The organism is Oceaniferula flava (assembly GCF_016811075.1).
Lineage (GTDB): Bacteria > Verrucomicrobiota > Verrucomicrobiia > Verrucomicrobiales > Akkermansiaceae > Oceaniferula > Oceaniferula flava.
Genome location: NZ_JAFBGL010000001.1, coordinates 288,085 through 345,755 on the forward strand (window position 1 = coordinate 288,085; position 57,671 = coordinate 345,755).

The 57,671-nt window shown below is 55.8% G+C and carries 49 protein-coding genes (2 of these 49 only partly in view); 17 read left to right on the top strand and 32 right to left on the bottom strand.

Features of this window, described 5'->3' with window-relative positions:
• From pstB to JO972_RS01270, 4 genes are all read right to left on the bottom strand, one after another.
• Positions 1–505, bottom strand: partial view of a phosphate ABC transporter ATP-binding protein PstB gene (pstB, locus tag JO972_RS01255; RefSeq protein WP_309488169.1) — the 5' portion only. The gene continues 317 nt to the left of window position 1, outside the view; the window shows 505 of its 822 coding nt (coding positions 1–505); it begins with the start codon at positions 503–505; its stop codon lies beyond the left edge, outside the window.
• A gap of 37 nt (positions 506–542) precedes the next feature.
• Entirely contained in the window at positions 543–2,690 is a 2,148-nt protein-coding gene (locus JO972_RS01260; RefSeq protein ID WP_309488170.1) for a PstA family ABC transporter permease, read from the bottom strand.
• Between the two features lie 36 nt (positions 2,691–2,726).
• A complete protein-coding gene (gene pstC, locus JO972_RS01265; protein ID WP_309488171.1) occupies positions 2,727–4,727 on the bottom strand; it encodes a phosphate ABC transporter permease subunit PstC in 2,001 nt (666 codons plus the stop codon).
• A 183-nt stretch (positions 4,728–4,910) separates the two neighbouring features.
• Positions 4,911–5,732: a phosphate ABC transporter substrate-binding protein gene (locus JO972_RS01270; protein ID WP_309488172.1), complete on the bottom strand. Its 822-nt coding sequence runs from the start codon at positions 5,730–5,732 to the stop codon at positions 4,911–4,913.
• A gap of 219 nt (positions 5,733–5,951) precedes the next feature.
• Here JO972_RS01270 and JO972_RS01275 point away from each other — a divergent pair, with 219 nt between their 5' ends.
• The 3 genes from JO972_RS01275 to JO972_RS01285 all read left to right on the top strand — a co-directional run bounded on the left by JO972_RS01275 (position 5,952) and on the right by JO972_RS01285 (position 9,367).
• Complete coding sequence (locus JO972_RS01275; RefSeq protein ID WP_309488173.1) at positions 5,952–6,653, top strand: response regulator transcription factor; 702 nt, start codon at positions 5,952–5,954, stop codon at positions 6,651–6,653.
• Between the two features lie 19 nt (positions 6,654–6,672).
• Entirely contained in the window at positions 6,673–7,878 is a 1,206-nt protein-coding gene (locus JO972_RS01280) for a sensor histidine kinase (protein ID WP_309488174.1), read from the top strand.
• Positions 7,879–7,978: 100 nt separating this feature from the next.
• Complete coding sequence (locus tag JO972_RS01285) at positions 7,979–9,367, top strand: MATE family efflux transporter (protein WP_309488176.1); 1,389 nt, start codon at positions 7,979–7,981, stop codon at positions 9,365–9,367.
• Here JO972_RS01285 and JO972_RS01290 read toward each other — a convergent pair.
• A complete protein-coding gene (locus JO972_RS01290; RefSeq protein WP_309488177.1) occupies positions 9,355–10,878 on the bottom strand; it encodes an FMN-binding glutamate synthase family protein in 1,524 nt (507 codons plus the stop codon). The genes JO972_RS01285 and JO972_RS01290 overlap by 13 nt on opposite strands.
• Positions 10,879–10,883: 5 nt before the next feature.
• The gene (locus JO972_RS01295; protein WP_309488538.1) at positions 10,884–12,107 is read right to left on the bottom strand and encodes a TIGR03862 family flavoprotein; all 1,224 of its coding nucleotides are present in this window, start codon (positions 12,105–12,107) and stop codon (positions 10,884–10,886) included.
• A gap of 77 nt (positions 12,108–12,184) precedes the next feature.
• Here JO972_RS01295 and JO972_RS01300 point away from each other — a divergent pair, with 77 nt between their 5' ends.
• Complete coding sequence (locus tag JO972_RS01300; protein ID WP_309488178.1) at positions 12,185–12,700, top strand: 8-oxo-dGTP diphosphatase; 516 nt, start codon at positions 12,185–12,187, stop codon at positions 12,698–12,700.
• Positions 12,701–12,733: 33 nt separating this feature from the next.
• On the opposite strand, the gene JO972_RS01305 is transcribed toward JO972_RS01300, so the two are convergent.
• On the bottom strand, positions 12,734–13,336 hold the full coding sequence (locus tag JO972_RS01305; protein ID WP_309488179.1) for an OmpH/Skp family outer membrane protein: 603 nt from the start codon (positions 13,334–13,336) through the stop codon (positions 12,734–12,736).
• Between the two features lie 63 nt (positions 13,337–13,399).
• Positions 13,400–14,206: a M48 family metallopeptidase gene (locus JO972_RS01310; protein WP_309488180.1), complete on the bottom strand. Its 807-nt coding sequence runs from the start codon at positions 14,204–14,206 to the stop codon at positions 13,400–13,402.
• Positions 14,207–14,371: 165 nt separating this feature from the next.
• On the opposite strand from JO972_RS01310, the gene JO972_RS01315 reads away from it, so the two are divergent.
• On the top strand, positions 14,372–15,112 hold the full coding sequence (locus JO972_RS01315) for a lipopolysaccharide kinase InaA family protein (protein WP_309488181.1): 741 nt from the start codon (positions 14,372–14,374) through the stop codon (positions 15,110–15,112).
• Between the two features lie 34 nt (positions 15,113–15,146).
• Here JO972_RS01315 and JO972_RS01320 read toward each other — a convergent pair whose 3' ends face one another.
• Genes JO972_RS01320 through JO972_RS01340 form a run of 5 tightly spaced genes read right to left on the bottom strand, consistent with a single transcriptional unit; the run spans position 15,147 to position 19,211 of the window.
• On the bottom strand, positions 15,147–16,208 hold the full coding sequence (locus JO972_RS01320) for a glycosyltransferase family 4 protein (protein WP_309488182.1): 1,062 nt from the start codon (positions 16,206–16,208) through the stop codon (positions 15,147–15,149).
• A gap of 3 nt (positions 16,209–16,211) precedes the next feature.
• Entirely contained in the window at positions 16,212–17,162 is a 951-nt protein-coding gene (locus JO972_RS01325; protein ID WP_309488183.1) for a glycosyltransferase, read from the bottom strand.
• Positions 17,163–17,212: 50 nt separating this feature from the next.
• Entirely contained in the window at positions 17,213–17,986 is a 774-nt protein-coding gene (locus JO972_RS01330; protein ID WP_309488184.1) for a hypothetical protein, read from the bottom strand.
• Between the two features lie 2 nt (positions 17,987–17,988).
• The gene (locus JO972_RS01335; RefSeq protein WP_309488185.1) at positions 17,989–19,035 is read right to left on the bottom strand and encodes a glycosyltransferase family protein; all 1,047 of its coding nucleotides are present in this window, start codon (positions 19,033–19,035) and stop codon (positions 17,989–17,991) included.
• 5 nt (positions 19,036–19,040) lie between these two features.
• The gene (locus JO972_RS01340) at positions 19,041–19,211 is read right to left on the bottom strand and encodes a hypothetical protein (RefSeq protein ID WP_309488186.1); all 171 of its coding nucleotides are present in this window, start codon (positions 19,209–19,211) and stop codon (positions 19,041–19,043) included.
• Between JO972_RS01340 and JO972_RS01345 the strand changes: the two genes are divergently transcribed.
• Complete coding sequence (locus JO972_RS01345; protein WP_309488187.1) at positions 19,210–19,980, top strand: glycosyltransferase family 2 protein; 771 nt, start codon at positions 19,210–19,212, stop codon at positions 19,978–19,980. The genes JO972_RS01340 and JO972_RS01345 overlap by 2 nt on opposite strands.
• A 7-nt stretch (positions 19,981–19,987) precedes the next feature.
• Here the strand turns inward: JO972_RS01345 and JO972_RS01350 are convergent, their stop codons facing one another.
• Both JO972_RS01350 and JO972_RS01355 read right to left on the bottom strand, forming a co-directional pair.
• Positions 19,988–20,902: a glycosyltransferase gene (locus JO972_RS01350; RefSeq protein ID WP_309488188.1), complete on the bottom strand. Its 915-nt coding sequence runs from the start codon at positions 20,900–20,902 to the stop codon at positions 19,988–19,990.
• Between the two features lie 163 nt (positions 20,903–21,065).
• Positions 21,066–21,833: a BUD32 family EKC/KEOPS complex subunit gene (locus tag JO972_RS01355; protein WP_309488189.1), complete on the bottom strand. Its 768-nt coding sequence runs from the start codon at positions 21,831–21,833 to the stop codon at positions 21,066–21,068.
• A gap of 267 nt (positions 21,834–22,100) precedes the next feature.
• Here JO972_RS01355 and JO972_RS01360 point away from each other — a divergent pair, with 267 nt between their 5' ends.
• Both JO972_RS01360 and JO972_RS01365 read left to right on the top strand, forming a co-directional pair.
• Positions 22,101–23,003, top strand: a complete 903-nt coding sequence (locus tag JO972_RS01360; RefSeq protein WP_309488190.1) for a hypothetical protein — start codon at positions 22,101–22,103, stop codon at positions 23,001–23,003.
• A 94-nt stretch (positions 23,004–23,097) separates the two neighbouring features.
• Positions 23,098–24,468 carry a phosphotransferase gene (locus JO972_RS01365; RefSeq protein WP_309488191.1) on the top strand — a complete coding sequence of 457 codons (1,371 nt, stop codon included), beginning with the start codon at positions 23,098–23,100 and terminating at the stop codon, positions 24,466–24,468.
• A 1-nt stretch (position 24,469) separates the two neighbouring features.
• Here the strand turns inward: JO972_RS01365 and JO972_RS01370 are convergent, their stop codons facing one another.
• Entirely contained in the window at positions 24,470–25,279 is an 810-nt protein-coding gene (locus JO972_RS01370) for a lipopolysaccharide kinase InaA family protein (protein WP_309488192.1), read from the bottom strand.
• 100 nt (positions 25,280–25,379) lie between these two features.
• Positions 25,380–26,489 (bottom strand): glycosyltransferase family 4 protein, encoded by a 1,110-nt coding sequence (locus JO972_RS01375; protein WP_309488193.1) that lies wholly within the window; start codon positions 26,487–26,489, stop codon positions 25,380–25,382.
• Between the two features lie 101 nt (positions 26,490–26,590).
• On the opposite strand from JO972_RS01375, the gene rfaP reads away from it, so the two are divergent.
• Positions 26,591–27,436, top strand: coding sequence for a lipopolysaccharide core heptose(I) kinase RfaP (gene rfaP, locus JO972_RS01380; RefSeq protein WP_309488194.1), 846 nt, complete (start codon positions 26,591–26,593; stop codon positions 27,434–27,436).
• On the opposite strand, the gene JO972_RS01385 is transcribed toward rfaP, so the two are convergent.
• The 5 genes from JO972_RS01385 to JO972_RS01405 all read right to left on the bottom strand — a co-directional run bounded on the left by JO972_RS01385 (position 27,433) and on the right by JO972_RS01405 (position 35,227).
• Positions 27,433–28,071: a BUD32 family EKC/KEOPS complex subunit gene (locus tag JO972_RS01385; RefSeq protein WP_309488195.1), complete on the bottom strand. Its 639-nt coding sequence runs from the start codon at positions 28,069–28,071 to the stop codon at positions 27,433–27,435. The genes rfaP and JO972_RS01385 overlap by 4 nt on opposite strands.
• Before the next feature lie 15 nt (positions 28,072–28,086).
• Positions 28,087–29,484: a lysophospholipid acyltransferase family protein gene (locus JO972_RS01390; protein WP_309488196.1), complete on the bottom strand. Its 1,398-nt coding sequence runs from the start codon at positions 29,482–29,484 to the stop codon at positions 28,087–28,089.
• Positions 29,485–29,497: 13 nt separating this feature from the next.
• Positions 29,498–30,244 carry an ATP-binding cassette domain-containing protein gene (locus tag JO972_RS01395; protein WP_309488197.1) on the bottom strand — a complete coding sequence of 249 codons (747 nt, stop codon included), beginning with the start codon at positions 30,242–30,244 and terminating at the stop codon, positions 29,498–29,500.
• Positions 30,245–30,537: 293 nt separating this feature from the next.
• Positions 30,538–32,202 (bottom strand): hypothetical protein, encoded by a 1,665-nt coding sequence (locus JO972_RS01400; RefSeq protein WP_309488198.1) that lies wholly within the window; start codon positions 32,200–32,202, stop codon positions 30,538–30,540.
• 415 nt (positions 32,203–32,617) lie between these two features.
• Positions 32,618–35,227: an Ig-like domain-containing protein gene (locus JO972_RS01405; RefSeq protein WP_309488199.1), complete on the bottom strand. Its 2,610-nt coding sequence runs from the start codon at positions 35,225–35,227 to the stop codon at positions 32,618–32,620.
• Positions 35,228–35,736: 509 nt separating this feature from the next.
• Here JO972_RS01405 and JO972_RS01410 point away from each other — a divergent pair.
• Entirely contained in the window at positions 35,737–36,108 is a 372-nt protein-coding gene (locus tag JO972_RS01410; protein ID WP_309488200.1) for a hypothetical protein, read from the top strand.
• Between the two features lie 57 nt (positions 36,109–36,165).
• On the opposite strand, the gene priA is transcribed toward JO972_RS01410, so the two are convergent.
• Positions 36,166–38,373, bottom strand: coding sequence for a replication restart helicase PriA (gene priA / locus JO972_RS01415; protein ID WP_309488201.1), 2,208 nt, complete (start codon positions 38,371–38,373; stop codon positions 36,166–36,168).
• 130 nt (positions 38,374–38,503) lie between these two features.
• On the opposite strand from priA, the gene JO972_RS01420 reads away from it, so the two are divergent.
• Complete coding sequence (locus JO972_RS01420) at positions 38,504–39,010, top strand: sigma-70 family RNA polymerase sigma factor (protein WP_309488202.1); 507 nt, start codon at positions 38,504–38,506, stop codon at positions 39,008–39,010.
• Between the two features lie 28 nt (positions 39,011–39,038).
• A complete protein-coding gene (locus tag JO972_RS01425; protein WP_309488203.1) occupies positions 39,039–41,171 on the top strand; it encodes a vWA domain-containing protein in 2,133 nt (710 codons plus the stop codon).
• A gap of 94 nt (positions 41,172–41,265) precedes the next feature.
• Here JO972_RS01425 and JO972_RS01430 read toward each other — a convergent pair whose 3' ends face one another.
• The gene (locus JO972_RS01430; RefSeq protein ID WP_309488204.1) at positions 41,266–42,528 is read right to left on the bottom strand and encodes a phospholipase D-like domain-containing protein; all 1,263 of its coding nucleotides are present in this window, start codon (positions 42,526–42,528) and stop codon (positions 41,266–41,268) included.
• Positions 42,529–42,607: 79 nt separating this feature from the next.
• On the opposite strand from JO972_RS01430, the gene JO972_RS01435 reads away from it, so the two are divergent.
• Positions 42,608–44,266 carry a putative Na+/H+ antiporter gene (locus JO972_RS01435; protein WP_309488205.1) on the top strand — a complete coding sequence of 553 codons (1,659 nt, stop codon included), beginning with the start codon at positions 42,608–42,610 and terminating at the stop codon, positions 44,264–44,266.
• Positions 44,267–44,280: 14 nt separating this feature from the next.
• Entirely contained in the window at positions 44,281–44,865 is a 585-nt protein-coding gene (locus JO972_RS01440; protein WP_309488206.1) for a riboflavin synthase, read from the top strand.
• 42 nt (positions 44,866–44,907) lie between these two features.
• Here the strand turns inward: JO972_RS01440 and JO972_RS01445 are convergent, their stop codons facing one another.
• The 8 genes from JO972_RS01445 to proS all read right to left on the bottom strand — a co-directional run bounded on the left by JO972_RS01445 (position 44,908) and on the right by proS (position 54,088).
• Complete coding sequence (locus JO972_RS01445; protein WP_309488207.1) at positions 44,908–45,405, bottom strand: hypothetical protein; 498 nt, start codon at positions 45,403–45,405, stop codon at positions 44,908–44,910.
• A 65-nt stretch (positions 45,406–45,470) separates the two neighbouring features.
• Complete coding sequence (locus JO972_RS01450; protein WP_309488208.1) at positions 45,471–46,181, bottom strand: DUF4328 domain-containing protein; 711 nt, start codon at positions 46,179–46,181, stop codon at positions 45,471–45,473.
• Positions 46,182–46,211: 30 nt separating this feature from the next.
• Complete coding sequence (locus tag JO972_RS01455; RefSeq protein WP_309488209.1) at positions 46,212–47,441, bottom strand: aspartate kinase; 1,230 nt, start codon at positions 47,439–47,441, stop codon at positions 46,212–46,214.
• Between the two features lie 76 nt (positions 47,442–47,517).
• A complete protein-coding gene (locus JO972_RS01460; protein WP_309488210.1) occupies positions 47,518–48,822 on the bottom strand; it encodes a metallophosphoesterase family protein in 1,305 nt (434 codons plus the stop codon).
• 138 nt (positions 48,823–48,960) lie between these two features.
• Complete coding sequence (locus tag JO972_RS01465) at positions 48,961–50,313, bottom strand: MBL fold metallo-hydrolase (protein WP_309488211.1); 1,353 nt, start codon at positions 50,311–50,313, stop codon at positions 48,961–48,963.
• 15 nt (positions 50,314–50,328) lie between these two features.
• A complete protein-coding gene (locus JO972_RS01470) occupies positions 50,329–51,549 on the bottom strand; it encodes a bifunctional folylpolyglutamate synthase/dihydrofolate synthase (protein WP_309488212.1) in 1,221 nt (406 codons plus the stop codon).
• A 58-nt stretch (positions 51,550–51,607) separates the two neighbouring features.
• Positions 51,608–52,438, bottom strand: a complete 831-nt coding sequence (gene accD, locus JO972_RS01475) for an acetyl-CoA carboxylase, carboxyltransferase subunit beta (RefSeq protein WP_309488213.1) — start codon at positions 52,436–52,438, stop codon at positions 51,608–51,610.
• Between the two features lie 105 nt (positions 52,439–52,543).
• A complete protein-coding gene (gene proS / locus JO972_RS01480) occupies positions 52,544–54,088 on the bottom strand; it encodes a proline--tRNA ligase (protein ID WP_309488214.1) in 1,545 nt (514 codons plus the stop codon).
• Positions 54,089–54,311: 223 nt separating this feature from the next.
• On the opposite strand from proS, the gene JO972_RS01485 reads away from it, so the two are divergent.
• From JO972_RS01485 to JO972_RS01495, 3 genes are all read left to right on the top strand, one after another.
• Complete coding sequence (locus JO972_RS01485) at positions 54,312–54,938, top strand: Amuc_1102 family pilus-like protein (RefSeq protein WP_309488215.1); 627 nt, start codon at positions 54,312–54,314, stop codon at positions 54,936–54,938.
• A gap of 81 nt (positions 54,939–55,019) precedes the next feature.
• The gene (gene mul2B, locus JO972_RS01490; RefSeq protein WP_309488216.1) at positions 55,020–56,855 is read left to right on the top strand and encodes an Amuc_1101 family PilM-like pilus complex protein; all 1,836 of its coding nucleotides are present in this window, start codon (positions 55,020–55,022) and stop codon (positions 56,853–56,855) included.
• Positions 56,856–56,942: 87 nt separating this feature from the next.
• On the top strand, positions 56,943–57,671 hold the 5' portion of the coding sequence (locus JO972_RS01495) for an Amuc_1100 family pilus-like protein (RefSeq protein ID WP_309488217.1). The gene runs 336 nt beyond the window's last position; only the first 729 of its 1,065 coding nucleotides appear in the window; its start codon is at positions 56,943–56,945; the stop codon falls past the right edge of the window.

Consider the following 57,671-nt stretch of genomic DNA (forward strand, 5'->3'; position numbering starts at 1 on the left):
CCAGTGCACTGTCCTTGAGGCGATCCTTCACCTCGTCCCAGAGCGCTGCTCCTTTAAGGCTGCGTTCCACGGCTTCATCGAGTGTGGACTTGCTCTTGATCCCTTGAATTCTCAGGCCATAAGCCACGTTGTCGTAGATGCTCTTGGGGAAGGGGTTGTATTTCTGGAACACCATACCGACGTTTTTACGGAGTTCGATGGGATCGACATCGCGGCCGTTGATGTTCTGGCCCATGATGCGGATTTCGCCTTCGGTGACCGCGGAGGTTTCCACCAGATCGTTCATCCGGTTGAGGCAGCGGAGCAAAGTGGATTTACCACAACCTGATGGTCCGATAAAGGCGGTGACACGTTTCTCAAGGCATCCCAGGCTAATGTTTTTCAGCGTGTTGGTTTTACCGTTATCGTAACTGAAGGAAACATTATCGATCTCGATCATGTTTTTCAGCTCAGGAGGTGAGACGGGCTCATCGAGGATGCTGGCTGGTGCTATTTGTGTGGACATGGATATAATAAGTTAGAGTTAATGGGGGGGCGTGGGATTACCATTTGAGTTTCTTGCGCATGCGGGCGCGGAGCCAAATGGAGAGGCCGGCGAACATCATGACCACCATCATGAAGACCAGAACGGAACCGTATTGCATCGGCTCGGTATATTCGGATTGTGGGATTCTTCCGGAGACGGTGTAGATGTGATAGGGGAGGGCCTGGACGTTCTGTGAGATGAACTCGAGGAACTTGTCGAAGCCGGTGGATTGCAGTCCTTCGAAGGGAAGTCCTGATTTCTCAGCCACGGCGGCGGTGAACATGATGGGTGCGGTTTCACCGGCCACCCGAGTGATTCCCAGCACGGAGGCAGTGAGGATACCGGGCATGGCGTAGGGAAGCACCGCCGTTCGGATCGATTGCCACTTCGAGGCTCCCAGGGCCAAAGAAGCTTCACGGAACCCTTGAGGCACCGCTCGTAGCGATTCCTCACAGGACGTGATGATCACGGGGAGCACCATGATCGCGAGGGTGAATGCACCGGCGATGATTGAGCTGCCCCAACCTTCGAAGCTGAGGTAATACCAGCCATCGTAGTATTTGCTGTAGCCTGTGCGGCTGGCCAAGGTTTTTGCCGACGCGGCTTCCTCGCTGCTCTCGGTTTTTTCCAGCATGACGATTTTTTCCCGTTCTTGTTCGCGCAGTTCAGGTTCGAAAAGTGAAGGTGTGATGGGCAGGCGGACTTTGTCGTGCAACGATGGTGTGTTAGTGAACTTTGGTGCCAGCACCACGAACAGGCCGAGACCGAACAGGCCGAACACGATGGAGGGCACACCCGCCAGGTTCATCATCGCCAGACGGATGGAGTTGATCATTTTTCCCTTGCGAGAGTATTCGCTGAGATAGACGGAGGATGCGACACCGACGGCGAGCGCGATGATCATGCAGAAGAATACTAACAAGGCAGTTCCGATCAGTGGGCCTGCGACACCTCCACCGGAGTAAGAGTGGGTGTATTCCTTGAGGATCTTGATGACGTTGGAATCTTGGTTCGCCAGCTTGAAGGCCTGCATTTCAGTGGTTGGGAGCTGGATTTCAACGGCCTTGGTAAGGTCAAAGCGCATGAAATCTTCCTCGATCACCTTGTCATTCACGTCGGTGAGTTTCAGGCCTGGGTTGGCTTCGACGATCATTTGAAACTCGTCGGCACTGACCAGAAGCTCTTGCGTGTTGCCATCGATCTGCAGTTCGATGCTTCCACGATCGATGTTGTGCTGGTGCTTAACCTGGAGCGACGGGTTTTCCTCCAGGATCTTTTTAAACATGTCGAAGGGAACGGTGTAGTTCCGGACCTGGAGATCGATGGCCCACTTCGGCGTGACGGTTTTATTGACGGTGGGTTCACCGGCTTTGAAGTCGCCGGGGGCGGCTTGCAGGTCGCTGTATTGCGCCTTGCTGAGGAGCACCGACTGCGTCTCGGGGATGTCGAGAGGCATCAGACTTTCCAGCTCGTCGTCGCCCTTTTCCGTGAGGTTGCCGTAGAGGATGTAGATCAGGTTTGATGACTTCAGTGATTTCACCGTTTTTACCGGAATGTTGTAAAACCCTTTGGTGAAACTCACGGTGAATGTTTCCGTGGTGCTCTGCGTTTCGCGAGCCTCGGCCACGGGCAGAGTGGTGGTGCTGGCCTTGAGCTCTTCAAAGGTGGCAGTGCCGAGGGTGATGGTTGCTTCCTTGGCAACGGGGAACCCGATCTGTCGGTCGGTGTGACGTTCGGCAAAGCCCGGGCGGAAACCATCATTTTGCTGCTCGATGATGGCGAGGTAGCCGTCGCCAATCAGGCTGCCTTCCTCGATCTTGAAGGTTTTGTATTTGAACGGCTGACTGACTGCCTCCTCGGATTCGACAGGGAGGTCGTCGTTGTAGCGGCGCATCGTCTTGAGCACTTCGGTGGGGGCGAGGAAGCCCTTGCCCTTATCGAAGCTGGCGACTTCCAAGGTTTCAGGTTTTCTGCTGAAGAAATCCCAGCCCTTGTCCATCAATACCGGGGCACCACGGAAAATGATGATGCCAAAGATGATCAGGGCGAAGAAGACAATCGCGTAGGTGCTGATAAACAAGACGCCTCGCTGGATTTTTTCGAATAAGCCAGCTCGGGATTTTTTGCCCGTGAATGGGCCTGATGGTTGTTCGGGTGCGCTCATAGCTGCAAAGTTGGGTAAGGAAAAAAGGAAGGTGTGTTATTTGTGGCCGAATTTCTTAACGATTTTCTGAGCCAGTGAGTTGAGAAGGAGAGAGATGGTGAACAGCACGAGGCCCACCATGAACAGCGCCCGGTAGTGGATGCTGCCGGCGGTGACTTCGCCCGTTTCTTGGGCAATGATGCCGGTCATCGTGTGCACCGGATCGGTCCATGTCTCTGGCAGCGCAATGCGGCCACCGGCCACAAGAAGCACCACCATGGTCTCACCGATGATCCGACCAAATCCTAACAAGATGGCAGCAATGATGCCGGAGATCGCGCAGGGAACTACCACACGGAAGATGGTTTTCAGCTTGCTGGCTCCAAGAGCGAGGGAGGCTTCGGTGTAGGATTTGGGCACGTTGTTGAGGGCATCCTCGGCCAGGGTGAACATGGTGGGGATGGCCATGAATCCTAACAAAACCCCGGCGTTCAGCATGTTCAGTCCTTGGTCCATGGGGAAACCGGGGAGCCAGGAGAAGATCGCGAGGTTCGACCAATCGACCAGGTATTTCCCAAGCACCACCACGCCGAAGAAAGCTAACACAATCGACGGAATGGCCTGGATGAACTCGATGATCGGTTTCACCAGGTTCTGCTCGGTGGGGGAGGCGACGCGGTTGACGTAGATCGCTCCACCAATCGAGAATGGCAGAGCCACCGCAATGGCAATCAGGGTGATCCCCAGCGAGCCTCCGAAGAGAGGCATCAGACCGTAGAAATCGTTCCACGAGCTGTTCGTGACCCACTTTTTTCCGAAGAAGAAACCGAAGAACGATTTGCCGGCGGCAAGTTTTTTGTCGTGTGCCCAGCTGTGCATCCGCTCGGTTTTCTGCGCCATGAACTGATCGTAATCTTCGATGTTTTCGTGGAGCTCTTTGTTCAGGCGAATGGATTTCTTGTTGCTCAGTTCACTGCCGTCGGGGAGCTTGGAGAAGCCGGCCTTGGCGTGGGTCATCATGGCGTCGAGCTTCTCCTGGTGCTCCGGAAGAGCCGCGTAGAGGCGCTGGTTTAACTTAGTAAAATCAGGGGCTTCGGTAGGGATGCGCTGGAATTCCACTTCCATGCTGCGCTTGCGCTCAGGTCCGGCGTGTTTCATGCCTTCTTCGAGCGCCACACGACGGGCGGCGGCTGTTTTAAAACTTTCGGCCCGTTGTTTGGTGACCAGGGCGTGGGTGCGGAGTTCGTTGACCAAGTTTTCAAACTCTCTGAGGCCTTCGTTGTTGGAAGCTTCCACGGCGGCGTATTCTTTGAATAGCTCGTTCTCGAGCAGCTCGGAGCGCTTGGCTTCACCTTCCTCGACCTTGGTTTTGACGTAGCTGGGGCTGACGTCCTTACCGTCGAAATCGGTGTAATACTCGACCAGTGCTTGCTGTAAATTCGGGTAAATACCCTCCTCGAGCACGCCTTGGTATTCTTTTTTAAGGTCGCTTTCTACAATCAACGGAGCCACCTCGACAACCCGTTCGTTCAATACCGTTTGGGCTTTTTTCAAGCTCTCCACGGCGGCGGATTTCATTTTGTCCTGCGTTTCTTGGTCGTCAGGGAATAGCAGGGTCCACATTTCCTTTTCGAGACGATCGGATGCGATGCCTACTTCCTTCATCTCATCTTTCATGAGTGAGTTGGCAATGCGTTTCATGTCGTTAAACACACCTGGGATTTCTGCATCCTTGCCGGCACGTTCGTAGAGCTCGTAGGATTTGACTTGGGTGGTCAGCGATTTGATCCGCTTTTGGTATTCCAGTTGATCATCGGCGAAATCGACAAATTCTTGGCCGGACTTGCGATAGAGTTCCAGGTTCGCTTTGTAGTCTGGGAAGAATAAGACCGCTTCCTTGGCGAGGAAAAAGCAAATCAGAATAAGCACGATGATGGAGACCATCGCGTTACCTCCGAAGAAGTATTTCACGCATTCTTGCGGTCCGATACCGAGAATTCTCCAGCCTTTGTTTTTAGAGAACGGAGTGGTGGTCTTGTTGTTTTTCCTCTTGGCCATAGTGGTGATCGTTGGAGGGAGATGTGGGAAAGAAAAAGGATCCGGAGGTAGGGGGCGACTGGCCCGGTGGGGAGTCGCGATGAAGTGATGGTCGCCTCCGGGCGATCCAATCGATGTGGGAAGTAAAACTCCGCACCTGGCGTCTCCAGGCGCGGAGTTGGTTCGAATAAGTTCGGGTATTGATTACTTGGAGGAAGGAGCGATGAAGCCGACTTTCTCGATGACCTTGCCAGCGGTGGCATTGGTGGTGGCCCAAGTGATGAACTTGGCAACTTCACCGGTAGGCTCGCCTACGGTGTAGTAGTAAAGGTTGCGAGACAGAGCGTAGTTTGCTTTGTTGGCAGGCTCAGGAAGCACACCGTCCACAGCTGCGGCAGCCACACCTGGCTTGCCAACGTAGGCCAGACCAACGTAACCGATGCCGGCTGCGTTATCGGCGACAGCTTGAGCGATCTGCTCGTTGCCGGCCATCTTCTGGGAGTTGGTGCCGTAGTCCTTCTTGCTCATGGCGAGCTTCTGGAAGGTTTTGTAGGTGCCGGAAGTGGTGTTGCGGGTGTAGACGAGGATTTTACCTGGCTTGCCGCCAACTTCAGACCAGTCGGTGATGGCGCCGGTGAAGATGCCTTCGACCTGAGCTTTGGTCAGTTTTTTCACACCGTTGGCTTTGTTAACGATCACAGCGATCATATCGACGCCGGCCACGTGCTCGACGAGCTTCTTGCCTTTTTCGGAGAACTTGTTGATTTCGCTGTCCTTAACGGAACGTGAGCTCATGCCGATTGCGGCAGTGCCTTCGTCCAGTGCGGTGAATGCCTGGGAAGAACCTTCAGCGGCGATGTCGAAAGCGACGTTGTTGCCAAGTGCTTTGTAGACTTCGGAAAGTTGAGGGACCATTTTGGCACCGAGGGTGTCGGAACCTTTAATAGCGATTTTGGTTTGGGCTTGGGCGGAAACGCTCAGGGCGATGCCTGCGAAAGCTGCGGTAGCTGTTTGGATCAATTTCATGATGTTGGTTTGTGTTGGTTTTGCTGGCAGGGGTATTTCCTGCGACGCGCATTTAATCGCACTGAGTCAAGTTTTCGGCAAAAGATTCTAAGTTACAAAAGCGCCACATTGGGGTCGCTATCTCCCTTGTTTGCTTTAGTTTGTGTCTGTTCCGTCACAATGTTCGATGTCGCTCAATAGTCCAAACAAGGTATGACAAACCCGTAACAACTTAATTACATGCAAACTATATTGGTCATCGAAGATGAGGCAGACATTGCTGATCTCATCGCATTCAATCTCAGAAGGAATAACTTCAATGTGGAGATGTCTCCGGACGGCCTGCACGGTCTTGCCGCTGCCAGGTCTCTGCTTCCTGATCTCATCGTCCTGGATCTTATGATGCCGGGCATGGATGGGGTCAGCTTGTTCAAGGAACTTCAGCGCGAAGCCACCACACGGAAGATTCCGGTGATCATGCTCACCGCCCGCGGGCAGACTGAGGACAAGATTGCGGGGCTGGAAATTGGTGCCGATGACTATATGACCAAGCCGTTTAGTCCGAAGGAACTGATGCTGCGGATTAAAAACTTGCTGAAAAGAAGTGTGCCCGCCAGCAGTGGTGCAGAGCTGAAATGCGGACCGTTCCGTTTTATCAAGAACTCACTGAAGTTCTATGTCGATGGCGAGGAAGTCGATCTAACGGCTACCGAATTTAAACTGATGCTCTACCTCAGTGAGCGCCGTAATGTGCCACAGGACCGACACGATTTACTGATGGAGGTGATGGGCTACAGCAGCGATGTTCACAGCCGCACCTTGGATACCCATATGAAACGCTTGCGGAGAAAGCTCGGAGATCGGGTAGATCTGCTAGAAACAGTGCGCGGTGTGGGTTACAAGCTGAATGTGCCCGATGAAGAGGGCTCGTCCCTGACTTAGAGTCCTTGTCTGTGTCCTTATGACCGTTTATTTATTGATCGCTGTCGTGGTTGCGTTGAGCGCTTGGATTTTCTGGCAGCAACGACAGAACAGTGCCAAATTCCAGGTGCAAGAGCTCAGGGGCAGAGAGCTCCGCAAGGAAGCTCTGTCCGAGCGTGACCAGCTGCTCGATGCGCTGGGCGATGCCTTCTTACTGGTGAATGAAACCAGCCACATCACCTTCGCCAATGCCAGCGCGCGCAATCTGGTGAAAGGCCGAAAACTGATGGGCCGGAGTATCATGGAGGCTTTCCTCGACGATCGCCTGTCGGTCGCAGTGATGAAGTGCATTCGCACGGGGAAACCGATGCAGGAACTGGTGGTGCTGCACTCGTCCCACACGCCTTTGGGATCGGCTGGCGAAGAAGGTGGTAGCGCGTGGGTGATCGATGCCGCACCGTTATCGTCCTCCGATGACTCGGCGTTAACCCGCATTGTCATCCGTGATGTTACCGCGGAGCATCAAGCCGAGCAGGTGAGACGTGACTTTGTGGCGAATGCCTCCCACGAACTGCGGACACCGATGGCAATCATCAACGGTTACTTGGAAAACCTGATCGATGATGACGTGGTGGAAGACCCGGTGACTTCGCGCAAATTCCTCAAAACCATGCGCAAACATGGTGCCCGGATCTCACGTCTGGTCGAGGACATGCTGGTGATTTCCAAAATGGAATCCGGCGAAGCGATGACGCTTAACAAGAACTCTTTCTCTCTCCGTGCCTGTGCCATGGATGTGGTCGAGCGGCTGGAGCACATGACCAGCAAGCAGGAGGCGGAAATCATCTTGGACATGGAGCCATCGGACCTCCGCGTCACCGGGGATCGCTTCTACTGGACTCAAATTATTTTCAACTTGGTGGAGAATGCACTCAAGCAAAACCCGGCACCGGGCTTGAAGATCACCGTCAAGGGCACGCTCAATGAGGATGAGAGCATTTGCATCGCGATATGCGACGATGGCATCGGCATTCCATCGGCTGACCTGCCCTTCATTTTCAGACGATTTTATCGTGTCGACAAACATCACACGCAGAGCGAGGTGAAAGGGACCGGTCTTGGGTTGTCGATTGTGCGTCGGGCAGTCGAAGCGCACGGTGGGGAAATCAAAGCCACCTCCACCCCCGGCTCGCTCACCTGCTTCACCATCAGTCTGCCTCCCGAACCGGAGGAGACCGAAGACTAGTTTGTTCTTTTTTCCAGCGGACGAGATCCTCTGGAGTCGTAAAATTCTCGACTTGCGCTGAGCGACCACCGACCTTGTGGCCAGCTCAGCCCATAGGAGAATGTCATCATCGAATCATCAAGAATCATCCGGCTCACGCTCGTGGCTGGGTGAAGCACGTGCCACCATTCTGTTAGCCTTGCCCTTGATGGCTGGGCAGGTAGGGCAGATGCTGATGGCGCTGGCCGATACGGTGATGATTGGTCGAGTGGGGGTGGTGCCGCTGGCCGCTTCTACCTTTGCCAACACGCTGTTGATGGTGCCGTTCATGTTTGGCATTGGTCTGCTTGCCTGCGTTTCCATCCGGGTCTCGCAGGGGCGGGGCGGCAAGCGGCATGAGGATGTCAAAAATGTCCTGCGTCACGGAACTTGGCTCTCGCTGGCATACGGCATCTGCACCATGCTGCTGATCTTGGCTTTGCTTCCGTTCTTGGATCGTTTTGGCCAGGCCCCGGAGGTGGTAGCTGAGGCACCGGCATATCTGATCTTATGTGCGATCTCGATGGTTCCGGTGATGGTGTCGATCGGTTGGAAAAACTTCGGCAATGCCCTGAACCAACCGTGGCCGCCATTTTACATCCAGCTGTCCGGTGTGCTGTGTAACATCGGGCTGAACTGGTTGTTGATTTATGGCCATTGGGGATTTCCAGAGCTCGGATTGGCTGGCGCTGGCTGGGCCACCTTGATCTCGCGCTGTTTGGTGATGCTGGCTTTGTTGCTGTGGTTGAAACGGGCACGATCGGTGAAGGAGTGGTGCCCGCATCATTGGTGGATCCGGCTGAGTGGTGGGGAGTTGAAAAAATTGTTAGTTCTCGGTGTGCCCGTGGCTTTTCAGATGGTGTGCGAAGTGGGGGCCTTTGCTGCGGCCTCGCTGATGGCCGGGCGCATTGGTGTGGAGGCTCTGGCTGCGCATCAGGTGGCGCTCACCTGTGCCTCCACCTCATTTATGATCCCGCTGGGAGTGGCCATGGCGATCACTGTGAGAATGGGAGAGGCGTTCGGAGAGGGGCAGGATCCTAAAAAGCTGCATCGGATCCTTACCGGTGGCTGGTTTTACGGCGTGGTTTTTACCGGTGCTTCCATGATGGTGTTCATCCTCTGCGGGCACTGGTTGGCGGGGAAAATTGTCTTGGAACCTGAAGTCATTGATCTCGCGGCGAAGCTCTTGGTCATCGCTGGCCTCTTCCAGCTGGGAGATGGCCTGCAGGTGATCTCTTCCTCGGCCTTACGGGGCATGGGGGATGTTAAGCTGCCGGCTTGGCTGGGTGTGTTTTCCTACTGGCTGGTGGCCGTTCCGCTGGGCGCTTGGCTGGCATTCGGTCGGGACCTCGGAGCTCAAGGGATTTGGTGGGGGCTGGCCGGTGGACTGAGCACCGCCGGGGGCCTGCTGTGCGTGCGGGCGTGGCGACTGGCCTCTGCCGGACCGGCCGCTGATGCTCAGTCTGCTTGAGCCATGATGCGAGTGATTTCCTCGCAGTCGATCTCACACGGTGCCTGCTTCACCCGCTCGTAACCAAAGGTTTTTTTGAAGGAGGTGCTGCCCAACTGGCCGTCGAGGATTTCAAAATGATCGGTGGTGACCAGCGCCGGGTGACTGTGACCGGCGGCATGGCATAGGCGAAGGATCTCGTAGCGCAGGGTGACCACATAGTTCGCCAGACGCGCCGCTTTGAGCGTGGGATCGAGCCCCTGCATCAGCCACTCGTTGTGGGTGGCAACGCCTGCCGGACAGTGGCCGGTGTGGCAGTTCTGCGCTTGGATACAACCGATGGAAAGCATCGCCTCACGCGCTACGGAGATCATATCGCAGCCCAGACCGAAGGCAAAGAGGGCATCCATGGGGAAGCCAAGCTTTGCCGATCCGATAAAGACGATCTTGTCGGCGAGATTGGCATGTGAGAAAATCGAATAAACGCGTGCAAAAGCGATCTTGAAGGGCAGGGCCACGTGGTCCGAGAACACCAGCGGCGCGGCTCCGGTGCCTCCTTCGCCACCATCAATGGTGATGAAATCGACGCCGCGCTGGCCATCGGCCATGTGTTCCGCCAGATCGTGCCAGAAGTCCAGCTGACCGACGGCGGATTTGATGCCGACCGGCAGGCCGGTGACGCTGGCGATATGTTCGACAAAATCGAGCATAGAGTCGGCACTGTCGAACGCCTTGTGGCTGGCAGGGCTGGCGCAGTCGACTCCCATAGGGATGCCCCTTGCCTCTGAAATTTCGTGGGTGATCTTCTCCTTCGGTAGCAGCCCGCCGAGCCCCGGCTTAGCCCCTTGGCTGAGTTTGATTTCGATGGCCTTGACGTGAGGCGCTCCTGCCAAGGTTTCCAACAAGACATCCATGGAGAAATTCCCCTCCTCATCGCGACAGCCAAAGTAGCCGGTGCCGATCTGCAGCATCAGATCGCTGCCGTGTTTATGGTGAATGGATACGCCGCCTTCACCGGTGTTGTGCATACAGCCGGCGATGGCGCAGCCACGGTTCATCGCCTCCACTGCGGCCCGTCCCAGCGAGCCAAAACTCATGGCCGAGACATTGACGACCGAGGCCGGGCGGAAGGCTTTTTTGCGCTCACGTGCCGCCCCGATCACCTTGGCACAGGGCAGCGGGTGACTGGGGTTCGGGAGTTTGGCGGAATGGGGGAAGGTGGATTGTTTTAAAATCAGATAGTTCGGCGTCAGCTCGAGGTCGTTGTCGGTGCCAAAGCCGAAGTAGTTGTTTTCCTTTTTGGACGAGGCGTAAACCCAGCGGCGCTGGTCGCGTGAAAAGGGACGTTCTTCATCGTTGTCGGTGACGATATACTGACGCAGCTCAGGACCGATCTTTTCTAACAAATAACGGAAGTGCCCAATGATAGGGAAGTTATGAAGAATGGCATGCCGCTTCTGCAGCAGGTCATAGATGAGCACCGCTGTGACGAGAGCGGCAAGAATGAGAAGGACAATCAGGGACCAGTGCATAACAGTTAGGCTGAAGAGTTGAGAAAACGGAGTGCTGCGCGGGCTGCGTGATCGCCAGTGGCAAAGCATGCTTGCAGCAGATAGCCGCCGGTGGGAGCGTCCCAGTCGATCATCTCACCTGCGGCGAAGACACCCGGCATTTTCTGCAGCATCAGGTTTTCATCAAGTTCATTCCAGCGGATTCCACCGGCAGACGAGATTGCTTCCTCGATTGGACGAGGCCCTGTTAGTGGAATCCGGCAGTGCTTTACCTCCCCGGCAAGCTGCTCGGCCGATTTCCATGGTCCGCGGTCCGGCAGGTGCTTGAGCAGGGCGCAGGTGGCGGCATCGAGTTTCCAACGACGGCGGGCTTCACGGACGAAGTTCCTGCGCACAGATCCCATCTTCGCCACCAGTTCCTCCCTGGAGGTATTCGGTTTGAAATCGATATGGAGCTCGGGCGAAGTTTGAGCGCGCAGAGCGGGTCCGAGACGGTAAATCGGTCCTCCTTCCAAGCCGTAGCGGGTCAACACCAACTCGCCGCGTCGGGTCATCGTGCCCGCGCTAAGTTCCAGATTCTTCATCGGCAGGCCTTCTGCGACCTCCAAGATTTCGGCTGGCCAATCGACCTCCCAGCCGCAGTTGGCCGAGGTAAATTTTTCGCTGTGAATGCCCTGAGCCGCCAGCAATTGCTGCCAGCGGCCGTCCGAACCTGTGCGCGGCCAAGACGCACCGCCGAGGGCCAGAATCGTGGCATCTGCGGTGACCTCGATCTCGCTCCCCTGATGGTGAAAATGCAAGTGGCCGGCGGGCGTGAAGCCGATCCAGCGGTGGCGAGTTTTGAAAACGACTCCCCGAGCTCGGAGTTTCTCGATCCAACGGCGTAGCAGCGGCGCGGCGCGGATGGTGCCATCGACCGGGCAGGGAAACACCTTGCCACTGCTGGCCACAAAGGTCTCGATTCCCAGGTCCAGCGCCCACTGACGCAGCGCGAGATGATCGAAGTCGGTGAGGATCTTCCGCCACGAGCTTTCCGGCAGTGAGCGACCGCTGTATTTTTCCAGAAAGTCCGACCACGCTTCGCCATTGGTTAGATTGAGTCCACTTTTCCCGGCGATCAGGAACTTACGGCCAACCGATGGCATGGCATCGTAGACCGTCACCCGGGCACCTAGCTCAGCGGCTACTTCGGCAGCGCGCAGTCCGGCCGGGCCGCCGCCGATGATGGCGATATGGTGACTTGTGTTCAGCTTGAGAGATCAGGTGGGAGTTGAAGAAATAGGGATTTATCTTCCCTCGGCACGAGGGAGCGATTAGAAATCAGCGCATGGAGGATTGCAGCGTGGATTGGAGTGTCTGGCAAGGTGAGATGCCCGCAACCTTAATGTTTATTGTGCGTGACGGTGAAGTTTTACTCATCGAGAAGCTGCGTGGAATTGGTATGGGGAAGATCAATGGCCCCGGTGGCAAAATCGACCCCGGTGAGACGCCGCTGGAATGTGTCATCAGAGAGTGCCAAGAAGAACTGCACATCACCCCGATCAAGCCGGTGAAGATGGGGGAACTGTGGTTTGCCATGTCCGATATTCCGGATATTCACTGCCATGTGTTCACCGCCACCGAATTTGAAGGAACACCCACCGCCACGGAAGAGGCGGTGCCGATTTGGACCAAGATCGAAGACATCCCCTGGGACAAAATGTGGGAAGACGATGCCCACTGGCTACCTCAGATGTTAGAAGGTCAGAAGTTTCTCGGTCGTTTCCTCTTTGAGGGCGAAAGGATGCAGTGGCGAGACGTCCAGCTCGAAGACGCCGGTGTCTCCGGCTGGCTGATTAGTTAGGTGGCGCGGCCACGGATTTGTCCGCGCACAGGTCTATTCGTCTTCGTTTTCCTCCACCGGCTCAGCCTTGGGGGCATCCTTGTTGAGTAATTTGAGAATCTCATCGGTGACCACCGTGGGGTTCCTGGCATAAACGAGGGGAGAGATCTGCGTATTGCTCAGGCCGGACGAGTCGATGATCCAGACGTAATGGTTTTGTTTGGCGTAGGATTTGATCACAGACTGGATCTCATCGAGCAGCTGACGGGTGGCGTCGGCCATTTTCTTTTTGATCGCCTGAACCTGTTCTTGGTCAGACTCCTGAAGGTCTTTATTGAGTGCATTGTGCTGACTTACCAGATCTTGATACTCCTCCATCAGGGTGTTGCGCTCGCTCTTGGGCATCGCTTTTTCCCGTAATTTCGTGATCAGATCTTTGAGCTTGGTCTCTACCTCCGTGAGTGACTCCATTCGCTTGCTGCGCTCGGCATCGTAGTTCGCCCGTTCGCTTTTGATGCGTTCCAGTTCTGTGTTTGCTACGTGATAATCGGTGAGTAGCTTGTTGACGTCTACGATAGCGCATTTGAACTCCTGCGCCTGGAGTCCACTGATCACCAAGAGGTTTGAAAAAAGAAACAGAAGCAGGCGCGTTTTCATGCAGAGGGTGTAGCAAGTGGACGGTGAGATGTCGAGTCGATGGTTCGGAGAGACTGCTCTGTCTTAGCGTCTGCTCCCTGTCTTGGGATGCTTGCGATAATACTGCATCGCGGTCGGAATAAAGGCTTCAAGAGCGTTAATTCTAGCTGCGTCGTGCGGGTGGGTCCGCAGGAATTCAGGTCGGGGCTCACCTTGCAGTCGATGGTATTCGTCGAGCTTTCGCCAGAGTTTCACGGCTGCCCGGGGATCGTAACCAGCTTTGGCCATGTAGATGGCTCCGATGCGGTCGCTCTCATACTCTTGCCGGCGCGACAGAGGGAGTGCATCCAATAGGTAAAGGGCCAGGGCGTAGGCTGCTGTGGCCTCACCAGCGTGGTCTATTTCGTTGTGATCCATCGCTTGATAAATGATCGCTCCAGCAATGATCGCTACAATGGCGTGAGTCATCCGTTTTTGCGCGTGGCCTGCGGTGGCGTGGGAAATTTCATGACCTAACACAGCGGCTAACAATTCATCGCTATCCACCACTTTAAAGAGCCCTGTATTGATTCCCACCTTGCCTCCCGGAAGAGCAAATGCATTGGCTGAGCGGTCTTTGAAGACGACGAATTCCCAATCGGCATCGGGCATATCGATGACTTTCTTCAGGCGCTCGGCCACTCGTTGGACTGGCTCAGTGAATTTGGGGTCGTGACTGACTTGTTTCTCAGCCTTGATCTTCTCGAAGGCCTTGACCCCATGACTGCGCATCAGCTGGCTGGACGGCTGCATGATCACGTTCCCCTGCGCATCAATCGCGGAATGAAACGAGCAGGAGGCCAGGCCACAGGCGAGGATGAGTGCTACTAGGATGGAAAGTGGGCGGGTCACGATACGATATTCGATGTTAGCGTAAGGTGCTGGTGGCGCAAGTTGAAAGCTTGTGCTGAAGGAATGAATCGTCCTAAGCTGAGGTTCGTGCGAGAGTCATTACATATAGAACCGTCCTTCGAAGACTGGATGCCCTTTGTGGATCCACAACATCCCTTTGAGAGTGTGAGTCGGTTTTTTGGTTTTGAACTTGGAAGGCATCAGCGGCGGAGGTCGAAGTTTGTTAGGAAAGAGCTGACCAAGCCGGACGGAAGCCAGGTGGTCGTGTATTTCAAACTTTACGGTTACCGCCGATTGCGCCGGGCTTTTTCACGGATTCTGAAACCGACCCGCTCCAAAAACGAATTTGCCAACCTGAAGTTCTTCCAGAAATTGGGGATTCCTGTATGTGTGCCGATGGTGCAGGGCGAGTATCGAAATGCTTTCGGAATCCCCAGGAACTGCATGATCATCACGCTTGAGGTGACCGGTGCCAGCCAGCTCGATCACTTCATCGCCAGCTTGGAGGAAAGTGATGAGCCGTCGGAGGTAAAAGCGGACCTCCGACGCCAGATTATCGAATCGATTGCCACGAATCTCCGCAAAATCCATGACGAACATTTTTACCACGACGACTTAAAATGGCGTAATGTCCTAGTCCGAAGAGTGGGGGAGCAGGGCGAGAAGGTGGAAGTTTTTTGGATCGATTGCCCGAACGGCTACTTTGATAAAACCGGGGGGATGCGCAGCCAGCATGGCATCGTCAAGGACGTGGCGACCCTCGACCACCTGGCGTGGCGGAATTGTTCGTTGGAGGAGCGACTGTATTTTCTTTCCTGCTATCTCGGACTGGAAATCGACGACCCGAAACTGCGCGACTTCGCCGATGAGGTGGTGGAATACCGGAAGAAGAAACTGGATGACTAAGAACGCGGTGCTTGCCCGCGCGGATTGCGTTCGGTCACAGCGATTTTAAAAAGCGGCAGATCTCGGAGGCTTCACGCTCCAGCGTGTAATGTTGCTCCACCCGCTGTCTGCCATGCTGCCCCATGGGTTCTAACATCGCTGGATCGGACATCAACTGCGCCAGTTTCTTCGAGGTGCTGCTAACATCATCGCAGGGCACGATGAAGCCGTCGGTGCCGTCGCGGATGACATCTTTCCACGCCCCTGCCTCACTGGCAATGACGGCGGTGCCGCTGGCCATGGCTTCCAGAACCGTTAGTCCAAAGCCTTCGTTCCGACTGAGTGCCGCGACGATGCTCATCGATCTGAAAAGCTTCGGCAGCGCTTCGAACGGCTGCTTGCCGATGAACTGAAACTGCTCGCTCAAGCCGGCAGCTTCGATCTCTTGCTTCAGTTCGGTTTCAAAGGTTTTCTGATCGGGAGTGGTCTCCCCGCAGATCACGGCGGTGAAATCCGGGTGTTTTTTCATCAGCGGAATCAATGCCCGGACAAAAACATCCACGCCCTTTTGGTGACGGACCCGACCAAAGATGCCGATGCCGAATTTCCCGGGATACCCGAGTTCTCGCCACGCCTGATCGCGGTCGGCTGCCGGTTGGTAGGTGCTGAGATCGATACCGTGGGGGATGATGACATCGGCCCCACCCTCGATATACTGATTGGCGGCGGAGCTGGTGGTGATGACTCCGTCTGCTTGGCGGGTCAGCCAGCGGGTGATCCAGCTCGGCGGACGCTGGGCGGTGGCGGTGAAGGCGATCCGGATCTTGGCGCGGAAGACCTTCTTGAGCAAGAGCGCCTGCAGCATCTCGTCGTTTCTGCGGGCATGGAAAATGCGTGGGCGACCATCCGGGAGTGGTGTCCGACAGAGTTTGGCGGTTTCTAACAATGTCAAGGTGTGGCAGTCGTCCGGCACGTGATGCGATCCCATCACTGCGACCTTCATCATCGATTGCTGGTGCCGCAGCACTTGCAACATTGTAGACGTGACTCCGGAGAATCTCGGGTTCGAATTTCCCAAGATCAGTTCCACGTCATCATGGTTCGTTGTGGCCGGCATGTTTCAGGCGTTGAGGAGGCTGCTGATGGTGGCGGGGAGGCGCGACTGCAGGGTGGCGTCGTTGCTTTCAAACCAAGCGCGCGCGTTGTTGCCAAAGGATTGTTTTTGCTCGGTGGTTTTGAGCAAGAGTTCGCTGATCATGGTTTCCAGTTTGTCGGGGTCGACGTAGTAGTTAATGCCCAAGTGGCGAGCTTCTTCGCGCTGTGCGGGGACCAGGATACCGCGATCGGGAGCGACGATTTCATTCATCGGTGGTCCATCGGTGGTGACCACCACGGCCCGGCAGCTCATCGCCTCGACAATGTAGTGCCCCCATCCCTCGGATAGCGAAGTGCAGAGGTGCACACCGTGGCTGTTCAGGTGAGTGATGATGTCTTCGTGGGGAATGTATTCGCTGATCAGGCGGACGTTGTCCGGGACCTGCTCCGGTGCGTTTTCTTTGCACTGGATCAGAGTTAGCTGCGGCCACTCGGGGTGCTTTTTCCAGAGTGTGAGAATGGTTTCCGTTCCTTTGAGCGTGCTGCGGCCGGCGAGGTGGAGGAAGGATTGGTAATCGGGCTCGACCTTGGGGTCTAACATGTCCGACGAGGTGAAGCCGATGAAGCTGCAGTCGCTGCCGCGCTTCGTGAAGATATCCTCGGCATGGCGGCTTTTGCACAGCACTTGGTCGATCTTTTTCAGATGCCCGAGGTGGCGTTCTGGAAAGCGTTCCTGATTGGGGATGAGGAAGTTTTTCTTAGCGGATCCAAACCAGCGGGGGAACACGCGCTCGAGAAAGATATTGGCGTCAAACTGTGGTTTCGACGGGAAGAATCTGCGTAGCGGCGAGATGCTGCGGCAGTGGGAAACGGTGACATTGAAACCCGCGGCCGACAGCGCATGGTGGATCAAGTCGACATCGCGATCCAGTCCGACTCCGTTGGTGCGAGCGATGATGTTAATGGATGGAGGCATGGTGTTAGGGGCAAGGGATAGCCGTCGAGTTCAAGAAATCGGGGCGATGATTATTTCTTGTTTAGACGTTTTTTGACTTTGTTGACCAGCTTGCGAAACAGCGATGGGTGGGACGCTCGTGTGGAATGGATCACGCTGGGGTAGGGGGAGTTCGGATAGAGATCACGCACGTCATCGCCCCACTGCGAGGGATCCCGGTGGGCTTCAATGCCGTGTTTTTTAGACAGTAAGCTGAAAATCGATTGATCGTGGCGGTGGTTTTTGAATTCCGGATCATTCGGCTGACCGCATTGGTTTTCCAGGTCGGTGATCAGCCTCTCGTCCTGGGCGAGTTCCAAATACTCTTCGATCAGATCCATGGTGAACTTGGATTTTCGCCAGATGCTGAAGGTGGCGAGGCGTTGCTTGGAATCGGTGAATTCGGGGGTGTCGCAATCCATCAGAATAAACGCGTCACGCTTGGTCCAATGTTTTTCGATTTGCTGCAGTTCGAAGACCACCAAATCCCGGCCACTACGATCGAGCAGGTCCGTGAGGGGGGCGACATCTGCGGAGAAATAGGCCCCCGAATCGCTGTAAAAAAGGATGTCTCCGTCGCGCAGTTGCTGCAGCGCACGGTGGATGAAATACGGCTTCCACAACCAGTAGCCATTGCCTTTGACCTGCTTGAGGATGTGTTTGTTCCGCTCGCGAAATTCCGTGTCGATGTCTTGCGGCGAGTAAGAAATCACCTCGTCAAACTTGCCCACATCGCGCCCTGTTTGGCTGTTCAGCTGCTGGCTTTTCCGGAACTCAGCATTGGCATAATTGATTAACAAGGTCATGGCTACTTGGCTGGGGGCGTGAGAAAGACTTCGGAAAATAGCTGCATCACAGGGGCTGGACCGTAGCCGCTGCTGTAGGCGTCCCAGTCCTGATAGTTCTGCTGCCAGAGCGAGGGGTTAGCCAGGATGGGATAGAGTTCTTTGGCGGTGTGATAGACGATCGCGCGGTCGCCCAGAATATCGAGATGGGCGCGTGGCATGCGATGGGGGATACGGGTGCCGGTGCCGGTGAGTTTGACGTAGAAATTGCGCAGGTGCTGCTTGATGCCGTCGATTCCGGTCGGAGGTGCCCAGGTGATCACCGGCTTGTTGAGCACGGAGAATTCACCGCAGGCCAGACCGAAGGTTTCTCCGCCACGGCGGGCGTGCAGCATGGCATCGCAGCTGTTGATAAAGCGGGCCACTTCTTTGCGGTCCGCGGTGCTTGGCAGGTGGATGCAGCGCTCGCGTCCCGCTGCGCCCTCGGGCAGGAAGGGATCGGTGTTGAGGAAAAGGAACCAGGTGTTGGGCTGCTCGGCGAGGATTCGGGCGACGGTTTCCTGGACAAAGACGAGGTTGAAGTTCTCCGCGCCGCCGTGCCTTCCGTAGACGATGGCGTCCGCCGGAATCCCCAGCTCGGCTCGCATGTCACCGGCATCGGCGGGCATATCGATCATGTGAGGGACCACCGGGCACTGAGTTTTGAAGCGCTCATTGAGGTATTCGGAAATGCAGGCGTAGACATCGCCGTGCGGCTGGGTGGTCTTGAACACGCAGTGGATGCCGCAGCGGCAGACAGAGGTATCGGCCCCGTCGTTTTTGCCATGTTTGAGGAAATAGGCGAAGTCCACCTGGTGTTCAGCGAGCAGGCGATCGAGCTCTTCCCGATCCGAGTAGTAGTGGTGATCGAAGCGCGATTCAAACCGAGCCTCGGCATTGCCATCCCCTCCGGGAATGGAGAAGGTGAGCGAGGTGTTGCCGAGGATTTCCTCGTTGTGGCGAGCGTAATCATAGACGGCAACCGACGTTCCACGGTCGCTGATTTTCTGCTCGATGAATGCGATTTTCATGTGTCTCAGGTCTTTCGGGCATCCTGTGATAGCAGGCCGGCAAGATCAAGAGAATAGAGGTCGCGGTCAGGGGCGTGGCCCGAGGGCGCTGGGCCGGATCGCCCGGTGTCAGGAATCGAGGCATCGACGATATTGGAATTGCCACCCGTGGTGACGTCATGTTTGATGACCGCCATGTCAGCCAAACCGCGCATCTCATGTATCATCAGCACCTATCAGGATGCGGATCTGATCGAGAAAAAAATCAGCGAGATCCAGCAACAGACGATTTTCGATCAGGCGGAATTCATCTTTGTCGAAACCGGATCGCCGGCCCGCGAGCGCGAGTTGATTCAACCTTACACCGAACAATTTTCCAACGTCCGCCTGGTCACCACCGATGACCGACGCACCCTCTACGAAGCCTGGAATCTCGGCTGGGAAGCGGCTCAGGCGGACATCGTGTGCTACAGTAACATGGACGATGCCCTGCACCCGCAATGTCTGCAGCAGGTGGTGGAAACCATGGAGGCTGATACGGGCATCGAGCTTTGCTCTGTGATGATTGGCTATCAGCACGAGGAGTCACCCGGGGAGATGGATAGCTTTGATGTGGATCGATTGAAAAAGCTCAAGATCGGTCGCCGCGCCGGACCGTTCTCGGCATGGCGGAAGAATTTGAGCGAAAAGATGGGCATGTTCGATGGCAAATACCGCATCATCGGCGACCTCGATTTCTGGTCGCGCGCGGCTGCGGCTAACACCCGCGCTGTGTTGATCAAGAAGGTGCTCTATCTCTACACCATCGCTCCCAGCCAGCTGTCCAAACGGATGGACAAGAGCCCGGAGCGGAAATACGCAGCGGATAAGGGGGTGAAGCTGCAGTGGCATCCCGCCTTGGAGAGAACCAGCCTGCTGCATCGCAAGATTTACCGGATGTTCCCATCGCCCTACCTGGTGAAGTAGGTGGTGCTCAAGATGCCTGATTGAGACTCAGGCCGGCGAAGTAATCCTCGCCATATTCTTCTAACCACTCGTCCATTTGCTCCTGTCTCCAGAAGTCAGGTTCATCGAAGGCGGCGGGGTCAAAGTAGGGGTAGGAGGCGAACCATTTGTCGGGAACCGGTTCACAGCGCAAGCCGGATTCATCGACTGATTTGCAGTAGCGCTGAAGAATTTCCTCCACCGGCTTGTCAGGCATTCCGACCCGTTCCAGCCAGCAATACCATTGTTGCTTGAGGTAAAGGTTATCCCAATTGACAAACTGGAAGTGCATCAGCCCGTGTTGGGTCTTCAGCTTGAGCCGGCGCCTTTTGGGGAAAGGCGGCACCAGGGAGAAGTGGGCGAAGCCCGGTTTGTAGTCGGTCTTGCCATCGTCGCAGAAAATCATCCGTTTGGTGGTGCGGTCCCACCTGGATTTGTCGCCGTGGCGGTATTGCTCGGTGCTGCGCCATAGCTGGATCCACCAGAGGGCGAGTGAATCGCCAGGGCGGAGCTTGAGGATTTCATGTCTGAGAAAGTCGTTCTCGTAGCAGTCCGAGGTGAATGCTTCGTCGGCATCGATCACGATGAAGTGCGTGCCGCCAATCTCGCGACCGGTTTTCAGCATTTGAGAACGATTGCCGAACTCGTTGTAGGACTCGCCGTCGATGTCTCGGGAAATGATCTTTTCGATGTTGCAGGACTCCTGCAGCGAGCGGGCAATCTCCAAGGTGTTATCGGTGGAGGCGTCATCGAGGAACACCAAGGCATCGGTAACTTCCGCTGCGGCGCGGATGGCAAATGCGATTCGGCTACCTTCGTTGCGTGCCAAAATCAGCCCGACAATCTTCGGGTTCTTGTGCGCAGGTGGAGGGTTGTAAAATAGCTTCTTGAAAATGTTGGCCATATTTTTAAACCCTCATGTCAGGGGTGGGGATTATTGTGGCATAGCGGGTATGCTGGGGCAATGGGAAATCGGTTGGGCTAGGTCATTGGCCTTGTTGTGTATGGCGGAGAGTGTTTTCTGTTTGTTAGGAAGGGGGCTGGGTGTCATGTATTCTACGCCTCGGTTAGTTGGAATAGTTCATCGTTTTCTTGAAAACGTCAGCTAGCTGGTAACGGCGAATTTGAGCATCCCTTCTGAGGCTCTCACGAATCGATTTTACCATGCGAATGCATGGGTGTAGGTCATGCTTTTCGACTATGCGAGTCAACACCGCCTCTTGTCCTGAATATGCCGCTACGAGCAATTCAGTCAGCGATGGCATCGATTCCTTCCCCATCACTCGGAGAAGTTGAATCATGAACCTTTCCACCTCGAGGGAAACGAGTTCAAGCACTGATTTATCCTTATGCGGAGTTGCAAAATCGATATAATAAAAGCTCTCAGCATCGATCAATATATTATCAGGGTGGAGGTCGGAGTGAATGAGCGAAGCGTCGGATCTTTGCAAAGACAGGCGGTGGCGTGCCGCATTACTTTGCAGGATCTGTCTAATTCGAGGATAAATCTCAGCCTTGGAAGTATGTCTGCTTATGAAATCTGCTAGGGTCTCGGTCTGAATGTAATCCATCACTACATGAGGATTCTTTAACTGTGGCAAGACACGGTGATACACGCCCGGCACAAAAAAACCATGAGCCCTCCAGTGCAATAGTCCAAGCTTCTCTCTGAGAGATGCTTCGTCACCATGTTCATGAAGATACAGCTTCACCAAGTATGTGGTGTCCTTTTCCTCAAAGAGATAGAATGCAGTATCAGAGTGCTGCGCTGGTGAGAGCCGAGCCAGCTGGATGCTGTGATTCGTTCTGTTAGTTGGTTCAGTAATTGCATCCATGGGTGGAGGCTGGAGTGCTCGTTTCTTGGTATCCAGTAAAAAAGTCATCGAGATGATATGCTGGTCTCGTCGATGAGCAGTTGCAGTCCCATCTGGGATGGATGGTTCGAATTGGTAAAGGCCTGATCAACAGTTCCTTGGCTTCGCATAGTGAAGGCTTTTAGCTAGTTGTTGGTTCGAAGGTGTCACGGGTATGGGCTTGACAAATTCTTGCGGTTGGCTTTTTTCAAATGTCCCGTTTTGGGAAACCAGACTACATCCACTATTATGAAACTACCCGTCATCAGTGCCACAGTGATCAGCTGTGCCAGCGTGTTCACCACTCCTGCGCAGGCAGGGGAGAGTTCATCCAAGACTGTCATCGTCACGCCTCCGGCTCCTGAGTGCTCCACGCGCCAGATTCAGCCGCTATTTTCCCGCTACGCCCAGACTTCCAAAACGTGGACTCTGCGTGCCAGCCATCGTTCCTTTGAGGACGCCAAGCTGCAGGAAGTGGATGAATTCGATGGCTCACTGAGCGACGTCGAACTCACCGTGCCTCTGAGCGAGAGCTTGCAACTGCGTGTTTACTACCCGTTCAACACCAACGGCGATGCCCGTGAGGTGAGCAGCGGCCAAGAAGTCGAGATTGATGGCAACGGCGGTCTGTTGGATTTCCCCAGCCTGACTCTCGATTGGCAATTCAAACACGCCAGCTCTCCCAGCGACAGCAACATGGCAGTTTACTTCGGTCTGGGCAACGTGCGCCAGAACCTGGAGGGCGAAAACCAGGTGACCAACCGGGTCGACCGCATCAACCACCGTGGCTCCATGGCGAGCTTCGGCTTCAAGATGGACCAACAGCTGAACAACTGCTGGACCTTCGTGGGCAACGTCGGTGGTCGTTACTACTGGGATTCTGACGACATCCACCCAGACGGTGGCAGCGACAAGTTTTTCCTCATCGACGCCTCCGCCGCTTTCATCTACGCCCCACAAGACGCGTGGATTTACCCGATGGTTGAGCTCGTTTACCAAGGCAGCTTCGATAGCTACAGCAGCCTCCAGGTGGTGCCTCAGGTGATCATTCCGGTGTGCGACCATCTCGATGTGAACTTGGGCGTGGCCCTTGGATTGCTAGACGACAGCCCAAGCACCGACGCCCGTGCGCAGGTGACCTTGCGCTTCTAGTTCTTCGTGCATTTCCGCCTTCGATTGGTTACGAATCGCGGCTCATTCGAAGATGAACCAGCGAACCGACAACACATTGGAGCGAGGTGACACCATGCATTTACAGGTCTTGGAATCGGAATCGTCCGATTTCAAGACCTCTTGCGTTGTAGACTGTGGTAAAAACCTGAGGCATCTTCCCGGACGCCGAAACGTCTGGCAGGCGGTCAGTGAGGATCGCGAGATCTTGGTCAAAGTCTACGACCCGCACCCCAAGCAGCAGCGCGATGTCTCCCGCGAATGGGACAATGCCAAGCGCCTGGCCGAGGCCCAGTTAGAGGTTCCACAGCCACTGTTTCTGGTGAAATCCGAGAGCGGGCAGATTGCGGTCGGCTTCGAATGGATTCCCGATGGGGAAACGGTCGACCGCACCCTATCTCACGCCGAAGCCACGGAGCGGGCTAAGATTTTCCAGCAGTTAGTTTCTCTGCACGAGCGGCAACATGCCGCTGGTATTTTGCAAAGCGACGACCATCTGGGTAATTACCTTTGGAGCCGTGGCCAGCTTTGGATGCTGGATGCCGGCACCTGTTTATTTTCTGACGCGCCACTCGAGGAGTCCAAACGGGTGGAAAACATGGCGGTGCTCGCGGCGAATATCCCACTCGGCCTGCGCCAGACATACGATGCTGCGGTGGCCGAGCACTATGGCCTGTCGCTCACAGGACTGGTCGATGCCATACCGAGCTCCATCCAGAACCGCGCGCGCAAGTATTACAAGAAAACCCGGCGGTCGTGCAGTGACTTCGAGCACCACAAGGAAAACGGCAAAGAGTGGCTGGCCTGCCGTGATTTCTCCAGCAGTTTGAAATCTCGCTTGCAGGAGGACCCGGACCAATTTTTCACCGACACCTCTTGGCTCAAAGACGGCAACACCTGCACGGTGGTGGAGGTTAAAGAAGGGGAAACCTCCTACATTCTCAAACGCTATAACGAAAAATCGCTGAGCTACCGCCTACGCCACGCCCTCTTAACACCTAGAGCGCTGATGAGCTGGAGCAATGGCCACGTGCTGCGGCTGTTCGGCGTGCCCACGCCACGCCCCCTTGCCTGCCTGTTAGTGCGCAATGGACCTCTTTTGAAAAAAGCCTATCTGCTAATGGAAAAGGCAGACGGTGCCGCGCTCGATCAGATTTCGGAGGAAGACCTGGACCGACAGATGCCTGTCATTGCTGATCAGTTTGTCCAGCGGTGGCATGAGCTCGATGCCCTGCAGGTGACCCACGGAGATATGAAATCCGGGAACTTCATGTTCAGCGAGGACGGGCTGCTCAGCCTGATTGACCTCGATGGCACAACCTTCCATCAAACAGCCGCGGCCCACCAGCAACGGAAGGAAAAAGACCTGGCTCGCTTCCTCAGGAATTGGGAAAAGCGACCCGACTGGATCTCCGCCATCCGAGCCAAGCTGGACGCCAGTTCTTAAGCTATGCCGACTTCGGCTTGCGCGTGGCCGCGATCTGACGGGCGATGGTTTTGGCCTCGGGAGTGAGTTTTTCAATGCCGAGGTAGCGTTTCAAAAACCACAGGCAATCTCTTGCCGGCCACTCAGGAATGCGACGATACATTTTCTCCAGATCGTTGGTGATCAGCTTGGGTGAATTCACGCCGGGGAACTTGGTGCGTTCGAGATCGATGAGGCAGGCGTGGAAATCATCGGGGATCACAGCCTTGCCATCGATGATGGGGATGTTTAGGTAGATGTGTCTGCCGTAGAGGGCGTTGTGGATGATGCCGGCATCGTGCATCTTGCGGATCACTTTTTCAATCGCATCCAGCATCGCCAATCGCTGCGTGCGTGACGGCCAGGCGGTTTTTTCGAAGCATCGGATGAGATCGTCCAGCGGCGTCATGCCCGCCAGCTCCTCGGAGACGATGATGCACTGACGGTTGCCGTTCTGCTTGCGGCTGGCGAAGTGGATGATGTTCAAGGTGGGCACACCGGCTTCTTGCAGTCGCTGATAGTTCCGCCATTCCAGCTCGAAGGTCAGCACCTTCTTCATCTTCAGCAGAAGGTTGTTAGGGAAGTGGTTTTGCTGGCGCTTGAGATAAACCGTGCGCCCGTCGGCCAGCTTGATTCTGGAAACGTGACTCCAGGACGATTGGTCGTCGTTGCCTCGGAAGTTGCCTTCCTCCACCAGTTCCTTTTCCGCATTCCACCACGATTCGAAATCAGTGTAGCCCGAGGCTTCGAGGTCGGACTGCCAATCGGGGCTGGTGTAGGTAGTGTGCGGCATGGGCTGTCTTTTACATCTGATCTTGGCCGCGAATCAATGAAAGAAAATGTCAGGTGGGCAAATGTCCTAAGGGCCACTGGTGGCGATGGGTCACCGTGGGCTAGCGAGACTCGTTCTGCTCCAGCGATTGCTGCATCTTTTCTAACATAATGCTGGCAGCATTGTCCTGATACGCATTCTCCGCCCATGCCAGCGCCTGTGCTTTGAGATCCGGGAGGAGTGGGAGCGATTGCCGGATTGTCTCCGCCAGTTCGCTCGGCCTGATCTCGGTATGTAGTGGCGGGCAGCCGGCGTCTTGCACGTGGGAGGCGTAACCGCAGTTCTCCGTGCAGAGCACAGGCAGGCCGTAGCTCAGCGCTTCCAGTAGCACCATGCCGGCGGTTTCTTGTCGGGCCGGATGAACCAGCAGGCTGGCACTGGCCATGAGCCGCGGCACATCGTCGCGTGGTCCGAGCAGATGCACCCGATCCTCGATCCCCAATTGTTGGGCTTGCTTGCGATAAGGGTCAGCCTGATCTTGTCCGCAGACTACGAGGTGCAGGTTGTCTTGTTTTACCTCGGCGAGCGCATCGATCGCGCGATCCAGCCCCTTGCGTTGGAAATCCGAGCCGACAAATAACAGCATCTCGCTGTCGGCTGGGAGATTCATGGACTTCAGGGTCGCTGCCTTGAGATCTGCCGCAGACTGGCTGAATGGTTCCGTCTTTTTCAGCCACGGCGGCAGCAGGGTCATCTGCGTCTCGGGGATGTGGTAGAATTCTTGATAAGGCGGGATTTCAGAAGCGGCGAGGAAGAAGAGGTGGGTGGGGGAGTCCGGGCCGAAGACTGCGGCTTCGTTGGCGTGGAGGAAGCGGTAGCGTGGTAGCAGACGCAGGATGGCAGGCTTCTGACGGGCGAACTTTTCTGCGTAGCAGGGGTCGCCACAAAAGTGAAAATCGCACCCCGGCACCCGACTGAAACAGATGGTAACATCGAACTCCGCCATGATTTGCTGGCAGGCGCTGGCAAATTGGGCGGACTTCTGGTGATTGCTTTGGCCTCCGCTGTGCAGCTCGCGCACCTCGATGTGCTGGGGTTTCGGCCCCTCCCAAGTCGCGACCACTATAGCCACCTCATGTCCGGCTTCGAACGCCGCCTCAGCGAGTCTCACCGAGTCCCGCTGGAGGCCTCCGTAGGGGAAATATCGCTGGAGAAAGATGGCTAATTTCATGAAATCGGGTGGCGAGCATCCATCTGAACTCAAGCTTTGCCAAGATTAATTCCTCCCGCAAGCCTTGACCTCGATCCGGAAGCAGGGTCTGCTGTGGCCGGATGATTGAGTTATCTGCCGAGATGCGTGATAAATTTTCCGGTGCCGATGCCTTTGATCAGGTGATGGCACTGGAAGGTGAGGTCTACCGTGCCAAGGAGGGCCGCCGCACCCTGCTCTTCGAACACGGGGGAGAAGAATACTTTGCCAAAATCCACCACGGCATCGGCTGGGGTGAGATTTGGAAAAATCTGACAAGCTTCCGACTGCCGGTCACCGACGCCTCCAATGAGTGGCAGGCGGTGGATCTGCTGGAGAAATCCGGCGTCGCCACGGTGAAAATCGTGGGCAAGGGAACACGGGGCGTGAACCCGGCCAAGCGGGAGTCCTTTGTCATTATGGAGGCGCTTACCGAGCGGGTGGAGGTGGAGGATTTTCTCAAGGAAATCCCCCACAGCTTGAGCCTGGAACGTCAGCTGGCACTGAAGCGGGCAATTATCCGACAAGTCGCAGACGCCGCCAGACGCATGCACGGTGCTGGTATGAATCATCGCGATTTTTACCTCTGCCACTTTCATATCATCGATCGTGATTGGTCTTCCTGGACACCGGATGAGCCGCTGCGTCTGCCGTTGATCGATCTTCACCGCGCGCAAATCAGAGCCAGCGTGCCACACCGATGGCTCGCCAAGGATCTGGGAGCGTTGTTATTTTCCGCCCTCGACTGCCCGATCACCGACCGAGATTTGGTGGCCTTTCTGCGGGTGTATCTGGGCGCCGACTGGAAACAGCAGCTGGAAACGGAGACCTCTCTGTGGACGGATGTGGTCAAGCGTGCCAGGGGCTTTTATCGCAAGCACCGCGGACGCGATGCTCAGCTTCCGGGTGCCTTCGGTCGTCTGCCTTAGGCGCTAAGTTCGCGCTTTACATCATCCGCCATGGTGGCCGGAAGTTTCGCGAGGTAGCTCTCCACCAAGTCGGGTAATTCGGCGTCGCGGATGCGTGCGATGTCTTCGTCATAGCGCAGCGGAGTGCGCAGGTTGTGCGCGCGCTGTTTGGCAGTGAGGGGCTTGCGGAAAAAGCGGACGTCGGTGAAGTCGATCAGGCCGAAGCCGGAGTCCATTTGTAAGATGTTCCCCAAATGCATGCCGCCGAAGAGGATGCCCTTTTCGTGGAGTTCGGCGATGTACTGGCAGAGCGCCTGCATGTCGATTTGTTGAGGGGTTTTCTCTAACAATTCGCGGATGCTGGTGCCGGGCAGGCCACGGTAGGTGACGAGGCGGACGTGGCTGTTTTCCAGTCGCGCCACACGAATGATGTCCGGCACCGTGATGCCGCGCGCCTTAAGTTGCTGCGCATTTTTTACAAAGCGCTGGGCGTAGGGACGCAGGGTGGACGAGGAGAAGAGGCCTTTTTTGCGTGCCCAAATCTTGCTGATGCTGCCATCGGGGTGCAAGACCACCGCCGGGTAGCCGCTTTTCTGGTCGATCGCTCGGCCGTTGGCGCAAAGCTCGTCCAGCTGGGCTTGGGTGATGGTTTCCATGGTCGGGGCGGGGGCTCAGACGTCTTCTTCAGCGGGTAATCCCAGGCTTTCCAGCATGCCGGCGAGGTTGCGCTTGGAGGTCGTTTCGAACATCCGCTTGGTGGTGACGGCGCAGTGGCGCCCCTTGAGTGCGAATGCCGGTTTGATGCCTGAGAGCTTGATGATTTCCTCACCCTCGGCATCCGGGGTGACGTCGAGCGCAAGGTCGAGCGGGGTATTGCCTGTCTGATCGAGTCGACGGATGGCATTGGCCGCGATATGTGGCGGCTCGCTGGGGTCCAGGCGAATGTGCTGGCTGGCACTCGGATCGATGGCGTGCTCGCCCACGGTGATGATTTCCAGATCGCGACGGTAATTGCGCAGGCGTGCCAATTGTTCGGTGATCTCTGCTGAGTCGGCGGTGGCCTGTCCGGTGAAGAGTAGCACCTTGAACGACTTTGAGGCTGCGGGGAGCAGGCCATCGTTTTTCTGCTTGTGAACTCCGACGATTTTTAACGGGCGCTTGGTGCCGACTTTCCAGTAACCATGCATCCACAGCACATCGGCGGGGCTGGTGGCCATGATGCGCTGGAAGGCTTCGGCACAAAGACTCGAGGTCACGGTGGCATTGGTCCGTGCCGCCTCGGAAATCTCCACGGCGGGGTGAATTTGCACGCGCCACTTGCCATGCGCCACGGTTTCCATGGAGATCGGGATGATCGGCGCGCCGGTGCGGCGGTGCAGCAGGGCCGGAAGGTTGGTGAGCGAGCCGAGTTTGCCGAAAAAGGGCACGGACATGCCGTGCTTGCTGGCATTCTGATCGGCGAAGGCCCCCAGAACGCCGGCCTTCTTCAGGTGCGCGATGGGAGTGAAAAAGCCGTCTTTACGACTGAAAAGTTTGGTGCCTGTTTTTTGTCGACGACGTTTGACCAAGCGATCCAGCAGCGGGTTCCCCAGCGGGCGATACAGCCCACCGAAAGGGGTGAGGCCTGAGATGATGAGGTGCATCTGCACCAGGATTTCCCAACTGCCCATGTGTGCGAGCAGGAGAATGGCTCCTTGGCCGTCTTCGCGGGCGTCACGGAGGTTTTCGATGCCGACGATGTCCATGCACTTGTTCAGCTCCTCAGGCTGCATGGTGTTGCCTTTCAGTGAGGCGATGAAGTTGGCTCCGGAGCGCCAGAAGGTCTTGCGTGCCAGCTGCTGGATTTGCTCCAGACTCAACTGATCGCCAAAGGCAATTCTGAGATTGCGAACGACGATTTTTTTCCGACCGGGAAAGAGAGCACCGCCAAGCGTGCCGATCATTCCGCCGATGACACACACCAAGGGCATGGGGATCGGTTTTAACGCCAGCTCCAGCCCACGGTAGATACCGTAGGAGAGGTAATTGCCCAGGCTGACGGGGCGCTCTTTTTGTGTGGCTTCACCCATGGGCAGACCTTGGTTAGGCGCTTTGCTCGATGTGCGGAATCGCTGCTAACAGTTTCTGGGTGTAGGCGTGCTCGGCGTGGTTGAACACCTGCTCCGCTTCGCCATATTCCACGATTTTCCCCTTGTACATCACTGCGATGTTATCCGCAATGTAGCGCACCACCGAGAGGTCGTGGGAGATGAAGATCATGGTGAGTCCGAGGTCCTTGCGGAGCTCGAGTAGGAGGTTGAGAATCTGCGATTGGATGGAGACATCGAGCGCACTGACTGGCTCGTCCGCGATGACGAGTTTCGGCTCGGGTGCCAGAGCTCGGGCAATGGCAATACGTTGCCGCTGGCCGCCGGAAAATTCATGCGGATACTTCTTCATGAACCGTTGGTCCAGTCCGCAGCGTTCCATGAGGGCGACGATTTTGTCGTTCAGCCCCTGTCCTTTGAGCTGCGGGTGTCGCTGGTTGATCGCTTCGGCCAGTGTCGAGTAAATCGTCATCCGCGGGTTGAGCGAGGCGTAGGGGTCCTGGAAGATCATCTGGAAATCCAGTCGGCGTTTTCTGACCTCGGATTGCGGCAGGGTGGACAGGTTCTGGTCCTCGAGCACCACGGCACCGGATGTTGCCGGAATCAGCTGCATGATGGTGCGTGACAGGGTGGACTTGCCACAGCCGGATTCTCCCACCAGACCAAGGATTTCGCCCTGATTGATACTGAGAGAGACGCCGTCGACAGCTTTGACCACATCGGTCACTTTTCTGATAACCATGCCCTTGCGCACGGGGAAATGAGTCTGAATGTCCTGAAGTTCCAAAAAGGCCATGCAGCGTTCTAAACTCCAAATGGTAAAAACCAAATACCAATTTGGCTAAAATACCACCACTTGGGGGTCGGTATCATGCCTAGTTGCAGCGACCGAGCGAGGGCACGGGAGGAAAGTCAGGGCATTACGGTGCCACGGGGATCATAGGGAACTCCGCGTCAGACCATCCACTTGGGTGCTGAAAAGGTAGCTTAGGGAAGGTGTCGGCCTCTTAATCGATGCGGCTCTCCGAGGGGGAGTTAGTCGAGGGCTGTCTCTTTGGCCTCGTTATAGCTCAGCCCCATACCGCGATCGTTGTAGAAAGTATCTGCCTTGATACGGAGATCTAAAGGAGGAAGGTTGCGCCCCTTCCACGTCATCTGAGCCCAGTGTTGAGGGGATGTGTTCGGGTTGTGGTTCTCTGCGTGGGCGAGGATACATTTGAAGAACTTGGTATTTCCATCCGAATCATAAAAGATCACGATGTCCCCAAGTGCGTAAGGGATGAATTCGCCATTTTTGTTCAGCCCGTCGACGTTTGGGGTATTTTGGTAAGTTGCATTCCAGACGCTAATGCTCCTCCAGTCGATGTCGTCAGGAAACCCACTGTTTTTAAACTGGATGGTGGGGGCTGCTTTCTGGACGTTTTCTCGGTGAGTGATCTTACTCCCGTCTCCCAAACTAGTGTAATAAAGGTCGCGTCCTTTTGGATAAATATTCTTTTCAAATAAAATCTCAGTGTTGCTATTTCCGATCTTGAAAAAACCGGCCGGAGCGTCTGGCGTAACACTCAGGGTATCGTCTGCATCGGGAACAGAGATGTCGCCGTAGACGTTATTTGAGAAAATGTAAGGGGTGATTCCGTCACCTTGCCACATGTAGCCCATGGTCGTGCGACTCATGCCATAAAAATTATTCCGCATGATGACTGGTTTATCTTTGCTGGGCGATGTTCGGCCGGTGAGCTTGGCGGAATTGGCATCGCGATAGCGGAATTGGTGGAGAGCGCCATTGGTGCTCATGAAGATATTGTTCTGCACCGTGACTCCTCCTTCGACAAAGGAAAATTGGTGCATGTTATCCTGAAACCGAGACTGGAATGGGTGACGAAAGAAGGTGGCGGAACCGAGCGAAACATTATTTTCAATGACCGAGCCTTCCGCCAGATTGTCCGTTTGCAGGCACTCCGCTCCTGTGAAGACTGAGATGTTGTTTTTGAGGGTTAATCGGGTGATGTCTTGGTTATGAGCTTTGGTCGAGTAAGAGATGTAAAAGGCCTCTCCTTCGCCAAACCCTGCAAAGCAATCCTGAATATCGACGTCCACTTCGCCGGGGGTTTTGGGGTTATCTGTTTTGATGTTAAATGAAGCAAAGTAGCCTCCCCAACTGGCGACATAGTCGACTTTGACCGTTTTAAAGTGGTGGATGCGGACGCCATTACCGTAATTTTTGTGGTAGATGATACCTGACCATTTGGGATTTCCCCACAGGCCGTAGCGTTCATAGTAGGCGCCTGAGCCAAGGTTTTGACCCGCGTTGTGCCCTAGATAGTCGGCATGTCCGGTCTGCTTGGCGGCATCATATTTTCCGGTCAAGTGGAGGTGTTGAAAATTGTAGAGCTCAAGTGCTCGATAGTGGTTGTTCTCGTGGCTGTTTCCCCAACGCACCTGACCTCCAAGATTGGTAATGATGGTGGGGGTTTCTGCCGTGCTCTGACAACCTTCTCCATTGATAAGAATGCGCTCGTAGTCACCGGTGTAGATGAGGATTTTTTTACCGATGGGCAATTCGACCTTTAGGTGGTTTGTCCCTGCGGCGGCGTAGATATCCTCTCCCTTGTCGGTGTTCCCCTTGAAGAAGATATAGTCTCCTTCATTTACACTCGGCCAATACCGGGCGTCTTCCGTCGTGGCGTAGCGGTTCAATGTGGTGTCCGGCGTGTCTTGGGCCAAGGCGCAGGAACAGAGGAGAATGTAGAGGATGAATTGTTTCATGAGGTTAGGGATAGGATGACTCATCTCTGCTGATGTTGCATTTATAAAGAGCGAGGTCTCTTTAAAACCCTCTGAAAATACACTGATTGTTAGTCTGCTGTGCGTTTTCTCTGGAATGTTACGGGTATGCTTTCTGTTTCCTTTGTAAAAACTGTCGAGAAATTGTTAGTTTCATTGAAGCTAAACTCAGAGGCGGTTTTGCTCACTGGTTTCTGTAGTAAGGAAACTTGACCTTCTCAATCCTCAGGCGACCGATGGGGTCGCAGCCAGTGGTGATGAAGGTCAGAAAGGAAACGAGAAAGCAAAATGAATGGGGAGAAAACAGGGCCCCAGCTTTCGCGTGCTTCTAGTTCTCGATGATTGTTTGCGTGTTAATGCGAATGAAGCCCTTGTCATCGGAGAGGGGGATGGAGGCCGAGACTTTCTCAATGCCATTTGTCCAACCCAGTGAGCTTTCCGTAAGCCCGTTGCCATCGAGTTGCCAGACTTCCGATGTGACCGACGGCGCCCAGCTGGCAAAAACATCAATGCCCGTGATCGATGGGTCGCGCCGATAGAAGGTGACGACAAAGTGATCGCCCTCTTGGTGGCTTGTGAGGGTCGGTTGATCGCTGGCCATGGGATTGGTCGCCAGAGCCCACTCCATCAGGTTGTTCAATGAATCGCCATCAGGGTTTCCCGAGTCGCTTGTATCCGCATCCTCGGAAGCTCCGGCAAAGTTCTCTGCCACCCATTGCGTGTAGGGATCGACCGTAGCTTGCTGGGAAATAGAAATACTGGCCTCGGTGATGGTCGAAACCAGAGGCTCGGTGGTGCTGTTATAACGCTGCGCCTGATACAAAAAGTGGCCATTTCCGAAATAGTCAACGAACTCACTGCCACTGAAAACCCCACTGATGATGAGTGGTGAAGTATTTCCTAAACCCGTTAGAGTGAATTGATAGCCGTTGACATCAGCGACGAGTGTTACTTCGAAGCCATCGTAGAGTTCATCGTTGCTAGCGGAATCGCCAGTTTCACCGACATCTTGAAAGGAGTCGGTATAAATGGAAATGTCTGAACTGGTGTTCGTGGGGCTTAGCTGAATGAGCATGGACTCACCCTCACTTTCCCCCCATGTCGTATAATCCGACATTCCGAAGCGAATCCCGTTGGCTTTCAGGGTGCCGGAAATGCCCGATACAGAGAGCTTCATGACGACTCGATCGTCATTGGTCAATGGTCGACCGTTGAGCTCATTGATCGTCTGCGTGCTCACAATGCCACCATTATTGTAGTTCACAAGAGGGCTGAGATAGCTGAGTTCACCGGGAGTCCCCGACACAGTGCCTTCGCTGCCATTGTGGATGATGGTCGTGTTGTCCGGCGAAGCATCGAAGACGCTCGCGGAGGGGACAACGGTCATCAATACCGTTGCCGGTGCACTGTCCAATGCCCCATCGTTCACGGTGAAGGTAAAGCTGTCGGTGCCCAGATATCCATTTGCTGGGGTGTAGATCAGATTGGGTGCCGTTCCAGACAACACACCGTGAGCCGGTTGAGAGTTTAGCGCATAGGTGAGCTGATTCTCCTCAGCATCGGACCCTGCTAGAACGATCTCGGAGGAGAGTCCGGCGTCAACGGTGAGGGTCGATTGATCGGCGGTGGGTGCCGTATTCGCAGCATCCATGACCACGATATTATCGATGGCCGGGTCGCCGTAAGCCCACTGCTTTTTCTTATAACGGAAGCGCACCGAAACGTGTGAGTTGCCTGCGAATGGTGTGAGGTCGACCTCGGCCTTCCGCCATGCATCTAACTCGTCAGACTGCTGTTCGCCGGATAGGGTCCAGACACTATTGGTCCAAACCGTTCCGTCAAAAACATCGACATCTAAGGTGCCGATATCGTTGCCAGTCATATGGTAGTCAAACTGCATAACAACTTGAGTCTCGTTAGTGAGGTCGAAGGCGCAGGCCAGTGAAGTTTCCGCATGCTGACCTCCGTCGTGTCCTTCAACTAAGAGGTATTGGTCTCCCTGGCTCGCCTCGCTTGGACCGGTGCTAACTGAGTCGGTATACCCGCTCCCTACGGACCAATCGAAATCGTCATCATACGATTGTTGCCAGTCGCCGATGCCATCTTCAAACCCTTCGAAATAGGGGAGTGTTTGCGGAAGTCCGCCATTGAGGTATAGATCCATCTGTTCCCGCATGGCGTTATTGATGCTGCCATTGGAGAAGTTAATGTTGACCCAGGAATCATAAAGAACGATGCCGTCGACGTTGTTTTTCAGGGCAGCTTCCAGTCGTGTTCCCGTTCCGTATTTATCATTATGATTACACTCGGAATCCCAAACGGGTAGGTTCTTGGCTTTTGCCAAGGCAATGAAATCATCCCATTGATCATGGTTGAAGCCGAGATTGTGGGTGGTCGCAACGGTAATGTTATCGCTGATCCCGGTCGTCTCAAGAACTTGAATGCTAGCTGGTATCCCCCAGACACATGGTCCAACTTGTTCTGCTCCGTTGAGATTATTTTCAAGGGTGGAGTAGATGGTGTTGATTTGGTCAACACTCCACAATACGTCGCTTTTTGCGTCCTCGTTGAAGGCATTAATCCACTTGCAGGGATATTCATTGGCGAAGTCCTGGATCGTATTGATCAGGGTTTGTGTAGCCACTGGATCGTCCTTCACCGGGTAGAGTCCGGCGGCTTCCAAGGTCCCACAGGCAATCCGATGACCACCTGAACCTTGTGCCGGATTGGCAAAGATATGGAATCCTTGTTCGACTGCCTGCTCGAAAAAGTAGGTGAACATCGGCTTGTTCGGATCAGTTCCAGCGGGGAAAATGGGAACCCGAATTCCGTTTACGCCCATCTTGTGAAAGCCGGCCAGTAAATGATCGGCTTGAGCTTCAGTCGTCACCAGATTTCGGATAAAGGCCTGCTTGGCATCCCCAATCACATAATCCATGTCGTTTGCGAACATGGAGCCATAGGCAGACCATGTTGTTCCAAATGTGATTAAAGATGCGCATATGATCTTACTTGTGCCGTTCGTTTTCATGAAGTGATTGGTCACCTATCGGGATGTGGGCGGCTGACAAGGCTCTTTTTTTTGAGGCGTTTTTGTGGCTGCATTTTGACCCATTTGCAGCGAACTCGAGGAAGGCGAAATGGAGTGCGGCCGGGTTCGGTTAAGGCTAATAACCACGGGGGTTGTAGCCTTATTCAGGTGTGCTGATATGCTCCCGTTAGGAAGAGCGGTATTGCAAAACAAGGGGTAAAACATGAAGCGATTTCATCGCTGTTGACGCCGGTGCTTAGCGTCGATGACATGATTTATGCTTGTGCTCATTTCGGTGTCAGGAGGGGTGAGTGAGCTTCTTTTTCTGACGGTGGCAACAACACAAGTAAGGCGTATTTCTCCTTCATCTGTTCTACGCGAATTGCTAATTTGCTAGCCTGCCCCTATATTACTTCATGATCAAAATCCACGCACTCGTCCTACTCCTCACCCTTTGCTCCGCACAAGCTCGAGAAATCCCTTACGATTTCGTTACCTACGACACCGTCCGCCAATATGTGAAGGAACACCCCGTCGAATACGATACTTGGCTCCGAGTCTACGTGTATAAAGTCAAATCTGGTGCTGGCGTTACCCACCCCAGAAAAGGGGCCATTTACTCGAACAAGGATGAAAGCCAACAACTAGCCAACATGCTCTCGTTCTACGCCGAAGTTAGAGAAAATAAAGGGCAAAGCCTTCACAGCGTCACAGACAAATTCATCGTCTTCAACTTCCATAAGAAAAACACACAAGCTCAACCACCCATCTACCGCACCAGACCGTAATGGTAAAACAATGGACTGTGTTTTAATGCGTGTATCAGGGGGCAGATACGACACTTATCAAAAGCCCATGGCATCCATGTCGAAGACCACGGTGACGTCTTCCGGAGCCGGGGTTTGATCGAGGATGGCGCGGACGTGGCGTGAGAGCTGGCGGGCGGAGGCTCCGAGGATCATCATTTGAAAGCGGAACTGGCCGTGGGCTTTGGTCAGGGGGGACGGTAGGGGATCGCCTAACTTCATGCCCTTGGGAAGATCGCTGGCGAGCCGTTTGTGCAGGTTTTGCAGGGTGAACTCGGCACGGCGTTCGTGGCCTGACCGGGTGCCTAACACCGCGCAGTGGGTGAAGGGTGGGTAGCCGAATTGTTTGCGGAAATCGAGCTCCTGTTCGGCGTAGCCTGGGAAGTCGTGGTGGCGGGCGTATTGAATCGAGGGAGAGTGCGGGGTGTAGGTCTGGACGATGACTTCCCCTTCGAGCTCGCCACGACCGGCGCGACCGGCAACCTGGGTGAGCAGCTGGAAGGTGCGCTCCCCGGCACGGAAATCGGGGATGTGCAGGCCGAGGTCCGCATTGAGCACGCCGACGAGGGTGACGTTGGGGAAGTGCAGACCTTTGGCAATCATCTGAGTGCCGATGATGATGTCGATCTTGCGTTGGTGGAAGGCGCGGAGGGTGTCCTTGAGGGCGTTTTTGCGCCTCATGCTATCGGCATCGATTCGGGCCAAGCGCGCCTGGGGGAATACCTTTTTCAAAATCCCCTCAACCTGTTCGGTGCCGTAGCCTTGGAAACGGATGCCCGGATCGCCGCACTCGGGGCACTTCTTCGGGGTGATCGCCTGGTGGCCGCAGATGTGGCAGATCAGGCGTTCTTCCTTGCGGTGATAGGTGAGTGGCAGGGCGCAGTGGCGGCACTCGCAGACGTGTCCGCAGTCGCCACACTGCAGCGATCGGGCAAAGCCGCGTCGGTTCAGGAAAAGGATGACCTGCTCTCCCTCGGCGAGTTTTTTCTCCATGTGACCACGCAGGGGATCCGAGAGAATGTTAGGGGCTCCCTTGTGCTTGCGGCCTTCCACCCGCATATCGATCACGCGGATGATCGGCAGGCTCTGTCCGTCGGCGCGCTCTTCCAGCTTGAGTAGCTGATACTTGCCGCTCTGGGTGTTTTGAAATGATTCCAACGAGGGCGTGGCGGAGCCTAACAAGACGGCGCATTTTTCCAAATGCCCGCGCAGCACGGCGAGATCGCGACCGTGGTAGCGGGGGGATGTTTCTTGCTTGTAGGAGTTCTCATGCTCCTCATCGACGATGATGATGCCGACCTCGGTGAGGGGAGCGAACACGGCACTGCGTGCACCGATGACCACCCGTGCCTTGCCGGAGCGGATGCGGTGCCATTCATCGAAGCGTTCGCCCTGGGAGAGGTGGGAATGCAGCACGGCCACCTGATCCTGGATGGAGGCAAAGCGGGACTTGAAGCGCTGCACGGTCTGCGGGGTGAGGGAGATCTCCGGGAGCAGGACGAGCACGCTTTTTCCTGCATCAATGCAATACTGGGCCGCCTGCAGGTAGATCTCGGTTTTACCGGAACCGGTGACCCCGTGCATCAGCATCGGTTTTTCCGGCTGCTTGATTTGTTTCAGCACCTCCTGCATCGCCACTTCTTGTCCGGGGTTGAGCTTGAGGGGTTTGTCCTCGATGAACTCCTCGCCTTGGTCGGGGTCGCGGCGGACGGCTTCCTCAATGACTTTCACGTAGCCATTTTTAGCCAATGATTTCACCGAGGCGGCCACCGATCCTCCACCGAGGTCAGCGAGCGCCATTTGTCCTCCGGCGGAGTCTAACAATGCCAGGATCAGGTGCTGGCGGGGAGCGCGCTTGGAGAGTTTTTCCAGTGTCTCATCGTCCGGTTTGGTATCGATGCAGACCACCTTGCGGGTTTTTTCCGAGTGGCTTTCCTGTCGCACCGCCTCCGGCAGCAGTGAGCGCATCACCTGCTCCATCGGCGCGCCGTAGTAATCGGCAATCCATTTTCCCAGCTCCATGAGCTTCGGAGTGATCAGCGGTTCGGGATCGATCAGCGCATCCAGCGGGCGCAGGCTGAACTTGGTGGGCATCTTCTCGGTGATGTCGAGAATGGTGCCGGTGGACGACTTGTTACGCAGGGGCACTTTCACCCGGCAGCCGGTGACCGCCGCCATTCCCTCGGGGATGGCGTAGTCGAAGACAAGCTCGGATGGGCCGTCGATAAGAACACGGGCTGCTGGCACGGGGGGTATTTAAGCTCTAAGTTTTAAACTCCAAATACCAAACTTCAGAAAACAGCAAAAAAGATGTCACCTTTCCTCGCCGCCGCGCCAATAGGGGGTGAAGATGATGCAAGCTTTAGATACAAAACCCATGACTGACCATTCAGATCGAACGTCCTTTGCGATTCTGGTGAAGGAGCACCACCGCAGCCTCCTGACCTACGCCACCGCGCTGACCAAGGAGAGCCATACCTCTCGTGATATTGTGCAGGACGCCTTTGTGGTGGCTTGGCGGAATCTGGAAACCTTTGATGTCACTCGTGACTTCGGCTCGTGGATGCGGGGGATCGTTAGAAACAAATGGCGCGAGTCACTGCGCAAGAATGCCCGCCAGATTGCGCTCGATGAAGAGACGCTGGAATGCCTCGAAGCCGATGCCAAACAGTGGGACGACCTGCGCGATCAGGGTGGCGTTTTTTCCAAACTGGAAAGTTGCCTGAAAAAGCTGCCCGACACCCTCTCGGATGCGGTCAAGGCCTTCTACTACGAGGAGCAAAGCGGTGAAGAAGCCGCCGCTGCTCTGGATCTGCAAAGCTCCACCCTACGCAAACGCCTCGAACGCGCCCGCTCCGGTCTGCGCGACTGCCTCCAAGCCTAACACCTAATTTTAAAACTAAATAATCACCATGAAAAAAGAAGACCAAATGATCGACGCCCTGCTCAACGAGCACGCCCGCAAAGGCTCTGGCGACGATGTTGAATTTCTCACCGATCTCGAAGCCCGATTGGATGCCGAGAAGAATGTCACCAGTATGCCGACCTCAAGCTCCTCTAACAAAGGCCGAGGCCCGGCGATCGGCGTCGGCATCGCCGCAGCTCTAACTATCGCGGCCGTGGGATACTACGGCTGGAAAAGCGATCGCGACCGTGACCTCGCGGTGAACGACAGTCAGGCTGCCACCGAGCAGCTGCAGGAAGCCCCGGTTTCCTATTCCGCGCCCCCCGAACCCAAGCCCTCCTTGCTGCCTGCGGCAGAACAGAAAAAGGCGAAAGATACCCTTGGAGTGGCCAAGGCCGAGGGACGTATCCGCGCGGCGAGGATTGCTGAGGTGGAATCGACTATGGCAGAAGATGCGGCTCCGGTTCCTCAAGCAGCTCCAGTGCAGCCAAGGGTTCTGAAACCTCGGCCTATGACCAGAAAGCCTTCTGCTCCTTCCTCCAGCATGGCAAAAATGCGCGGACAAGGTGCCGCTGGAGGAGCCGGAGCCTATCGCTTAGATCTTCCTAGTAAAGCGCGGGAGATTGGAAATAGCGATGCTTTCGGCGATGGTTGGGGGAGCGAGCGCAGACGTGACCATTTCCACGGTCGTCCCGCCAAGGCCCCAGGCAATCGCTACGGCAAACTCGTCGACAACAGCTTCCTCTCGCCATGGAAGGCCCCACTTTCCACCTTCTCCGTGGATGTCGACACCGCCTCCTACACCAACATGCGCCGCATGATCCAGAGCGGTCAGTCGGTTCCCAAGGATGCAGTGAGGATCGAGGAAATGATCAACTACTTCAGTTATGATTACCCGCAGCCGGTGGGCAAGCATCCGTTTTCCGTGAATGTGGAAACGGCCTCCTGTCCGTGGAATGAAGAGCACCGACTGGTCAAGATCGGTTTGCAAGGCAAGGACATCATCCGTGAAAAACGCCCGGCCGCGAACCTCGTGTTCCTGCTCGATGTCTCCGGATCGATGAACGCCCAGGATAAGCTTCCGCTGTTAGTCGATTCCATGAAAATCCTGCTCAAGGAGCTCAATGGCGACGACTCGGTAAGCATCGTGGTCTACGCCGGGGCACAAGGATTGGCGCTGCCACCGACCTATGTGGATGAGGACGGACGCAAGACGATCTTGAAAAAGCTCAACAACTTCCGCTCCGGGGGATCGACCAACGGTGGCGCCGGCATCACGCTGGCCTACAAGATGGCTAAAAAGCACTTTGTTAAAGGCGGAGTGAACCGCGTGATCCTCGGCACCGATGGCGACTTTAACGTCGGCCTCACCGACCGTTCCAAGCTCGTCTCCATGGTGGAACGCGAGGCAAAAAGTGGAGTCTATCTCTCCGTGTTAGGATTCGGCCAAGGCAACCTGAACGATGCCATGCTCGAAGCCATCACTAACAAAGGAAACGGCAACTACTCCTACATCGATTCCCTCCGCGAAGGTCGCAAGGTCTTCCTCGATGACATGATGGGCAACATGGTCACCATCGCCAAGGACGTGAAAATCCAGGTTGAGTTCAATCCTGCGAAGGTGAAGAGTTACCGCCTGATCGGCTACGCCAACAGAATGCTCAAGGCGGAGGATTTCAAAAACAAACTGATCGATGCCGGCGAGATTGGGGCAGGTCATACCGTCACCGCACTGTATGAAATCGTCCCCGGCAACGCTGCCGAATCCGCACCGGTGGTGGACGACCTGGAGTATCAGAAAAGCAAAAAGCCTGCGCCGAAACCAGCCGACCGCGCTGTGGTGGACAGTCCGAACCTGCTGACCGTGAAGCTCGCCTACAAGGGCCCGGAAGCCTCCAAGGAAACCGAAAGCACCTACTTCAGGACCCGCGTGATCGATGGAGGCAAGAGCTGGAAGGACGCCAGTGACGACTTCAAATTCGCCTCGGGAGTGAGCCTCTTCGGTATGCTCCAGCGCGGAAGCGAACACGCCGGGCAGGGGAGCTATCAGCTGGTGCGCAAGCTAGCGGAACAAGGTCGCGGCAAGGATGAAAAAGGCCACCGCACCGAATTCTCTGACCTTGTTAGGAAAGTAAAGTAGGACGACTTTGCAAGTTGTCGGCAAACTAGGCAAATACGTCGTGCATGGGCTGATTATACCTAGGGTTGCCGACAAGTTAAAAACTTGTCCTACCTTACAACCTCCGCAGTAGAAAACTCCCCAGCTTCGCCATCGCTAACCTCCACCACGATCTGATGCCTTCCCAATCGCGTGTGACACGCTCGGAGAGCATCAGGTCGTTTTGCCATTGGCGGTCGAGTTCGGCCACCACCTCATCGTTGAACACCACCAAGCCGATCTCGCGGTTCATGAGCACGGAGAGAATATCGAAGTTTGAAGACCCGATCACCGCAATGTGGTCGTCCACCACCATGGTTTTAGCATGCAGCACCGGCCCGAGGTATTCCCTCAGCGAGATCCCCCAACTTAACAGCTGCGGATAAAAACCTTCGCGTAACCAATCGACCACTTTTACGTCCGAATCCCTCGGCAGCAGTAACTTGATATCCACGCCTCGTTGTTTCGCTTTGTTCAGGGCGGCGAGCAATCGTTTGGGGGGCACAAAGTAGGGCATCGTCATCTTGATCGACTTCTCTGCCCGAGCGAGATTCACCGAGAACATCCTCCGGATTTCCTTGCTGTCGCGCAGTCCCTGACTGCCGACCACCACGCAGCGGCAGCCTCCGGAGCGGTCCAGTCCGTCGCCGTGCGCTTGCTGTTCATCATCGGACAAGGGGTGGGGGGCGGGTCGGTGGAAAATCTTCTCCTTGGTCGCGTATTGCCAAGAATCGATGAACAGCTTGTTGAAATCCTGTGCGGCCGGTCCGATCACGCGGCAGTGGGTATCGCGCCACGAGGAATCGCTGCTCGCTTCCTCCGACCAGGAATCGGCGATGTTCATGCCACCGGTGAAGGCAATGGCGCCATCAACCACCAAGTTTTTCCGATGGTTTCGGCCAAAAATCCCACTGCGCTTGCGCCAGAATGCCACGGGTCGATACTCCACCACCGTCACTCCGGCATCGTGCATGTTAGCCCACTGCATCTGATCGGTTTCCAGCGAGCCAATCGAATCATAGAGCACCCGCACGGGGATGCCCTCGCGTGCCTTGGCACTCAGCGCCTCGGCGAACTTGCTGCCGGTGCCATCTGAGAAAAACATATACATTTCCAAGTGCACGTAATGTTTGGCATCGCGGATTGCCCCGAGCATGTCGGCGAATGCGCGGTCACCTTCGAAGTAAACTTCCACTGCATTGCCATCGCTGGAGCCGCCGGTCTGACCGCCGGAAATTTCGCGCTCGATGCGAGATTTCCAGGCACTCAATTTCGCAGAGACGCGTTGTTTCACTCCCTGGGATATACGGCTTGTTGGGTCCTTGGCTGCTTGAGGCACGCAGTGCTTATACGCTAATTGAGATAGAAAACCAGTAAGCCTTGCCAAGACCCGCTGCTGTGCTATCTCAGTTGCGCGTATGAGAACGAAATTGCTGCCACTTCTGTTACTGTTGTTTACCTTCGCGGTGCCCACGCTGCACGCTGCTGCCGGCGCGCATGCCAAGCCGGAATTTGTCGAACGGATGGAGCATTTTCCTGCTGAGGAAGAGGCCGCCGGGATGAAGGGGATTGGAGAAATCCTCAGCCACCGTGCCTCCGAGCAGCCGTTCCTGCTAGTGGCGACGATTATTTTCGTCCTCGCTATCACGCACACCTTCTTCGCTGTGCCGCTGACCAAGTATTCGCACAAGTTGCAGCATGAACACGATGCGATGATCCGCCGGGAAAAAGAAGCCGCCGGTGAGTCCGCCACCGCGCAGGACATGGTCAGTTTCAAGGCGACATTTTTCCACTTCCTCGGAGAGATTGAAGCTATCTTCGGAATCTGGGTGATCGCCCTGATTGCCGCCATCATCGGATTCTACGATGTGGATACCGTGAAGAGCTACATCACCACGGTGAACTTCACCGAGCCGATGTTTGTGGTGATCATCATGGCCCTCGCCTCCACCCGCCCCGTGCTTCGCTTTGCCGAGAGTGCGCTAAGTTTCTTCGCCAAGTGGGGCAAGGAAACGCCCTCCGCCTGGTGGCTTTCCATTCTCATCGTGGCCCCCATTCTTGGTTCCTTCATCACCGAGCCGGGAGCCATGACCATCGCTGCGATGTTGCTGGCGAAAAAGTTCTACAAACTCAAGCCCAGCCCCAAGCTCGCTTACGGCACGCTCGGCCTGCTGTTCGTGAACATCTCCGTCGGGGGTGTGCTGACAAATTTCGCGGCACCGCCGGTGCTGATGGTGGCCCAGAAATGGGGGCTGACCACTCCTGAGATGTTCATGCATTTCGGGGACAAGGCGATCATTGGTATCTTACTTTCCACGGGGCTTTATTACGGTGTATTCCGCAAGGAGCTGGCCAGCCTGTCAGGCAGATTGGAAGATCACGATGGCGATGGCAAAGGTGATCTGCAGGATGACCACAGCCGCACGATCCCACTGTGGATCACGCTGACGCACCTGTTTTTCATGGCATGGACAGTGTTCTTTGCCCACACCCCCGCGCTCTTCATCGGTGGTTTCCTATTCTTCCTCGCCTTCCGTCAAGGCACTGCCCATCACCAGTTCAAGATGGAGCTGAAAGGACCGATTCTGGTGGGCTTTTTCCTGGCTGGTCTGGTGATCCACGGTGGTCTTCAAGGATGGTGGCTGGCGCCGATCATTACCAGCCTCACCGAGTGGCCACTCTTCGCGGGCTCTGTGTTACTGACCTCGTTTAACGATAACGCCGCCATTACCTTCCTCGCCAGTCAGGTGAGTGGTCTTGGGCCAGAGCTGAAATACGCTGTGCTCGCCGGTGCGGTCTGTGGTGGTGGTCTTACCGTGATTGCCAACGCACCCAACCCTGCCGGTCAGGCCCTGCTCAGCCGCTTCTTCGGCGATGGTGTTTCACCCGGTAAGTTGCTGATGGGTGCCTTTGTCCCCACCGTGATTGTATCGCTGGTGATGATGCTGTTCCCGGATGCCACGGTCGACCGCATTTTCGATAAGGAAAAACCACTCGTCGAAGAGGTCGAGGAAACACCTCAGCGTGGTTTGGTTTCTCCCGAAGCCGATCCAGACGTAAAGGCTGACGCCGAATAACTCTCGTTGGAACCATGTTTACCGGATTGATCGAAGCCACGGGCAGGGTGTTGTCACTCGAGCCCCGTGGCGAGCAGGCGCGGCTGGTGATTGAGCTGCCATTCGCCCAAGAGCTCGCCGACGGCGAGTCGGTGGCGATCAATGGTTGCTGCCTCACCGTGGTGGAGAAAGACGCCACGTCGGCCAGCTTCGACATCCTACGCCAGACGCTGACCGTTACCTCATTGGGCGGTTTGCAAGTGGGTTCCTTGGTCAATCTGGAGCGTGCCATGCTCGCAGGGGGGCGTTTCGGCGGTCACTTTGTGCAAGGGCACGTCGATGCCACCGGGGAAATCATCGATCTCTCACCGGTCGGTAACGACCATCGTCTGGAAATCTCACTGCCTCCGGAAATTCATCAACTCTGCATCGATAAAGGCTCTCTGGCGATTGATGGCATCTCGCTCACCATCGCCGAACTCACCGATACCAGCGGCGTCTTCTGGATCATCCCGCACACCATGCAGGAAACCCATCTGCAGCAGGCACAGGTCGGCCAAAAGGTGAACTTGGAAGCGGACGTCATCGCCAAGCACGTGGCGAAGCTAGTGGGCAAGTAAGGGCTTTTTGCCCCGCTGACCCTCGTCACTGGGCGACTTCCTCTAGGGCGTCTCTGGAGAGTAGTTGAACTCCTTTTGAGTCAGCGCCTTGTAGGCGAAGATCCAGAAGGCAATCAGGCCCCAGCTCAGGCCGATCATGACGCCGAGATCGACGATGCCACGCCACGGCTGCGGACAGTAATTCATCGAGCGGACCAGCAGGGCGATACCAATCGTGAGCACATAGGCCTTGATCAGCGTCTTCTTATTGGCGTGGAAATAGCCGATGCAGAACAGGGGCGCGAGGAGGCTGCGCAGGGTGTCCGGCTGATCGCGCAAGTAGCGCACCCGGGCGGCGACCCGCGGTGAGTATTTTTTCTGAAAGCCTTTGAAGCCCTCGTAATACGCCATGAAAAAGGCAAAGAGCACGAGGGCGATCCAGTGCCAAAGGTTGAACGAGATTTCAAAGGCAGACGTGACGTGATGGCTCATGCCAACGATCGCTCTGCCAAGGGTGTAAGTAATACCAATGATCCCCCAAACCACGCCAAAAATTCGCATGGGCGATACTCATCAGGGATGCCTGGATTGTAAAGCAGCGGATGCCTCTCGGTGGCGATTTTTTCCTACTGGTGCCAGTTGATCAGGCGCCGCTGCTGGGCGAGTGTGATGCCGGTGACCAGAGCGATGGCCAGGTAGTTCAGGATGACATTGATCGGAGTCGCCACGAGCACCAGCTTGCAGCCGGTGAGGTAGTCGTCGACCGTCTCTGGGTCTTGCAGCATGCGGGTGCTGACGTTATCGATGAGCATGGAGATGATCCACAACGTCCACCACAGCGGTAGCACGGCCTTGAGCGCATGGTCCTTGCCGTAGCTGGCGCTGCGGATTTGCTTCATGGCCACATAAGGTTTCCACAGCAAGAGAATGGGAATGAAGTAATAGCCGACGGACCAGGCCGGAGTAATCGTCATCCGTGGGGGATCGAGCAGCCAGGCATTCTTACACGAGCGATTGATCCAGATGGCAAAGACGATGATCAGAATGATGCTGAGCCCCATTTTCCCCCAAGCACTGTACAGCACGATGCTGTCGAGCTGTGAGCTGGTCTCGGACACCAGATAATCCGCGGATTCATACTGCCGCATGTCCATGAAGTTGATCACGCCGTCATTGAAAATGATCAGCATGGCATCCAGCACCAGCAGGGAGACCAGCAGGTTCTTCAGCGTGCCGTTCTTGCGAAACGGGCCGTAGGTGCCTGAGATGTTCTCAGGGCTGACCTGCTCGGTGGCCGCCACCGGTGGGGCGTAAATAGGATTCGGAGTATGGGCCATCGTGGCAGATGCTCGGATGTGGGCGGGCGTTTAAGCGACCGGTTTTTTATCGAGCTCAAACACCTCGTGCACCACGCGGGCGGCATCTTCGATGGCGGTCTCGTCCACGGTAACGGCAATTTTGATTTCCGAGGTGGAGATCATGCCGATGTTGATGCCGGCATCGCCGAGCGCCTGGAACATTTTCGCGGCAACACCGGAGTGGGAACGCATACCGATGCCCACGGTGCTTAGCTTCGCCAGTCCGGCTTCGGTTTCCAGCTGTGCGTCTGCGGACAGACTGTTGAGCACTGGCTGGAGAGCGGCTTGGGCACGACCGAGGTCATTGGTGTGCATGGTGAAGGAATGACGCGCCATGCCATCGCTAGCGATGTTAGAGACGATCATATCGACATTGATTTCCGCATCGGCCAGTGCGCCGAGGATCTTCGCGGAGTTCCCCGGGCGGTCTGGGATATCGGTGATGGTGACGCGGGCTTGGGAGCGCTCGATGGAGACTCCGCGGATAACTACTGCTTCCATGGCTGGGTGTTCTTCGGTGACTAGGGTTCCGGGGTTGTTGTTGAGGCTGGAGCAGACTTCGAAGACGACTCCGTATTTTTTCGCAAATTCAACAGATCGCGACTGCATGACCTTACTCCCGGAGGAGGCCATTTCCAACATTTCATCGTAGGAAATTTCAGGCAGCTTACGCGCATTTTTCACCACCCGTGGGTCACAGGTGTAGACGCCATCGACGTCGGTGAGGATCTGGCAGAGGTCGGCCTTCAGGGCCGCGGCCACGGCAATGGCGGTGAGGTCTGAACCACCGCGACCGAGGGTGTGAATCAGTCCGGTCTGGGTGACTCCTTGGAATCCGGCGACGATGATGACTTTCTGCTCGTCGAGGTAAGCTTGCAGCAGGCTCGGGTTGATATCTTCGATGCGTCCGCGGGTGTGACTGCCGGATGTGACGATGCCGGCCTGTCTGCCGGTGGCGGAAACGGCATCCACTCCCATGCCCTGAAGTGCGGTGGCGAGGAGGGCGATGGATTGTTGCTCGCCGCTGGAAAGCAGCACATCGAGCTCGCGCTCTGGCGGATTCTCGTTCAGCTGGGTGGCCATGCCGATCAGCTTGTCGGTGACGCCGCCCATGGCGGAAACCACGGCCACGACTTGATTGCCTTCGTCACGCAATTTCTTGATGCGTGAGGCAACGTTGCGGATGCGATCGAGGCTGCCAACGGAGCTGCCGCCGTATTTTTGAACGATTAATGCCATATCGGGTGCGCAATGATACTACTGTTGCGGGCGCGCAGCATAGTCAGAGGATCGAGCGGGTCAAGCACTGCGATTGTCACCTGTGGCGGGGCTTCAAGCGGACGCTGCCGATGGTTTCGCGCTTCAAGTTCTCTGCCGTTAGAACGAGGGCGGAAGAATCGGCTTTGATTTGGATCAGCGAGGCGTTGTCCAGCTTCGGCCCGCCGCCGACCACTTGGTGCATGGGGAAGTCCGCGCTGGGCGGATCGATCCGGTGGCTGTGCATGTGGCCGCTGATCACCATCTGACAGCCGGCGTCCGCCAGAGGTTTCAGCCAGAGCTTCTGTCCGAAGCCGGAGAAGTAGGCGTAGCCCTCGGGCCCCATGCCATCGTTGTGACCGGGTAACCCATGCAGGGGGATGTGGCACACGGTGATGAGGTAGGGGGCCGATTTGATTTCCGGCTGCTGTAAGGCTTTCAAAAGCCACTCCAGCTGGGCTTCTCGGTAGGGTTCATAGGCGGCCATGCCGCCCCAGACGTCGCGGGAATCCGGTTTGTCCTCACCGGTGTCGAGACCGATGATGGCCACGGGGCCAATGCGCTTGGTGAAGCAATAGCGTCCGCGAATAAAGGGTGAGGGGTTGATGCCCTCGGGATCGCCTGCGGCCATTGGCCAGGGGATCAGCGCTTCCGGCACGGTGCGGGCTGCTTCGCCCCGGGCGTCGTGGTTTCCGGGCGTGAACAGCAGGGGGCGGGTGGATGCCCAGCCTCCCGCTGTGGACGCTTCTTTTTTCTGCCCGGGAGTCAGGGCGATCCGTGCCATCTGCTCGTTGCTGCTGATGGTGTTGTAAACATCGCCATTCCAGATCAGAGCGTCGGGGTTTGCCGCGTTGATGTTCTTGGCGAGCTGGCTGATGGTCTCGCTGCGGTCGTGGGTGTCGTTGATCACCGCGAGGTGGCAGCGATCGGCATCAGCGCGAGGGAGAGTGAGTTTGCGGATTTCTCCGGCTTGGGGTTCGCCTTGCTGGATCGAGTAAGCATTTTTGTATCGCACGGCCTTGGTGACCACGCGGTAGTAGACGTCGGCTCCAGCGGGAATCCCTTCGACCCGGGCGGAGAGCGCGTAGTGACTCATCGCGGCGAGGCCGTGGTGGGCGGGGCGGGTGATGTTTCCGAGCTGTTCCGTGGTGCCCCATTCCACCCAGCCAGTGGCGGTGCCATTGACCATCCAAGCGACAGAAAAGGAGGTGGCTGTGGGGGTCTGCACCACCGGCGGGCTGACCGCGCGGATGTCTTCGAAGCGGGTTTCCGGAGCGCTGGCGGCCTGCACGCTCTGAGGGTGAATCAATGCGGGCGCCGTGCCAGCCAGTGCCATACCTCCGATAAATTTTCTACGTTTCATAAGATCTAACGATCTTATACGTAGTGGGTGCTGGCGATTAAGGGATTAATTTCCCAAAAGTGAGGAGCTTTTTCCCCACGTCGTAGACCATGATCTGCCGCAGACGGTTCTGCGGCAGCTAGTTCTTCGTCCTCCGTGTTAGAGCTGGTATGGTTTCCCTGGCAGCGGGATGATGGTTTCGCACTCGGGGAGCTTCTCCTTGAGTTGCTGGGCAAACCACTCAGTGGCAGGGAGGTCGCCATGCACGAGGATGGTTTTCTTCGGTTTCACCCGGAGGATGTAGGATAACAGATCATCGCGGGTCGCGTGGCCGGAGAAATCGAAGACTTCCATCGGGCAGTTGAACTGGATCGGATCCTGGGCGGGATCGAGGTCGATCAGGTCGCCTTGCTTCCCTGCGCGGATGTGGCCGGCGGGCGAATCTGGATCGGCGTAACCGACGAACAGCAGGGAGTTTTTCGGGTTGCTGATGAAGCCGCGGGCAAAGTTGTTGGAGACAGTTTTTTCCGTCATCATGCCGCTCGACAGGGCGTAAATGCCGCCTGGCTGGTAGACGATGGGGGCGCGTTTGCGACGGCGGCCACCGGTCTTGACCTCCATGTCCTTGAGGATGCGGAAGCCTGGTTGATTACGCGGTGTGCTGTCGGCAAATTCGTCGAAAATGATGGTCATCTTCGTGCTCAGTCCGCCGATGTAAACAGGGGCGTCGGGGATCAGTCCTTCTTGCTTGAAGCGATTGATCATGGTGAGCACCTCCTGGGTCTTGCCCATGGCGAACACTGGGACGAGCACGGAGCCGCCGCGTTTCAGGCAGTCGTTGATCGACTCGGCAAACTTCTGCTCTTCGACTTCGCGTGAGTAACTTTCACAGCGAGGCGAGGCACCACGGGTGGTCTCGATGATCAGGGTGTCGATATCCTCTTCGGGAAGATCGGCTCCGGGAATCAGGGTTTGGTCCTCGAATTGAACGTCACCGGTGTAAAAGACCCGTTTCTCGGGGGTTTCTAACATGATTCCGGACGATCCGAGAATGTGACCGGCGTCATGGAAGGAGGCGCGGACGTTGTCGCCAATCTGGAACGGGCGCTCGTAGTTGAACGTGCGCCAGCGCTTTTCGTGGTCGTCGAGTTCGCGGTGGGTGTAAAATGGATAATCGGTGATGCCGAGCTCGGTGCGCTTGCTTTCCATCACATTCACGGAGTTGTGCAGCAGGGCATCGATGAGTTTGGCGGTGGCCGGGGTCATGAAGACATCGGCGCCGGGTTGATCCCGCATTAACACAGGCAGTGAGCCCGAGTGATCGAGGTGTGAGTGGGAAACAAAGATCGAATCGATGCTGTCCGCCGGCAGCTCATGGTGGGCGGGCAGGGAGTCCAGCCCCTCTTCCTTCGGGTGCATGCCGGAGTCTAGGACGATGCGTTGACCGTCCATCTCGATGAGATACGAGTTGGCACCAATTTCGTTGCGACGGAGGAGTGAGGTAAATTGCATAGGTAAAAAAGGGGGTTATTGGCTGCTCGGCGGAGGGGGATTCTGGCAGCTCAGCCTGGCTTTGGCCTGGCCGATGAGAAAAAGGGAACCGGCGATGAGGGTGGGGGTGGTTGAGGATTGGGTGGCTTCCAGAGCAGCGTCCAAACTTTCGTGAACGGTGAAAGCGGGGCTGTCCTTCGGCAGGGCGGCCTCTAACTCCGCTGCACTGAGGCTGCGCGGTGAGTTAATCGGCGTGAGATGAATGTGTTCTGCCATGGAGCAAAGGATAGCAAGGACTTTATCGGCATTCTTTCCTTCCACGGCTCCAAAGATGAGCTGGGATTTTTGCTCGGGAAATTCGTGCTCCCAGGTGGCTAACAAAGCTTCGGCCGCGTGGGGGTTATGGGCTCCGTCGAGGATGATGGAGCTGTTGGCAATGCGCTCGAAACGCCCCGGCCAGACGACCTTGGCTAGTGCTTGTTGGACAATGTCAAAGCTGAGCGGGACCCCCACTTTCTCGGCAGCGGCGATTGCGACGGCGGCATTCATCCGCTGATGCGGTCCGGCGAGGTTGATGGTGTAGCCTGTTAGGGGCTCGGTGATGAACTCCAGCGGACTGCGGCTTTCATTGGCTTCCTGCTCGATCACGCAGTGGGCGGCGGGTTCTTGGGGGCTGCAGACGACCGGTTTGTGCGGCACAATGATGCCCGCCTTTTCTCCGGCGACGGCTTCCAAGGTCTCACCTAACCACTGGCTGTGGTCCATGGCGATGGGGGTGATCACCGCGACATCGGCCGGCACCGCCGTGGTGGCATCCAGTCGGCCACCCATGCCGGTTTCCAAAATGATCAATTCACATTTCTTCTCGCGGAAGTATCGCATCGCCACCGCCAGGGTGAGCTCGAAAAATGTGGGATGATGGTCCCACGACGAGACCAGCTCCTTGAACTCGCTGAGGTAGCGTGCCGTGATGTCCTCGGGGATGTCCAAACCGCCGACCTTGATCCGCTCGCGGTAATCGATCAGGTGAGGAGAGGTGAAGAGTCCGGTGCGAGTGCCGCAGGCGCGAGCCAGAGCATCGATGATCGAGCAGGTGGATCCTTTGCCATTGGTGCCCGCCACGTGAATCACGCGCACCCCATGCCGGGGAAAGCTGAGTGTCTCACGGAGTAAGCGGCGCGCCTGCTCCAAGCCGAGTTTAATACCGAACTGTTGGGTCGAATACAGCCATTCGATGCTCTCTTGGTAAGTCATCATGGGCGCGCTGGATGAGTGCCCGCCGTGGGATACGGGAGGCTGGGAAAAGCAGAGACCACTATGGCAGCATGTAGCCGAGCAGTTGGCCAAGTTTGTCGCGCAGCTTGTTGCGGTGCACAATGTCATCCACCAGGCCGTGTTCCACCATGAATTCGGCGGTCTGGAAGCCAGGAGGAAGGTCCTGGTGCGTGGTTTCCTTGACCACACGAGGACCGGCAAAGCCGATCATGCACTTGGGCTCGGCCAGGTTGATATCGCCGATGGTGGCAAAGGAGGCGGTGACACCACCGGTGGTGGGGTGAGTCATCAGGGAAATGTAAGGCAGGCCGGCGTCCGAGTGACGGGCCAGGGCGCCGCAAGTCTTCGCCATTTGCATCAGGGAGAGCATCCCTTCCTGCATCCGCGCACCGGAGGAGGCGGAAACGATGATAATGCCGCGTTTTTCAGCGGTTGCCAATTCCACCGCCCGGGTGATTTTTTCTCCCACCACAGAGCCCATGGAGCCGGCGAAGAATTTAAAGTCCATGACGGCGATGACGGCGCGTTTTCCTTGGATGGTAAGCGATCCTGTGACCACGGCGTCGTTGAGGTCCGTCTTTTCGCGCAGCATGGCGATCTTGTCCTCATATTTGGCGAATCCGAGTGGGTTCTTGGAAAAGAGGTCAGCATCGGTTTCTTCAAAGCTGCCTTCGTCCGCAATCAGATTGATGCGCTCACGTGAGCCAATCAGGAAGTGATGGTCACATTTCGGGCAGACCAGTAGGTTTTGCTTGAGGTCAAGCGAGTGAATCAGCTCTCCACAGTCGCTACATTTGGTCCAGAGATCATCTGGCATGGAGTCGCGTTTGCTGCCTTGGCCTCGAAGTTTTGGTTTGTTGAAGATGCCCATGTGGATTTAAATTCTAAGTTCTAAATTATAAATTCCAAGTACGGATTGCATGCAAAAGCCGCTGTCGTGGTCTTGGGATTGGATGCTTGGTCGGTGGGATGATTTTTAGTAGCTGCGTCCCCAGATGGCACGCTGGCTGGTGGCTTCGCCGGTCAGCACACAAGGGGCTTCCGGGCCGTCCTGCTGGTCGATTGGCAGGCAGCGAATGGTGATTTTGTGCTTTTTGGAAAGTTCTTCCTCCTGCTCGCGGCTGCCACACCACGGGGTGCTCAGCCAGCCTGGCATTTCCTGCGACCAATGCTTCTCGAAGGTTTCGAGATCGTTGCACTCGGAGATGTTGGAGTCTCGCAGTTCGGTGGCTTTGGCCAGCAGGTTGCTGTGGATCTCTTGCAGAATATCGGTGACGTTGCGGATGAAGTCTTCTTTCGGGACGAAGGCTTTTTCGTTAGCTGCCTGATCGCGACGCTGGAGGCAGACTTTGCCGCCTTCAAGATCGCGCGGGCCGATTTCGATACGGATTGGGGTGCCTTTTTTCACCCACTCCCACTTTTTCACGCCACCGCCGATGTCGCGTTTATCGACGTGCACCCGCAGCGGTTGGCCACCGTAGGATTTTTCGCGACGGAGGACCTCAGCGAGAGCTTCGCAGGCGTCGATGATGGCTTGTCGGCTGTCTTCCTTCGGAGTAACTGGGACGATGACAATTTGTTGGGTGGCCACGCGAGGTGGTAGCACCAGTCCGTCATCATCAGAGTGGGCCATGATTAAAGTGCCGATCAGGCGAGTGGAGACACCCCAAGAGGTGGTGTAGGCATGCTGTTGGGAGCCGTCTCTGGCGGTGAAGCTGATGTCTTGGGCTTTGGAGAAATTCTGACCGAGATAGTGTGAGGTTCCGGCCTGGATAGCTTTCAGATCTTGTACCATGGCCTCCACGGTGAGGGTCATGTCGGCGCCGGGGAAGCGTTCGGCCTCGGTTTTTTCGCCAGCGATCACAGGGATGGCAAGGTGGTCGCGCAGGAATGTTTCGTAAAGTCTGTGGATGGTGCGGGTTTCCTCGATTGCCTCTTCCTTCGTTTCATGCGCGGTGTGGCCTTCCTGCCAGAGGAATTCGGCGGTGCGCAGGAACATGCGGGGGCGCATCTCCCAACGCATCACATTCGCCCACTGGTTAATGAGCAGTGGCAGATCGCGATAGGATTCCACCCAACGTGAGAAAGCCGCGCCGATGATGGTCTCGGAGGTGGGGCGAATGACGTAGGGCTCGGTGAGTTCGCCCGTGGGGATCATTTTGACCGAGCCGTCTTCTTGTTTGGCGGTTTCCAGTCGGTGATGGGTCACCACGGCACACTCGGTGGCAAATCCTTCGGCGTGGCCGGCTTCCTTTTCCAGATAGGAAAGGGGGATCAGCAAGGGGAAGTATGCGTTCTGGTGACCGGTGGCCTTGAACTGCGCATCGAGCTGCTGCTGGATCAGCTCCCAGATACCGTATCCCCAGGGTTTGATTACCATGCATCCACGGGTCTCCGAGTTCTCCGCGAGGTCTGCGGCCCGGACCACCTGTTGATACCACTCAGGGAAGTCAGCTTCCCGTGTGGGCTGGATGGCAGTTTTGTTCTTGGCGGATGATTTGGAAGATTGTGGCTTGGCCATGGCGGGGATAGAAAAACCACAGCCGTCGCCAATTCACAAGCGCGATGTGCGTGCTAACAACGAATCTCTGCTTGCCGTGTAAGCTGCTCTCCGGACGAATTGTGTCATATCTGCCTCACGATGAATTCACAATGGATACACGAAAAAAAATCGCAAATCTTTCACCCTTTATTCTGGCCAAACCTCAGTTCCGTTTCATAGCCTAATCGAAAGCTAGATCATTATGAAACATTCAAACCGAAACCATCTGTTGTCCGCCCTTGTGTTAGGCGTCATGTCCATGGCCAGCCCACTTATGGCCCAGGCCGGGAAAGTGACCGTCGATAAGCCGTCTTTTGACGATCTGCCATCACCTGACGTAGGAGGTAATACAGGAAAGAAAAACTTCAAGCCGAAGGATTGGTTAGAAGTGGAGGTCAAGTTTAAGATTGAGATGCCCTCTTCTTACAAGTCCAACTTCGTCGACCGTGTGACCGTGAAATGGTATGTCGCCATTGATGATCCATCAGGTGGGCGGAAGGCTGTTTACATGGAGAAGGAAATTAATCATGTGAACGTGCCAGTGGGTGAAGAGGTTTACTCATCCGTTTATCTTTCTCCCGCAGCTGTTCGTCGCATCAGCGGACGCGAGAGTGCCGGGAAACGCATCGTCAAATCTGTCGGTGGCGAAGTTCTTGTCAATGGTCAGGCTGCTGTGAATCGCGGTGGTGGCTTTTTCTCCTCCACCGGTAAGCCCGGCTGGTGGACCCAAATTTCTCGTTACGATAAAATTCCACTTCGTCACAAGAATGAGACTCCGTTCGAGTTCCTGTGGTGGGATCGCTATGCTGAAATTGAAGAACGCCGCTAGTATCACACGGAACAACATACCACTTACACAAACACCCCCTCCTTTTTTTAAATCACTAAATTTTCATAACCAGCACATAACATGGCAGAAGCACAGGCTACCGTTGCACTGAATATTGGATCTCAGCGCATCTCCATGGGGGTTTTCGAGCCCTCGAAGAATGGGGGACTTATCCTCAAGAAATACGAATCATCATCCATCCTCGCCGATCCGGCCGCCGAAATGGCGCGCTTGCCCCAGATTCGGGTGGCAATCTCGGAATTGGCAGACACTCTGAAAGTCGGCAAGTCGAAGTTGCGCTACGCAATTTCCGGCCAGTCGGTTTTCACCCGTTTCATTAAGTTGCCTCCAATCGAGGACGACAACATCGAGCAGTTGGTGGCCTTTGAGGCCCAGCAGCACGTTCCGTTCCCCATCGATGAGGTGATCTGGGACTGGCAGCTTCTCGAGAGTGGCGCTGGCGAAAAAGAGGTCGCTCTGGTGGCCATCAAGGGCGATGCGCTCAACGACATGAACGATATCGTGATGGAGTCTGGACTCGGCACTGCTGAGGTCGACGCCTCACCGATGGCTCTCTACAATGCTCTGCGTTACAACTACCCGGAACTGGAAGAGACAACTCTGCTGATCGATATCGGAGCGAAGACTTGCAACCTGATTTACCTGGAAGGAAACCGGATGTTTACCCGCAGCGTGGCTGTTGGTGGCGCTTCCGTAACCACCGCCATCGCCAAGGAATACGGCGTGAGTTTCGCTGAGGCGGAATCACAGAAGTGTTCTAACGGTATGGTTGCTCTGAACACGGCGCACACATCCGAGCTGGACGAAGCCACGGCGGCTCTGGCCACCGTGATCCGCAATGCCCTCGGTAAGCTGCCTGCAGAGATTGCCCGCACGACCAACTACTTCCGCAGTCAACACGGCGGTAGCGCACCCAAGCGAGTGATGCTCGCCGGCGGTGGAGCCAACCTCCCGCACGTTGCCGATTTCTTCCAAGAGAAACTTCGTCTCCCTGTCGAATTCTTCAACCCGCTGAAACGTATTTCCGTGGGCAAGGGCGTCGACGTCGACCGCATCGCTGCCGAGGCTCACTTGCTCGGCGAGCTGGTTGGTCTGGGACTGCGCGGAATCGATCAAGCCGCTCTCGAAATTGATCTTGTTCCTGATGTTGTTTCCCGCGAACGCGACACCGAGCGTCGCAAGCCAATTTTGATTGGTGCCTCCGCGGTGCTGCTCCTGGGTCTGGCTGCATGGGCAGGCTTCAATGTTTGGAAAAACGGTCGCATGGGCGAGGAGGAAAAAGCCTTGCAAGCCAAGGTGGCCGATCTCGAAAGCTATGCCGCGCCACTGAAAAAGCTGTCCAAGCGTGAAGAGAACTTGAATGTCCTCAGCGAGCGCCTGGTGAATGCCCAGAACGCCCGCGTCCTCTGGGTGGATATCTGGGATGACCTCGCTCATCACTTCACCAGTGATACGGTTTGGCTGGCTGACCTTGATCCTGTGGTGGGTTATTCCGCCAACGGTGAAGGTGCTGCTGATAATGCCCAGTCGGTGATCGTCAGTGATTTCACTCAGACCGTTTATGGTCAGAGTTCTTTGACCAAGCTGAAGGTGGCACCTCCTGCGCCAACAAGCCGCAAGAAAAGCAAACGTGCTGCTCCGCCAGCCCCGCCGGCGCCAATGGTGAATGCCATTCGGATTAAAGGCTTCTGGCGTGGTAAAGGCGGTTATAACGAGGTTTATAAACTTCTCGATCGTCTTCGTGCCGATAGCAAATTCTTCGAGGTTCAGCCGACTGAAAAGCTCGGCCTGACACTGCCAACCAGTTTGGCCGAAGGTAGCTACGCCGCACCTTTCGAGGTGACCTTGGTTCTGAAGCGACCTATCCCAGCCCCCACGCCTCCTAAATCCCAATAAGGCAAAATCGATTTGAGCAGGTGGCCTGTAAGGGTCACCACCACTACACTATTTAATAATTACACTACACAAGAAGACTACACGACCATGAGTTGGATTCAGGAAAACAAATTTGTCGCCGGATTGATTGGCGTCACTGCCGTCGTTGGCGGAGGAATTCTCTTTTTCGGTAATTCCCAAGGGAATGCCTATGAAGAGAAGATGGAAAGCTTTGAGACGCTGAAGGGTAAATACTCGACTTTGGAAAAGTCGACACCTTATCCCAATGCTGAGAACCGCAAAGCCAAGGAGGAGGCGATGGCTACTTATCACCAAGCGATCAATGAGGTTCGCAAGGGGCTTAACAGCTATCGTCCGGAAAAATTGGAAACGCTCTCGCCCGAGCAGTTCAGTGACCTCCGTGTCGATATTAGCAAAAGCCTGCGAGCTAAGTTTGAGGAAGCTGGCACTACGCTGCCCGAGGAGACCGAGTTCGGATTTGAAAAATACGCCAAGAGCGCTATCAAGTCCGCAGCCACTCCGAAGTTGAACTATCAGCTCGGCGCCACCCAGTGGTTGCTTAGCAAGCTGGCCGAAACCAAGCCTGATGCGCTGGTAAATATCGTTCGCACACCATTGCCGATTGAAACCGGTAAGCCGGCCGCCGCTCCCGCACCACGAGGTCGAAATAATCGCGCCGGTCGTGCCAATGCCAACCGCAAGGGGGCACAAGGTGCCGCTCCAGATGGCCCTTACCAGCTGATGCCGATGGAACTCACTTTCACAGCTGATGAAGCTGCTGTTCGTGATTTTCTCAAGGAAATGGTAGGTTCTGAT

Coding starts and splice junctions, on each gene's coding strand:
- JO972_RS01260 (WP_309488170.1), bottom strand. CDS start 2,690: ATGAGCGCACCCGAACAACCATCAGGCCCATTCACGGGCAAAAAATCC.
- pstC (WP_309488171.1), bottom strand. CDS start 4,727: ATGGCCAAGAGGAAAAACAACAAGACCACCACTCCGTTCTCTAAAAAC.
- JO972_RS01270 (WP_309488172.1), bottom strand. CDS start 5,732: ATGAAATTGATCCAAACAGCTACCGCAGCTTTCGCAGGCATCGCCCTG.
- JO972_RS01275 (WP_309488173.1), top strand. CDS start 5,952: ATGCAAACTATATTGGTCATCGAAGATGAGGCAGACATTGCTGATCTC.
- JO972_RS01280 (WP_309488174.1), top strand. CDS start 6,673: ATGACCGTTTATTTATTGATCGCTGTCGTGGTTGCGTTGAGCGCTTGG.
- JO972_RS01285 (WP_309488176.1), top strand. CDS start 7,979: ATGTCATCATCGAATCATCAAGAATCATCCGGCTCACGCTCGTGGCTG.
- JO972_RS01290 (WP_309488177.1), bottom strand. CDS start 10,878: ATGCACTGGTCCCTGATTGTCCTTCTCATTCTTGCCGCTCTCGTCACA.
- JO972_RS01300 (WP_309488178.1), top strand. CDS start 12,185: ATGGAGGATTGCAGCGTGGATTGGAGTGTCTGGCAAGGTGAGATGCCC.
- JO972_RS01305 (WP_309488179.1), bottom strand. CDS start 13,336: ATGAAAACGCGCCTGCTTCTGTTTCTTTTTTCAAACCTCTTGGTGATC.
- JO972_RS01320 (WP_309488182.1), bottom strand. CDS start 16,208: ATGCCGGCCACAACGAACCATGATGACGTGGAACTGATCTTGGGAAAT.
- JO972_RS01325 (WP_309488183.1), bottom strand. CDS start 17,162: ATGCCTCCATCCATTAACATCATCGCTCGCACCAACGGAGTCGGACTG.
- JO972_RS01330 (WP_309488184.1), bottom strand. CDS start 17,986: ATGACCTTGTTAATCAATTATGCCAATGCTGAGTTCCGGAAAAGCCAG.
- JO972_RS01335 (WP_309488185.1), bottom strand. CDS start 19,035: ATGAAAATCGCATTCATCGAGCAGAAAATCAGCGACCGTGGAACGTCG.
- JO972_RS01345 (WP_309488187.1), top strand. CDS start 19,210: ATGTCAGCCAAACCGCGCATCTCATGTATCATCAGCACCTATCAGGAT.
- JO972_RS01340 (WP_309488186.1), bottom strand. CDS start 19,211: ATGGCGGTCATCAAACATGACGTCACCACGGGTGGCAATTCCAATATC.
- JO972_RS01350 (WP_309488188.1), bottom strand. CDS start 20,902: ATGGCCAACATTTTCAAGAAGCTATTTTACAACCCTCCACCTGCGCAC.
- JO972_RS01355 (WP_309488189.1), bottom strand. CDS start 21,833: ATGGATGCAATTACTGAACCAACTAACAGAACGAATCACAGCATCCAG.
- JO972_RS01360 (WP_309488190.1), top strand. CDS start 22,101: ATGAAACTACCCGTCATCAGTGCCACAGTGATCAGCTGTGCCAGCGTG.
- JO972_RS01365 (WP_309488191.1), top strand. CDS start 23,098: ATGCATTTACAGGTCTTGGAATCGGAATCGTCCGATTTCAAGACCTCT.
- JO972_RS01370 (WP_309488192.1), bottom strand. CDS start 25,279: ATGCCGCACACTACCTACACCAGCCCCGATTGGCAGTCCGACCTCGAA.
- JO972_RS01375 (WP_309488193.1), bottom strand. CDS start 26,489: ATGAAATTAGCCATCTTTCTCCAGCGATATTTCCCCTACGGAGGCCTC.
- rfaP (WP_309488194.1), top strand. CDS start 26,591: ATGATTGAGTTATCTGCCGAGATGCGTGATAAATTTTCCGGTGCCGAT.
- JO972_RS01385 (WP_309488195.1), bottom strand. CDS start 28,071: ATGGAAACCATCACCCAAGCCCAGCTGGACGAGCTTTGCGCCAACGGC.
- JO972_RS01390 (WP_309488196.1), bottom strand. CDS start 29,484: ATGGGTGAAGCCACACAAAAAGAGCGCCCCGTCAGCCTGGGCAATTAC.
- JO972_RS01395 (WP_309488197.1), bottom strand. CDS start 30,244: ATGGTTATCAGAAAAGTGACCGATGTGGTCAAAGCTGTCGACGGCGTC.
- JO972_RS01405 (WP_309488199.1), bottom strand. CDS start 35,227: ATGGATTATGTGATTGGGGATGCCAAGCAGGCCTTTATCCGAAATCTG.
- JO972_RS01410 (WP_309488200.1), top strand. CDS start 35,737: ATGATCAAAATCCACGCACTCGTCCTACTCCTCACCCTTTGCTCCGCA.
- JO972_RS01420 (WP_309488202.1), top strand. CDS start 38,504: ATGACTGACCATTCAGATCGAACGTCCTTTGCGATTCTGGTGAAGGAG.
- JO972_RS01425 (WP_309488203.1), top strand. CDS start 39,039: ATGAAAAAAGAAGACCAAATGATCGACGCCCTGCTCAACGAGCACGCC.
- JO972_RS01435 (WP_309488205.1), top strand. CDS start 42,608: ATGAGAACGAAATTGCTGCCACTTCTGTTACTGTTGTTTACCTTCGCG.
- JO972_RS01440 (WP_309488206.1), top strand. CDS start 44,281: ATGTTTACCGGATTGATCGAAGCCACGGGCAGGGTGTTGTCACTCGAG.
- JO972_RS01445 (WP_309488207.1), bottom strand. CDS start 45,405: ATGCGAATTTTTGGCGTGGTTTGGGGGATCATTGGTATTACTTACACC.
- JO972_RS01450 (WP_309488208.1), bottom strand. CDS start 46,181: ATGGCCCATACTCCGAATCCTATTTACGCCCCACCGGTGGCGGCCACC.
- JO972_RS01455 (WP_309488209.1), bottom strand. CDS start 47,441: ATGGCATTAATCGTTCAAAAATACGGCGGCAGCTCCGTTGGCAGCCTC.
- JO972_RS01460 (WP_309488210.1), bottom strand. CDS start 48,822: ATGAAACGTAGAAAATTTATCGGAGGTATGGCACTGGCTGGCACGGCG.
- JO972_RS01465 (WP_309488211.1), bottom strand. CDS start 50,313: ATGCAATTTACCTCACTCCTCCGTCGCAACGAAATTGGTGCCAACTCG.
- JO972_RS01470 (WP_309488212.1), bottom strand. CDS start 51,549: ATGATGACTTACCAAGAGAGCATCGAATGGCTGTATTCGACCCAACAG.
- accD (WP_309488213.1), bottom strand. CDS start 52,438: ATGGGCATCTTCAACAAACCAAAACTTCGAGGCCAAGGCAGCAAACGC.
- proS (WP_309488214.1), bottom strand. CDS start 54,088: ATGGCCAAGCCACAATCTTCCAAATCATCCGCCAAGAACAAAACTGCC.
- JO972_RS01485 (WP_309488215.1), top strand. CDS start 54,312: ATGAAACATTCAAACCGAAACCATCTGTTGTCCGCCCTTGTGTTAGGC.
- mul2B (WP_309488216.1), top strand. CDS start 55,020: ATGGCAGAAGCACAGGCTACCGTTGCACTGAATATTGGATCTCAGCGC.